The organism is Prevotella sp. tf2-5 (genome assembly GCF_900115435.1).
Classification (GTDB): Bacteria; Bacteroidota; Bacteroidia; order Bacteroidales; family Bacteroidaceae; genus Prevotella.
Genome location: NZ_FOWK01000001.1, coordinates 288,358 through 346,028, shown reverse-complemented (window position 1 = coordinate 346,028; position 57,671 = coordinate 288,358). Strand labels below are relative to the sequence as shown.

Here is a 57,671-nt window from a genome sequence, read left to right as displayed (position 1 = left end):
GAGGATAGTACCCTTGGTGCGGGTCTCCCATGCGGTATGGTTGGGGTAGTCTCCCCAGTCGGTACCGATGTGATACTGAGCGGTAGAGTTGGTGATGTGGTAACCGGCATCGGTACAGTAAACGGCATTAGGATCGTCACCGGCAATAAGTCCGGCATAGAGTGGATGGTTGTTCTGTCCACCATAGATCTTGAAGTCCCATGGACCTCCGCAAAGCTCAGCCTTGTCCTCGTCCTGTCCCCAACAGTTGTTAGGTGTCGTCCATTCGTCGTCACCAGTGGTTCCGATGAATGATGGGAGATTGGTAGCATAGCGGGTCAGGAAGAGTGCTCCGCCATTCTCATAGAACGCACGAATCTCATTCTTTGCCTCAAGTGCCTCTGGGGCATTGGCGACGAACTGGTCGTGTCCGTCGACACCACCGTCCTTATGATAGTGCCACCACATAATCTTACACTCGGAGAGGTCGACACTACCAGCATGGATGTCGGCGAATGACGCATAGAGTGTTCCCTCTACGTTGCTCATCATCCAAGTGCATGCCTCCTTAGCCTCCAGATCAAGGTCGTCCATCGTAGCTGCTGCACCGATGAAGAGTGCCTTTGGCTTATCGATGGCAATCACTGTTACGGTATAGGTGCTCTCAGCCGAATTATTGGTCACTTTATAGGTGACAGGCTGTGAGAAGTCCTGAGCCACACCAGATGCTGGTGTGATAGTGGCATTGGCACTGAACTCAATGGTCGGAACGAGACTGGTGATATCGACAGAAGCGGGTACGTAAATCGTGATGGTCTTAGCGTCCTGATCGATATTGCCACGATAGATGTCATTGACAACAAACTGATAGATGCGAGCCTCATCGCGAAGAACACTGATGGTCCAGTCGATGAAGACATCACCGTTGGAGACGTGCATCACTTTGGTTGCCTCCATGTTCAGGGTCTGTCCCAGGCTGATGTCGCTTAGGGCACCATTGGAGATAGCGAGCGAGGTAACCTTCATGGCAGAGATATCGTAGACTTCTGGAAGACGTACCACGATGCTGCGTGTGGTGAAATCTATGGTCCCCTCGTAGCCGTCGAGTGCGAATGTCTCTACCTTACAGTCACCGCTGAGTCGCAGGTCACTGGTATGGTCGTCGGAGCATGCTACAAAGGCAAGCATGACCATCATCGCACCTATGATATTTAATAATTTCGTTTTCATAATTCTATAATCTTTAAACTTTAAACTATCTTACCAGTTTCCAATGTTCTGGGTGTAATGTCCGTTAGAGGCAGAGAGCTGACTGAATGGGATAGGCAGATACTCGTCCTTATTGGCGGTGAAATGGGCGTTGCTGTAGATGGCGCAACTGCTGATCTCCTCCGCAAAGTATTTGTTGAGTACTGTGGCAGCATCGCCCCAGCGGACGAGGTCGAAGAAACGCTCAGACTCCATAGCCATCTCCAAACGGCGTTCCATCTTCACAATCTCGACAGCCTCATCCTTGTTGTAGGATCCTTTATAGTTGGCGATATACATCTTCACACCATAGGTGGAAGGATAGCTGGAAATCATCTGGGTGCTGCCGGCAGCACGAGTGCGGATCTGGTTAACCAGTGCAATAGCCTGATCGGTGTTACCCAGCTGTGCATAAGCCTCAGCTCGCATCAGTAATACGTCGGCATAGCGGAACACGATACGGTTCATAGAGCTTGCCCAGTAGGAACCCTTGATAAGATACTCACCGATGAGGGCAGGATCAACATTCTGCTTCAGTGAGACATGATAGCCATAGAGACCGTTTGAACGGCTCCAGATACTGGTTTCTTCCATCATGAAGTTCTTGTTGAACATATAGGGAAGTCCTGGCATACCAACGGTAAGGAACAGACGTGGGTCAGCATTGTCGACAGCCATGTCGTATTTTTTCTGATTGAAGGTGTTAAACAATGGGAGTCCGTTATCTCCTGTATGGAAGGCGTTCACAAGGTTCTGGGAGGGCTTGTAGAAGTCGCAGCCGCCATCGGTAGCACCAGGGATGTTGGGAGGAATCAGACCATAGCTCCAGTTGAGGTTACCATAGGTGGAACCGTCGTTGCGAGAATACTGGATAGCCCAGATGCTCTCAATGCCGTTCTCGTACTGCTCCTCAGGACGGAAGTTATTATGGATGTCATTCTCCAGACCGTAGTTGGCATAAAGCGTGGGATTGGTAAACTCAATGACTTTCTCTAAGTCACCTTTGTTGATAGAGGTTACCTGATTGCTCTTCTCATCATCCTGACGGTAAGCCTTGTAGAGATATACTTTAGCCAGGAAAGCAGCAGCGGCAGCCTTGGTGGGGCGACCTTTATCCTGCTGAGTGGCAGGCAGGGTGTTGTAGGCTTCCATGAGGTCGTCGATGATGACCTGCCAGCCCTCGTCATTGTTGTACTCGGTGTTCGACAAGGTGTTATACTCCTCATAGGTAAGATTCTCATTCACAACGAAAGGAATATTCTTGTAGAGACGCTTCAGCAGGAAGTGTGCGTAGGCACGGAGGAACTTCATCTCGGCAAGACGCTGGCTCTTCATCTTAAAGTCGTCGCCAGTGGTGTTGAGCAGTGCGATGGCACTGTTAACACGTGAGATGCAGTTGTACAGACGTACCCACATGTCGTTGATGTTCCAGTTGGTGGTCAGTACACCCTGCTGTATCTCCAGCTGGTGGAACACGTCACCGTCACTGGTACCGTTACCACCTTTGTAGGCATCGTCAGAGCGTACATCGAAATTCCACATAGAGAAGGAGGAGTTGATATCCTCGGCGGAGGTGAAGATAGCATAGGCAGAAACTACCATAGCCTCGGCATTCTCGGGAGTCTTCACCTGTTCGTCGCTAAGGACTCCCTGCGGTGTGTGCTCATCGAGGAAGCTGTTGCAAGCCGTGAAGCCGCAGATGACGCTGATAGCACAGATGATATATAATATCTTTTTCATGATTGCTTATATTTAGAATGATACATTGAGACCAAACGTGATGTTGAGGGGGATAGGATAGCCGAAGTTGGCATTCTCAGGATCTACACCCGTGAAGTTCTTGCTCTTGATGGTGAGCAGGTTCTGAGCAGAGAGATACATACGCAGACGTGACAGGTGAATCTTCTCGCAGATGCTCTTGGGGAAGTTGTAGCCTAGTTGAATCGTGCGGAGCTTGGCATAAGAGCCGTTCTCAACGAAATAGGTGGAGACGCGCTTCTCGTTATTGTTATCCATCGTACTGACAGCAGGGATATTAGAACCTGGGTTGGCAGGACTCCATGCTTCCAGCAGACGACGGCCTTTGTTCAGGTTGGTAATATTCAGACCGCTCCAGAGGTCGGTCTCTTTCTTCAGGTCGCTGATGACATCAACACCCTGAACACCTTGCCAGAACATGGTGAAGTCGAAATCCTTATACTGCAGGTAGATGTTCAGACCCCATGTGAAGTCGGGTACTGGAGAGTAGATCCAGTCTTGGTCAGACTCGTTGATGACACCGTCGTTATTCAGGTCCTTCCAACGGATACGTCCCAGACCGGCACCATTCTGTGTGGCATGGTTGTCAATCTCAGCCTGGCTCTTGAAAATACCATCGTAGACATAGCCTACCTGGGCACCCATAGGATGACCTATCACACTCTTCACACCATTACCACCGAATGTACCATTGGCGGCAATAGTCTCAGGAATCTTGGTTATTTCGTTGCGATAAGTACCGAAGTTTCCTGTTACATCATATGACAGTTTGCCGATCTCACCACGGTAACCGAGATTGAACTCGACACCAGTGTTCTTCATCTCACCGGCATTGATCCACTGGCTGGAGCCTTCACCCATTACACCAATACCAGGCATGTAAACCAGAATATCCTTGGTCTTCTTGTAGTACCATTCGAACGAGCCGTAGAGAGCATTGCGGAACAGACCGAAATCGAGACCGAGGTTGGTCTGTGTGGTGGTCTCCCATTTCAAGTCGTCATTGCCTAACTGGTTGCGCTTGAAACCGCTGGGCAGCTGTTGACCACCGTTGGTGCCTGCAATGTCGTAGCTAGTACCATAGCTCTGACCACCGAAGCCTGCCTCACCATAGTTACTTACATAAAGGGTATAACGTGCGATATTGTCGATTTCTTGGTTACCTGTCTGTCCCCAAGAAGCGCGTAGCTTCAGGTTGTCAATCCAAGAAACATCCTTCAGGAACTTCTCCTGGTTGATGCGCCAACCGGCAGAAATAGAGGGGAAAGTACCATAGCGATGGTTCTTACCGAAACGACTGGAACCGTCGTGACGGATAGTGAACGAAGCCATATATTTGTCATCGTAGGTGTAATTCACCTTACCGAAGAATGATACCAGTGTGTAACCACCACCATTACCAAAAGCTTCTGCCTCACCGACACCGGCATCAGGCCACATATAGTCGGGATTCAGCACAGCATAGTCGTATTTCTTTCCGCTGAACCATTTGTCGTCCTCGCGGTTAATCTCCATACCAACCATGGCATCCCCACGATGCTTGCCCTTTTCCAGATTATAAGTGGCAATGGCATTCCACATCCATTTGGTCCAGTGCTCCTGCTTGGCTTCTACGCCATTGATGGGGTTAGCTACAGTACCCTCAGTGATAGGATACTGGAAGATACGCTGCTCCTTCTGGCTATAGTCAAGACCGAAGCTGGAACGGATATGGAAATCCTTGAGGGGATTGATATCGATATAGGCATCACCGAACAGACGCCAGTATGTGTAGCGGTTGTCGGCATTACGATCCAAACGGGCGAGTGGGTTCTCACGGTCGGGATAACCGCCTACAGGACCTGCATAGTCACCGTTGATGGTACGTACGGGCAGTGACGGGTTGAACTGAAGTACATTCTCCAGGAAACCACCAGGGGCATTCACTTCACTGGTACGGTTCAGGGTGAAATGCTCACCTACTGTAATCACGTCGAGATCCTTTACTTTCAATAACTTATATTCGGTATTAATACGGGCAGAGATACGGCTGAAGTCAGATTGCTTGATGATACCTTTGTTACCGTAGTAACCAACAGAGAAGAAAGAGGAACTCTTCTCAGAACCACTGCTCAGAGATACGTTATACTGCTGTATCAGACCAGTGCGAGTGGTTTCTTTGAACCAGTCGGTATCGGCAGCAGGAGTAGTGCCTGCAGGATCCAGATACTTATTCATGGTAATACCGTTGAGTACTGGCATACCCTGTGGATTGTAACTCCAGTCATAGTGATAACCCAGTCCGTTCATGTTGGGGTCGAGACCGTCGTTGACATAACCCTGCCACATCACCTGACCGAACTCTTTGGCATTTAACACTTCCATCTTGTGTGCGTAGGTCTGAACAGAGATGCTGGCATCAAAGTCAATTTTGATCTTACCTTCCTTACCCTTTTTGGTAGTGATGATAATAACACCGTTGGCAGCACGGCTACCATAGATGCTTGCTGAGGCTGCATCTTTCAATACTTGGATAGACTCAATGTCGTTACCATTCAACTCATGCATGCCTGCCTTTGTGGGAACACCATCGATGATGTAGAGCGGGTCGTTGTTGTTCAACGTACCGATACCACGGATGCGGACAGTAGCAGCACCAGAGGGAGCACCATCTGCAGAGATGTTCATGCCAGGAACACGTCCTTGCATTGCCTTGATGGGGTTGTTCTCATTCTGCTTGGCAAGCTCGCTGACACTGACAACCGATACGGCACCTGTCAGGTCTGCCTTACGCTGGGTAGTGTAACCCGTTACGACAACCTCGTTCAGTGAGAAAGCGTCGTCTTGCATCGTCACCTTCATACCATTGGCAGCGGGTAACTCAACAGTCTGGTAACCGATGTAGGAGAAGACGAGGGTCTTGCCTGCAGCTACCTTTAACGAGAAATTACCGTCAAAATCGGTTACTGTACCGTTTGACGTTCCTTTTTCCATCACGGTAGCACCGATGACAGGCTCTCCTGTCTGGTCGACGACATTACCCGTGATTGCCTCTTGCGCGTACATTATTGTACAGAGCGCCAAGGCGAGGAAGCTTAAAATGAATCTTTTCGCTTGTTTCATTTGCTTGTTAATTTGGTTAGTACTTTTGTTAACTGTCGCAAAAGTACTTCTATTTATTGGCAGGGGATGTAACAGATGTTACAAACAACTAAAAAAATCGTTCAATGTAACATTTGTGTTAAATATTGAACGATTTTTATTATCAGTTGTATAAAAAGATTCTGTTAGTGGCGGACATCACCAGGTAGTACACCATACTCTTCCTTGAAACATTTGGTGAAATAGGAGGGGGCTGTAAACCCTACTTGATAGGCTACTTCACTGACGCTTTTATCAGTGGTCATCAACAAATGGTAACCTCGTTTCAAACGTGCCGTACGTAACAGTTCCACAGGGGTAGAGCCTGTAAAGGACTTCACCTTACGATAAAGTTGTACACGGCTGAGGTTCATGTCGGCAGCCAAGTCCTCTATACTTAACTCACTTTCATCCAGACGTGCTTCTACCGCTTCCTTGAAGCGGGTAATGAAGACGGAAACTACTGCCGGTTCGTTGTCATCAGCTTTCTCCTCATTCGCCAATGTCTCAGGTGCCATCTGAGGAACTTCCTCTGGTTTCAGGTTCCATAAGGTATTGACGACACGTTCTCTGCGTAGTTTCATCTGACCTATGTGGTAAAGGTAGAAGAGTACCATGGTAATCAGCAGCAAAATGATGATGCCAATGGCAAGGAATGTGATCGTACGCTGGGTGTCAAGTTCTTGCAGGTATGTGTCAGCCTTCTCATGCAGTTGGTCTAGATAGGTTGTTTGACGCATGATTTCCTCACTTTCCAATAGCAGTACATTGGCATTGTCACGGGTGACAAGTGCCGATTTTAAGAGGTTCTCCTTCTTATAGGGTTTGCCTTCAAGGATATTAACGGCAAGTTGGATGAGTTGGTCACCATGGGTGGGATAGATATAGCTGGCATTCAACAAGGAGTCGCGTACCAATTCGATACCTCCGTCTTTCCCAGGAAGACCGTCAATACCGCAGTATTTGGCGGAGGGAGAGGCATGAAGGGAAGAAAGTGCTTTGCGTGCTCCCATTGCCATACGGTCATTCTGTCCAAAGACGAAGTCTATCTTGCTGAGGTCGCCCTGATAGTCTTTGACAGCCTTGTAACCACTGTCCTCGGTCCAGTCTCCCTGCAAGGTCTCAACCAATTGTATCTCAGGGTATTGGCTGAGTGCTTTGGCAAAACCATTATGACGCTCAATGGCAGGAGAGGAGTCTTTAAGTCCTTTGATCTCTAGAATACGTCCTTTCCCTTTCAGTTGACGGGCGATATATTCTCCCATAGTACGTCCCATCTCATAATTGTCAGCACCTATAAAGGCGGTGTATTTCTTGGAATTGGTCTTACGTTCAAAGACAATAACAGGAATTCCCTGGTCATAGGCACGGTCAATAGCCGGTGAGATGGTCGCTACTTGGTTTGGTGCGACAATCAACAAATCGATGCCTGTGGCGACGAGACTGTCAATTTGCTGTATCTGTCGTTCGTCACTGTCATAGGCAGCAGCGAAACGCATTTCCACATCGTCTTGGATATAGGCACCCATTCGCAACTCTGCATTTTGCTTTTCTCGCCAGATATCGGCTGAGCATTGGGAGACTCCGATGACATAACGTGGCTGCTGCTGGTTGCAACTGGTAAGGATGAACAGCAGGGATGTGATGATGATTACTAAATAGTTCTTCATTGGTTGTTAATTAAGTTTTCTTATGGTTGGCTCTCGCCTTCTACGTATTCCTCTAAGAACATATGCTCACCGTCGAAGACGGCATAAGTAAATTGGCTAATCCAGTCACCAAGAATCATCAAACGGGTATGGCGGGCGATTTTGATATCCAGTTCAATATGGCGGTGTCCAAAGATAAAGTAGTCGATATCCGGATGGTCTTCGATATAGTCTTTGGCGAAGAGCACTAGGTGTTCTTTTTCCTCTCCCATATATTGGATGTCGTTAGTCTCCTTGTGCTTGATATAGCTGTGTTTCGCCCAATTGAGACCGAGTGCCATACTCCATCGAGGATGGAGGTTGGAGAGAAGCCATTGGCAAACCTTGCTATGGAAGAGATAGCGCAGGACTTTGAAAGATTTGTCAGGGTCACCCAATCCGTCACCATGGGCGAGGAAGAATTCCTTGCCATAGATTTCTGTCGTCTCCTCTTTCTTATGGAGGATGACACCGCACTCCTTTTCCAGATAACCATATGACCAGATGTCATGGTTGCCAGTGAAATAATGTATCTCAACACCCATGTCCGACAGCTCAGAGAGCTTCCCCAAGAAACGGGTAAATCCTTTTGGTACTACGTATTTGTACTCATACCAGTAATCGAACATATCGCCCAGCAGGTAGATGGCGGCAGCTTTTTCCTTGATGCTGTCGAGAAAACGCACTAATCGCCGCTCTTGCATCCGCTGATGGGGAATCGCAAGTGACCCTAGGTGGGCATCGGAAAGGAAATAGACGTTCTTCATTTACAATTGGACAATTTACGATTTACAATTTAATCAAGTCCTAACTCGACACGTGCCTCTTCGCTCATCATACTCTGGTCCCAGGCAGGCTCAAAGACGAGGTTGACATTCGCGGAGGTGATACCCTCCACACTCTCGACCTTCGTGCGTACATCTTCTAATATAAAGTCGGCGGCAGGGCAGTTAGGTGCCGTAAACGTCATATCCAGTTCTACGGAAGCATCCTCTTGTACGTCAATCTTGTAGATCATGCCGAGGTCGTAGATATTCACAGGGATCTCTGGGTCATAGACGGTTTTCAGCACGTCTACAATCCGTTCTTCCAAATGGGTTTTCTCTTCTTGTGTCATAACATCTGCAAAGATAGTGCAAAATTTCGAGTAAGCGAACAAAAAGAGAATGTATTTTCATTTTTGAGTGCAAGAAATTTACACAAATTGAGAGAAAAACCAAATTATTTTGAGTATTTTAACGCCCTCATGGCGTTAAGAACGGCAAGGACGGTGACACCGACGTCTGCGAAGACAGCGAGCCACATAGTGGCAAGACCAAAGGCGGCAAGGAGGAGCACTGCTACTTTCACCCCAATGGCGAATGCTATGTTCTGACGGGCAATGCGGAGGGTGCGTCGGGCAATGCGGATGGCAAGTGCTATCTTTGAGGGATGGTCGTCCATTAGTACGACATCGGCAGCCTCAATAGCAGCATCACTACCTAGTCCTCCCATCGCGATGCCGATATCTGCGCGAGCCAAAACGGGAGCGTCGTTGATGCCATCGCCGACGAAGGCTGTTTTCGAATTAGTCATTGACTGTTCATTGACCATTTTCTCAAAATAACAGATTTTATCAGCAGGTAGAAGCTCGGCATGGTATTCATCCATCTTAAGGACTTGAGCGACATGCGCCGCCACCTCCTGCCGGTCGCCTGTGAGCATGACAGTCCTGCTGATCCCCAATTGCCGAAGTTGTTGTATCGCCTTCGCACTATCGTCCTTGATTTTGTCATTGATGACAATGTGTCCGGCATAGATACCGTCAATGGCGATATGGATGATTGTTCCCGTAATAGGATGATGTTCATGTTCACAAAGTGGGCAGTCGTGCCATTTCGCACCGACAGCGTCCATCAGCTTGGTGTTGCCGACTGCAACAATTTTTCCCTCTACACTAGCACATATACCCTGTCCTGCCATCTCTTTAACGTCAGAGATATGACAGCCGTCAGTCGCCTCATCTGGAAAGGCGTCGCGAAGGGTGGCGCCGATGGGATGGGTAGAGTAGTGCTCTACATGGGCGGCGAGATGGAGTAGCTGCTGCTCGTCACAGGAGTCGGGGTGTACAGCCTCTACGACAAACTGTCCGTGGGTCAGTGTGCCCGTCTTATCGAAGACCACAGTATTGACATGGGCAAGAACGTCCATATAGTTAGCGCCTTTGATCAATATTCCTTTGCGGGAGGCACCACCGATTCCACCAAAGAAGGTGAGGGGGACACTGATGACTAAAGCACAGGGGCATGAGACGACAAGGAACATCAGGGCGCGATAGAGCCATGTGGAGAGGTTTGAGGTGAAAGCTGAGAGCTGAGAACTGGCTAATGCGACATAGAGGGGCGGGAGGATGGCGATAGCAAGGGCGGCAAAGACCACGATAGGGGTATAGACGTGTGCGAACTTAGTGATAAACGTCTCACTCTTTGACTTATGTTTGGTAGCATGTTCTACCAACTCAATGATTTTTGATACGGTACTCTCCCCGTAACTCTTTGTTGTCCGTACCCTGATGACCCCCGACAGGTTGACACATCCCGAGATGACTTCATCGCCAATAGTAATCTCACGGGGCATACTCTCTCCCGTTAGTGCGATCGTGTTGAGGGCAGATGCCCCTTCTATGACAATACCGTCAAGGGGTATTTTCTCACCAGGACGAATCACGATGATAGAATCTATGACGACTTCTTCAGGTTTTACTTCTTCTATCTTACCTCTTACCTCCATCCGTGCCATATCTGGACGGATGTTCATCAAATGAGCAATACTCTCACGACTCTTTCCCTCAGCATAACCCTCGAAGAGCTCTCCGATTTGAAAGAACAGCATGACGAAGACGGCTTCGGGAAATTCTGTCTCGGCACCAGGAAGGAAACCGATACAGAGGGCGCCAATGGTCGCTACAGACATTAGAAAATGCTCGTTGAAGGCATCACCATGGGCAAGCCCCTCTGCTGCCTCTTTCAAGGTGTCGTGTCCGATCAGCAGATAGGGTATGAGGTAAATAAGTAACAATTGCCATGTCGAAAACTGAATGTTATTCTCGATGATAACAGCTACTCCCAGCAATATGACGGTCAGGACGATAAGAATTAGTTGCTTTCTCAATCCATGCTCATGATGGTGATTGTGCTCACAGCACTCTTGGTGATGATGTTCGTGTGACATACCTTTATATTTTTTAATTCTGCTGCAAAGGTATGGAAAGAGTTCTGCAACCTGGTTGCAAATGAAGAAAAAGTGGTCATTTCTGCAACTGGGTTGCAACGCTCACAGTCGTCCTTCTTCGTGGTAACTGTAATAATGACCGTCAGTCACGATGACGTGATCAAGGAAAAGGATGCGCATCACCCTGCATGCTTTCAGCAGATTCTCTGTCAAGTGGTCATCTTCCTTACTGGGTCGGAGATTACCTGAAGGGTGGTTGTGGCAGACTGCAAGGATGGTGGCATTGGCAAGGACAGCTTCCTTGAGAATGATACGGATGTCTACTGCTACCTCGGTGATGCCACCATGTGAGACACGCATCTTCTTGATAAGTTTGTAATTCTGGTTCATAAGTAGAATCCAAAACTCTTCAGTGTCCAGGTCTTGCATCACAGGATGCATGTGGTTATAGATACGGGTGGCGGTCCCACAGTCAGAACGCTCCTCAAGTGTCTCTATCTGACGCCGCTTCCCTAACTCACAGGCAGCGAGTATGGAAATGGCTTTCGCCTCTCCGATACCGTTATACTGGCAGAGCTCGCCAATGTTTTTCTTGCCCAAGGTGTTTAAGTTGTTGTGACAGTCGTTCAGTACATGTTTCATCAGGTCTACGGCACTCTCTTTGGTGGAGCCAGACCCGATGAGGATGGCAAGCAACTCGGCGTTACTCAGTGACTCTGCGCCCTGTCGCATCATTTTTTCACGAGGACGGTCTTCTTCCGCCCATTGATTAATAGTTAGTTTTTCCATTTTTAGTTGATAATAAGAAAGATTTGCTATTGATAGAAGTTTTTCTCAAATGCAGTAAACTCGTCTTGTTTTAAGACACATCGTTTCCACCAACTCTCGATGAATCCCAGTCCGTAGCCCATCAGTTGGACAAAGGCAGCGGGAATACTGAGTATCCCTACTTTCAGACTTTTGTTTTGTATGGTGGAGTCGATGAGGATGACGAGGCTATAGAGGATGATAGGCAGCCATGGAGCGGCGCAGAGCCAGAACCAGCGATGTACGTCATCATAATGCATCAGGACACGTCCAACAGCGGAGACAAGAACCATTGCAATTACTCCGATAGTAAATACCGATGGTAACAAATGTACCAGTTTGAGGGTGTTAGGATGCCGCTTCTCTAAATTGATGCGGGCAATACCGCTGTTATAGACCTGTCGGAAGAATTTGCGAAAATCCGTACGGCGCTTATGCCATACCCATGCCTCTGGGAAAAGCTGGGGCTGATAGCCAGCCTCCACAATGCGGTAGCTGAAATCGATGTCCTCTCCGAAGCGCATCTTGGAGAAACCACCCAGTTGCAGGTAGACATCCCGACGGATACCCATATTAAAGGAGCGGGGATAGAACTTGTCGAGTTTTTTCTTGCCACCACGGATACCACCAGTGGTGAAGAAAGAGGTCATCGAATAGGAGATGGCTTTTTGCACAGGGGTGAAGGAAGGGTGGGAGGCATCGGGGCCGCCCCAGCATGCCAGTTGAGTATTGGGCGTTGATCGTTGAGTTTTTTGTTCTACACTCTCCATATATCCTGGGGGGAGTACCACGTCGGAGTCAAGGATAATGAGCCAGTCACCTTTGGCACGTTCTGCTCCATAGTTACGACTCTGACCAGGACCGCTGTTGTCCTTCTGGTAATAATGTAAATCAAGGATGCTTGCGTACTTGTCGCAAACATCCTTGCATGGTATCTCTGATCCGTCCTCAACAATTACCACTTCGAAGTCTTTCAGTGTTTGGGAGCAAAGGCTCTCAAGCAATTCGTCCACTTCGTCAGGGCGATTGAATACTGGAACGATAATCGAATACTTCAATTGTCAATGATCAATTTCAATTGAAACTACTCCTTCACACGGTTCAGGTAACTGCCGTCGCGGGTATCAACCTGAATGAGATCTCCCTCATTGATGAACAAAGGAACACGAACCTCTACACCAGTCTCCAGTGTTGCGGGTTTGGTGGCGTTAGTGGCAGTGTCTCCCTTGATACCGGGCTCTGAGTGAGTCACACGAAGATTCGTCTTAACGGGCATCTCAGCATAGAGAATGGTACCGTCTGTGGTGTCGCTGACAACAGATACCACGTCACCCTCTTTCATGTACTCATGACCAATCACCAGGTCGTTGGCAATAGGAATCTGCTCAAAGCTCTCCTGGTTCATGAAGATACGTCCCTCCTGATCCTCGTAGAGATACTGATAGTCACGGTGCTCGATGACCACATCCTCCAGTTTCTCACCGATGTTGTAGCGACGCTCCAATACACGACCGTCAGTGACATTCTTCATCTTGATGTTCATGATGGTGTTACCCTTACCTGGCTTACGATGCTGGAAATCGATGCAAACCCAAATAGAGCCATCCATGCGGATAGCAGTTCCTTTCTTAATGTCTTGTGAATTAATCATATAAAATAGCTATTTTAATAATGTATATATCTCCTTTTGCGGGTGCAAAGGTAATACTTTTATATGAAAAATGAAAGATTAAACATTAAAAATTACAAGAAAACTTGCATAATTCGAAATTAATGCGTACTTTTGCAGTCCGAAATTGAGTAATAACAATAAAATAAAGATAAAAAACAATGAAAAGAACATTTCAGCCACACAATCGCCGCCGCGTGAACAAGCATGGTTTCCGCGAGCGTATGGCAACAAAGAATGGTCGTCGTGTATTGGCTTCCCGCCGTGCGAAAGGTCGCAAGAAGTTGACTGTTTCTGACGAGCATCACGGAAAGTAATCTCCGTTTTTAAAGGAGTAAATGGAAGAAATGTCGGGAGTAACCATAAGGTTAGCTCTCGATTTTTTTTGTCGATTATTTGGCATTGTCGATTATTCTTTGTATTTTTGCCGTTTAGAACGTGAAGTTTATAATAATATAATGAACGTGAAGGAAATTTGGAAAAAGATAGCCAGCCAATATGTGCTTCTCAACCTGTTTGCCATGGCAGTCGTTGTCGTGCTGTTCTGTGTCGGTGTGAAGTATGGACTGGATATATATACCCATCATGGTGAAGGGATTGATGTCCCGGAGTTGAAAGGGATGACTTATCATAAGGCACGGCTGCTATTGGAGGAAGAAGGGCTGAATATCGTGGTCAGCGATTCTGGCTTCCAAAAGACATTACCTGCAGACTGTATTCTTGCTCAGACGCCAGGGTTTGGTACGAAGGTCAAGTCTGGTCATACTATTTACGTGACAGTCAACTCCCCGTCGTCGCCCACCTTTGCGATACCTGATATCGTTGATAACTCTAGCTATCGTGAGGCAGAGGCAAAACTGATGGCGATGGGATTCCGTTTGACAGAGCCTCAGAGGGTGGTAGGTGAGAAAGACTGGGTCTATGGTGTTGTCTGTCGGGGCAGAAGAGTGTCAAACGGTGACCGTGTCCCCATAGACTTTCCTTTGACGTTGCTGATAGGAACAGGCTCGTATGATGAGGATGATGCGGCATTAGATGAATATGTGGATCCCACCTATGAGGCAGATCCGACGGAGGGCATTCATGAGGTCCATGAGGGTAATCCTGCCGGCGAGGTGGATGATTTTGTAGAAGTTACAGCACCATGATAGAGGAGTTGGATGAAATCACTTTGATGGAGGATGACGAGGGACAGGATAACCTGTATGAGCACCTTCGGATGGAGGTGGATCGTGGTCAGCAAGCCGTTCGCATTGACAAATATATGTCGGAGCATGTGCAGCATTCTTCCCGCAATCGCATTCAAAAAGCGGCAGACGCAGGATTCATCCAGGTTAATGGTAAGCCCGTCAAGAGTAATTATAAGGTTCGACCAGGGGATGTGATAACTTTAATGCTCGATCGTCCCCATTATGATACGACGATAGAGCCGGAGGATATTCCGTTAGAGATTGTCTATGAAGACGATCAGTTGATGGTCATCAACAAACCTGCAGGGATGGTGGTGCATCCTGGTTGTGGCAACTTCCACGGAACATTAGTCAATGCCGTAGCATGGCATCTGCGAGATCTGCCAACTTATGATCCCAATGACCCGTCCGTGGGACTGGTACATCGTATTGATAAGGATACCAGTGGACTATTGGTAATAGCCAAGACACCAGAGGCGAAGACAGAATTAGGAGCACAATTCTTCAATCATGATACGCATCGCAGCTATCATGCCTTGGTCTGGGGGAACTTCTCGGAAGACACCGGGCGTATTGAAGGGAATATCGGACGTGATCCTAAAGACCGCCTTCGGATGGCAGTATTCCCCCCAGGGACAGAGGTCGGCAAGAGTGCCATTACCCATTATAAGGTGTTGGAGCGTTATGGTTATGTGACTTTGGTGGAATGTCGTCTAGAGACAGGACGGACTCATCAGATTCGAGCCCATATGAAACATATTGGGCATCCGCTCTTCGGTGATGAACGCTATGGGGGGACAGAGATCCTGCGAGGCGAACGTACTGCCTCCTATAAGGCGTATATCCAAAACTGTCTCAAACTCTGTAACCGTCAGGCACTGCATGCCAAGACGTTAGGCTTTGTCCATCCTGTTACTGGTGAACAGATGGATTTTACCTCTGAACTTGCCGAGGACATGGCGGCACTTATTGAGAAATGGCGGCACTATAGTCGTAATACTGAAATATCGTAATCTCGACATATCGAGATGTCGAAATATCGTAATATCGAAATATTGAAAAAAGAAAATAATATGAAGAATTTAAAACGTGTGATAGCCATCGTCTGTGGTGGTGACTCTTCTGAGCATGATGTGTCATTGCGCTCTGCCCAGGGTCTGTATTCGTTCTTTGACAAAGAGCGGTATGATGTGTATATTGTGGATGTGAAGGGACAAGACTGGCTTGTGGAACTGCATGACGGTACAACGGCTAGAATCGACCGTAACGATTTCTCTTTTATTGAGGATGGAATAGCAAAACGCTTTGACTATGCCTATATCACCATTCATGGTACTCCTGGTGAGAATGGTATCATGCAAGGCTATTTCGATTTGGTAGGTGTTCCATATAGCACCAGTGGCGTCTTAGTGGAGGCAATCACGTTTGATAAGTTTGTCCTTAATCAGTATCTGCGTGCTTATGGTATCCTTGTGGCAGACTCGTTGCTGATTCGCAAGGGCTATGAGGAACTCGTGAGCGATGATGAGATAGAACAGCGTATCGGTATGCCTTGTTTTGTCAAACCTGCCACTGATGGCTCATCTTTCGGTGTGTCAAAAGTGAAGAATGCCGATCAACTTGCCCCTGCCATCCGTAAGGCGATGATGGAAAGCTCTGAGGTGATGGTGGAGCAGTATCTGAAAGGTACAGAAATAACCATGGGTATCTATAAGACAAAAGAAAAGGCTGTTCCTTTCCCCATTACGGAGGTTGTCACTTCGAATGAGTTCTTCGACTATGATGCGAAGTACAATGGACAGGTGAAGGAAATTACACCGGCACGCATTAGTGAAAGTTTGACACGCCGGGTTGGTGAGATAACTAGTCATATCTATGACATCCTGCATTGTAATGGCATTATCCGTATTGATTATATCATATCTCCGGAAGGTAAGATATACATGCTGGAGGTGAACACTACTCCGGGCATGACTCCTACCAGTTTCATACCTCAGCAAGTAAAAGCCGCAGGGCTCTCCATGACGGAAGTACTGACGGATATTGTGGAGAACCAGTTTTCTTAGATTAGAGTGTATAGTAGATAGTTTGCTGCCGCCATGGATAGGAAGGAGTTTGATGAGATTCGCCCATACGAAAGAGGGGAGATGAAGCAAGCATTTGAGGAACTGATAAACGATCGTCAGTTCTCTTTGTTGCTGAAGGGGTTTGTGCCTTGGTTGCCGAAGGCTGTTCGCAACGGACTATTGCGCCTTGCCTTCATCGGGGTGAAGACACCCTTGGATTTCCAACTTCGATTCATGAAACCTGTCGTTTGGCATTTCGTCCGTAAATATACGGATGGACTCAGTTTCGAAGACTCTAATATCAACTCTCATCTAAACGAACGTTATACGTTTGTCTCCAACCATCGTGATATTGTTCTTGACTCTGCTTTTCTGGATGTGTCGCTCAATAAGAAGGGCTATCCGACTACGGTGGAGATTGGTATTGGAGATAATTTGTTGATTTATCCTTGGATTAAGCGACTGGTTCGCATGAACAAGGCTTTTACTGTCCGTCGTGGACTGACTGCCCATGAGATGATGCGCAGCAGTCAGTTGATGAGTAGCTATATCCATTATGCCGTAACACAGAAAAAGGAAAATATATGGATTGCCCAGCGAGAAGGAAGGGCAAAGGACTCTGATGACCGTACCCAGGAGTCGGTATTGAAAATGCTTGCCATGGGAGGCGACTTAAAAGAACTCAACATCGTGCCTTTGACCATCAGTTATGAGTTTGATCCATGTGACTATCTGAAGGCACAGGAGTTCCAGCAGAAAAGAGACAATCCTAACTTCAAGAAGAGTAAACAGGATGACCTCGATAATATGAAGACGGGTATTTTCGGTTATAAGGGCAGGGTACATTATCAGTGTGGTACTCCAATCAATGAATGGATTGATGAATTACGGGACCTTCCCAAGAATGAGTTCTTCAAGGCTGTTGCCCAGCGTATGGATCTGGAGATCCATCGCCACTACAGCCTCTATCCCTGTAACTATATCGCATTGGATCTTCTTGAGAATGCGGGTGTCTCTAGTACTGGTTCTCCTGAAAATACTAGTCTTGCTAGTCATTACACTCCTTCTGATGTCACTCGCTTTGAGGAATACCTATCCGCACAACTGGCGAAGATCAAAATCCCCAATAAGGATGAGTCGTTTCTGCGTGAGCGGATGCTGACCATGTATGCCAACCCTTTACGGAACTTTTTAAAAGCAAAAGAGTAAAAAGAAAAAACGATGAGTATTAGGAAACATATCATAAAATGGATGGCAATGACTGCCTTACCTTTTTACTTTTTTATTTTTTTACTCCTTTCCTGTACGACGGACAGTTATGACAAAGGACAAGGCAAGTATTCATTGATGCAGGCAGAACTGGTTGATCTCTCCATCAATAGCGAAAAAGAAGCGACAGCTTTCACGTTAGATGACGGCAACCGTTTCACACTGACTCCCTATGCTACAGCAAAATGGATAGAGACGGCAGACACTACCTATCGTGCTGTCCTTTATTATAATCAGGTCAGCGAGACAACGGCGGAGCCTGTCTCCCTTGGTGCTGTTCCTACATTGCGTGCCGTTAAGCATTGGCAGTTGGGACAACAACCCGAAGATCCGATAGGAATAGAGAGTGCCTGGCTAAGTAAGAATAGGAAATACCTGAACCTCGGACTTTTGCTCAAGACAGGACAAGCAGACGATAATGACGGCACACAGAAGGTTGCACTTGCCCAAGACACCATCCGTCATAATGATGACCAGACATGTACGGCTGTTTTTCGGTTACTTCACGACCAGTGTGGTGTTCCCCAATATTATACCAGTCGTCGTTTTATCAGTATACTTCTTCCTGATACTGTTAAACTCGATACGATTCGTTTGACCATCCCTACCTATGATGGTCAATTGGAACGTATCTTCCTTCCATAATTAAAATAATATTATTAAGGTACGCGCGAAAGATACTTTCGTGCTATTTACGCAAATTGTCAAATTTACACTTATTGGCTAAAAAGTGTTGAAATCGTTAACAAAACTATCGAAAAACAGCAAAAAAGCAAAATAGTATCAAAATTTGTCAAATAAAGATAGCTTCATTTCGTAAAAAAGTTTTATTTTTGCACCGTGAAAAAAACATTCACGTAAGACCGTATAATTACTATTAATATATAATTAAAATTGAAACCATAACTAGTATAACAAAGTAATTAGCATTCTGCCATTGCGGGTCCTAGGGGCTTGGCGTGGAAGGGGATATGTTCTCCACTCAAATAACCTAAAAATGTATTTATTCAAATCAATCTAAGAAAAATACCTAAGTATGAATCAAAAAATCAGAAAGACTGCGCTGCTGATGGGTGCATGCTCTCTTATGAGTATGTACTCACCTGTAATGGCCGCTAATCCCGATGCTTCGGTGGAGGCTGTTCAGCAGACAACGAAGAAGGTCACGGGTACCATTAGTGACTCTCAGGGTCCCGTGATTGGTGCAAGTGTTGTTGAAAAGGGAACCACCAATGGAACGGTGACCGATTTCGACGGTAACTTTACACTTAACGTGAAGCCAGGTGCTACTTTGGTAGTCTCCTACATCGGCTACACTACTCAGGAAATTGCCGTAGGCAATCAAGCAAACTTTAACATCACCTTGAAAGAGGACAATGCCCTTTTGGACGAGGTGGTAGTCGTAGGTTACGGTGTCCAGAAGAAAAAGCTGGTCACTGGTGCTACCGTTCAGGTAAAAGGTGAGGACATCGCCAAGTTGAATACCACTAACGCACTGACCGCTATGCAGGCAAGCTCTCCTGGTGTGAACATCACCCAGAGCTCTTCTCAGCCTGGTAAGGGTTTCAAGGTAAACATCCGTGGTGTCGGTACAATTGGTGAGTCTTCTCCATTGTTGATTATCGATGGTATCAATGCTGGTACCGCAGACGATGGTCTGAATGGTCTGAATCCTAACGATATTGAGAGCATCGACGTGCTGAAGGATGCTGCTTCCGCAGCCATCTATGGTGCTCGTGCTGCCAACGGTGTTATCCTGGTAACCACCAAGCAAGGTAAGGAAGGTAAGTTGTCTATTCAATACGATGGCTTCGTAGGCTGGTCAAATGCCTATAAGGTTCCTGGACTTCTTTCAGCACAGGACTATATGAGAGTTGTCAATGAGACAAACTTCAATACCTATGGAACAGCAACAAACTGGGGTGCAATTGTTCCTGCAAATATTCTCTCACAGGTTGAGAACGGATGGACAGGTACCGACTGGTTCAAGGAGTATGAGAATAAGAATGCTCTCCAGTTCAGCCATGCAGTAACACTGAGTGGTGGTTCTGAGCGTTCAAAGTTCTCTATGAGCTTGAACTATAGCTCTAACGAGGGTATCATGGGTGGTGACAATGCCTCCAGCTATAAACGTTATGGTGGTCGTATCAATTCAGAGCATATTGTCCTGAAAGGTAAGGACCTGATCGGTGAGGAACATGCACTGCTGACTGTCGGTGAGAACGTTTCTTATTGGTATCATAAGAGTCACGACCTGCCCGAAGGTAACGGCTATTGGAACATCATGCAGGCAGCGTATACAGCATCTCCATTGGTAAAGCCATATAATGAAGATGGTTCTTTGGCAAGTTATGCTGCAAACCACGCTGGCTATAGTGATATGATTTATAGTAACCCATTAAATCACTTTATGAATGGTGGCTTCAACTCTCTCAATAAGAGCCGTGATTTTGGATTTGGTGCTACCATCTACTGGATTGTTGAGCCTATCAAGAACTTGAGATATCGTGGACAGTTCAATACCGGTTTCAGTGGAAGTAACTATCGTGGTGTTTCATTACCATATAGCCAGAGTTCAACAAGTGCAAGCGGTAACTATGAGATGTCTATGAATCAGAGTGAGAGCTCTAGTTTCACTATAGAGAATACTTTGTCTTATATTCTTCCTAAATTAGGTAAGCACACCATCGACGTACTGATTGGTCAGAGTTTCGAGCGTTCCAACTGGAACACATATATGAATATGGGATTCAAAGTTTCTGAGGAAGATTTGAACTCTATGGTATTGAACGGTTGGGATTATAATATTCCTTCCAACTATGATCGTACAACCATGTCAAGTCATTCTGGTTATGATAATCCAAGACTAGGAAGCATCGCTTCTTTCTTCGGTCGTATCAACTGGAACTATGATGAGAAATATATGTTGACGGCTATTCTCCGTACCGATGGTAGCTCTAACTTCGCCAAAGGTCATCGCTGGGGTACCTTCCCCTCTGTATCCGCAGGTTGGGTGATTACCAATGAGCCTTTCATGGCAAAGACAAGTAAATGGTTGGACTTCTTGAAGATTCGTGCTTCATGGGGACAGAACGGTAACTGTAAAATAAATAACTTCTACTATCTGTCAAATATCGGTTTCTCTCCTACAGATTATCCTGACTATGGTTACAAGTTCTCTAGCGATATGAACACCACAGTAAACAATACTGGTAGCTATGTAACTGGTGCATACGCTAAGAACGTACCTAATGAGGATGTTACTTGGGAGACCTCTGAGCAGTGGGACCTCGGTCTTGATGCCCGTTTCCTCAATGGTCGCCTGGGTTTGAACTTCGACTGGTATGTGAAGAAAACCAAGGACTGGTTGGTACAGGCTCCTATGAACGAGGTGCTTGGTTATGAGGAACCCGCTATGATCAATGGTGGTGATGTGAAGAACACTGGTGTTGAGATTGCTCTCTCTTGGCGTGACAAGATTGGTAAGGACTTCAATTACCATGCAAATGTAAACATTGCTACTAATAAGAATAAGGTAACACGCCTTGCAGCAGCAGGCGGTAAGATTGGTACAGATGTCTCAAGTGCATTGTTCCAGAACTCTTCATACGTTTCATTGGTAGAAGAGGGACATCCTATCGGTTTCTTCTATGGAATGTCTTATAGTGGTATCTGGCAGAACCAAGCTCAGATTGATGCAGCACGTGCTGCTGGTCAGGCTGTGCTTGACGGTGCTGTTCCTGGTGATCCTATCTGGGATGATAATGATAAGGATGGTACCATCAATTATGACAAGGATCGTCATGAGATTGGTCAGCCTCATCCTACAATGACCCTCGGTGTTACCCTTGGCTTTGACTGGAGAGGCTTTGACTTTGGTGTTACTGGTTCTGGTGCATTTGGTCATAAGATCATGCAGGCTTATCGTACAGCCCTGCTTGCAAACCAATACCAGCAGTACACAACAGATGTCTTTGACCGTTGGCATGGTGAAGGCACTAGCAATACACAGCCTCGCCTGACGGTTGGTTCTGTTGCGGATCAGTGGGTTTCTACCCGTTATATGCATAAAGGTGACTACTTCAAGATTCAGAATATTACATTGGGTTATGACTTCTGCAAGCTTTGGAAGTCTTCTCCATTCCAGCAGTTGCGTCTCTATGTGCAGGCTCAGAACCTTGCAACCATTACTGGTTACAGTGGCGTAGATCCTGAATGTGGTGCTAACGGTGGTGGCAATAATGCAAACTGGGTACGTGGTATCGATGTAGGTTTGTATCCAACAGCACGTACATGGATTGTCGGTGCAAGCATTAAGTTCTAATTCAAAACATAAATAAGAATAGAAGAATATGAAAAAGATATTTTTAATGGCAATCGCAGCCGCATTCACACTTGCTTCTTGTGATGGTCAGCTCGATTCCTCCAATTATACAGAGGCAAACACTGGTAACTTCCCAGCATCAGCTGCTGACCTGAACGCAGAGTTGGCTGCCTTGTATGGTGTGATGAACCAGTTCAGTATTGATCCTCTACAGACACCTTGGTTTGTCAGTCATATTATGTCTGACGATGCCAATGGCGCAGGTGGTACTGGTGACGTAGAGTCACACGCTATCGGTCACTTGATGGCTAATAAGGAGTCTCTTCTTGACAATGCCTGGCACTGCACATTTGTTGGTATTGCTCGTGCCAATGCTATTATCTATGCTGTTGACGCTTTTGACTGGACAGGTCAGGAGACTACCCGTAACCAGTTGTTGGGTGAGGCATACTTCATGCGTGGTCTGTTCTATCTCTGGGGAACTCAGTTCTGGGGAAATATTCCAGCCTACTGGGCATCAGCAGCTCCAAATCCATGCCCACAGCAGGATGCTGAGACAGTGATATTCCCACATATCCTTGCAGACTTTGTCTCTGCGGCTAATCTGATGACTCATGGATACACCACTCGTGGTGACGGTCACGCTACTAAGGGTGCCGCAGAGGGTTATCTGGCTCGTGCCTATATGTTCTATGAGGGTTTCTACAAGAAAAAGGGTGAGCTTGCTACAGCAACTCTTGAGGATGTGGAACTTCCAGATCAGGAAGGTGTAACGGGCGCTTTGACAAAGGCACAGGTTGTAAGCTACCTGGAGGATGCTATCAATAATGGTGGTTATAGCCTTGTAGATGACTTCCGTCGTTTGTGGCAGTACACCAACGAGCTGTCTGCTCCAGACTATCCTTTTGTTGCTGACCTTGCTGCTGCTAAAAAGTATTGGGCTGGTAACGATAACCCTGAGGAGATGTTCCAAGTGCAGTATGTGAATCTTGGTAACTGGGTAACAGGTGCAGCTATCGGTATGGGATTCTGTAACCAGGTGGCATTGTACAGCGGTCTGCGTTGTGACGACAATGGTGCTGGTGTTTCTAATGGTACTGCTGCCTCTATTCCTTTTGGACAAGGTTGGGGACAGGGTACTATCAATGCCAATTTGTGGGATGACTGGCCAGACAGTGACCCACGTAAGAAAGCAACCATCCTTGACGCACCGGCAGAGTTGGGCGAGGGTACAGGTTTTGTATTCACAACTACTTGCTCTGAGGATGCCGGATATTACAATAAGAAATGGATTACCGTTACATGTGCTCGGTCAACATTTGACACGAATACTGATGCTTATACTTGGTGGGGCGTTTATCGTAAGGAGAAAGTAGGTGTTGCCAACAATAATGGTAACTCTTTCCAGGGTGACCACTTTAATGACATCATCCTGCTCCGTCTTGCGGATGTGATGCTGATGCACTCTGAGTTGACAGGTACTGCTACTCAGATGAACAAAGTACAGGCTCGTGCTGGTGTTGCACAAACCGGTTATTCATGGGCAAACATCAAGAATGAGCGTCGATGGGAGCTTGCCGGTGAGGGTATTCGTTTCAATGACTTACGTCGTTGGTCTGGTAAAGATGGTGGTGAGAGTTGTGAGGCTGCTAAAGCTCTGCAGCGTCAGGAAGGCTCTCGCGTAAACTATACCGGTAGATGGACCACTATGCACCATGCTGCTTCTTCTTGGGCAAAACGCTATGCTGCTACCAATGGATTCCTGCAGATACCTCCTGCACAGATCTCAATTACCAACGATGAGGAAGTGTTGAAGCAGAATGCTGGATGGGGTGCTGATGTCGCAGATGCTAATATGAGCGGTACACCTGTTTATTAATTGATAAAAATAAAAGAGAATAACAATATGAAAAAATCAATATTATTGTTCGCAGTAGCACTTGGGTTGCTTACCGCTTGTAATCCTCAGAAGGAAGAGGGCAGTATGGGAGTAACCAATATCAGTGCTGACCAGCTGCTGGCTAACTCAACTTTTGAGCAGTATTCTGATGCTGATTGTACTACACCTGCCGCAGATGGTAACTATATTAAGTTTAACTGTCCGAATGTACAGGCTCTGACCATCTTCTACCTGAAAGCTGATGGTAGTGAGCAGGTCTTGTCAAGTGGTAAGTCTGGTGGTGTATTCAATTTCACTCCAAAACGTGGTTCAGACCCATTGCAGACTGTTTATTTCCGCTATGTTAATCAAAATGGTGAAGAGGTTGTCGCCTCCAAGGAATTCACTCTTCTGGTAGCTGCAGACCTTGCCCCGGAGATTAAGTATCTGGCAAGTAATCAAGGCATCAAGAAATGGAAGTGGGATCTTTCTGTTAATGGTCAGGCATGGGGTAATTTTGCTTATGCTATGGGCAATGGTCAGGATTTTGCCGAAACTGGTGCTAACCAGTGGTGGGGTTGTACCCCAGACATGCTTTGGTCGAAAGAGGAAGGCGGTCAGTATGGACATACTGATGGTGATGATTCAAAAGCTGGCGAAGGCGACTTTAACGCTTACATGACCTTTAACGAGGACGGAGACATTGCCACCTATGATGCAACAGGAAAAGTTCTTCGTTCTGGTACGTATAAGGTTCTTAACTATGACGGCAGTCGTCATGAGGTTGGTGGTAACCCATGGGATCTTGGTACGCTGTCAACATCAGATCCTGTCATCATGTATCCTTACATGATCAACGGTCATGGTACAACGGTTACAGACTTTGAGATCTTAGGTCTTAATGACGACAAGTTAGTATTGGTCTATCCTGGAAATGCATCAGCTGGTTCATGGTCAGAGGCTACCTTCTGGCGTTTTATCGCTGTGGAGAACGAGGATCTGATCTCTAAGGATTGGACGTGGGATCTTTCAATGAACGAACAGTGCTGGGGTAATTTTGCTTATGCTATGGGCAATGGTGAAAACTTCGCTGAAAAAGGTGCTGACCAGTGGTGGGGTTGTACCCCAGACCTTCTTTGGTCGAAAGAGGAAGGCGGTCAGTATGGTCATACAGATGGTGACGACTCCAAGGCAGGAGAAGGTGATATTAAAGCTTACATGACTCTTGACGATTCAGGTAAGATCACTACTTATGATGCCAATGGAACAGCATTGCGTTCTGCAAATTACACATTAGAATTATTTGGTACTCGTGCGGATGTTGGAGGCAATCCATGGAATATTGGTACTTTAACTACAACAGCTCCTGCAGTGATGTACCCATATATGATTAATGGTCATGGTACAACAGTTACTGAGTTTGAGGTCTTGAATCTTACTGGTACAAGTCTGGTTCTGGTATATCCAGGTAATGCAACTCCTGGTTCATGGTCTGAGGCAACCTTCTGGCGCTTCACCAAGAAAAAGTAATTTAAAATCCCTCTATAACATTCCGCCCTGCATCGCAACCCGATGCGGGGCGGTTTAGTTTACCTTTCCCAAGTTTTTCAGGGAAAGTTTGGAGGATTCAGGAAATATACTTATCTTTGCAACATGAAAAAGGAATTCGGGAAGTGGTTAATGGATATTGCAAAGTATATGGTTACTGCTTTGTTATTATCAACCATCTTTGCCGACATGGCAGAACCTATCATTATTTATATGGTAGTTATACTCTCTGTAATCGTCTTAGGATTTGGACTATATTGGGTAAATGAAGGTGAGAATGAAATTAATAAAAGGAGTAAGAAAAAATGAATACATTAATTGTTGCGGGATCAGTAGTGTTGATTGCTATTATTGGAACCATTATTTTGAAGTATAGAGATCACAAATTGGCAGAATGATATAGCATAAATCACCAATCCCTCTATAACATTCCGCCCTGCATCGCAACCCGATGCGGGGCGGTTTCTTCTTACATATATTTTTTAAAACCCTTGCAATCGTTGTTACCTTGCAAAACTATTTGGTTTTCAAGAAATTACAGGTGACAAGGGCGAAAAATCGTTGCCGCTAGTTGCCGCTAAAGCCAGAAGCAGGTGGCACCTTCGAGCTTGTTCCACCCTATGGAACATTTAGTTCCACCCTATGGAACGTTTTGTTCCATGCCATGGAACACTTTGTTCCCCCCTATGGAACGATGCGTCTCATTCGTTGGGAGGATGCGTTCTATCCGTTGGGACGATGCGTCTCAAACTATGGCACAACTTTTGAGACGGTTTTGTTTTTGTTCAAATAATTTGGTGGGGTCGAAAAGTGTTAGTACCTTTGCAAAGAATATGGCTATACTACTAACGAGATACTGGAAATGGGGGCTCACGATACTGATGGGTATCGGAGTGTTCCTGTTTTGGAGCTTAGGCTATCCTCATGCGTTATCGTATCAGGAGCAGTACCAGTTGTTCTTATGGACGACAGACTATTTCTGGGAGCGTTTGAGTATAGCAGGCGGCTTCGCCGACTGGTTAGGAGAGTTCATCGTACAGTTTTATTACTATCCCTGGATCGGTGCAGTGTTGCTTGCCATTCTTTTTGTCGTGATGCAGCGTTTGGCGGCGTGTTTATTACCCTCACGCTGGTATTTGCTGAGTTTCATGCCACCTATACTCCTGTGGTGGCTGATGGGTGATGTCAATGTTCTGTTGTCCCTTCCCGTGGCAGTGACCCTTGCGTTGGCACTCGCCTGTGTTCCGTTAAGGGGCAGGCTCCAATGGGTCGATGTCGTGTTGATTCCTGTAGCATGGTGGCTGACAGGACCCGTCCTGTGGCTGTATGTCATAGCACGACTGTTGCAGCGAGGATGGCGGAATCTTTGGACGGCAGGCTGGTTGGTGGCTGTTCAGGTGCTGGGTTATGCGTGGCTGTTGCCGCAGTGGCCGTTCCAGATGGTGATGACCGGACTGACCTACTATCGTGTCCCCATGCAGTATCCCCATCTTCATGGTTATGAAAGAGAAGTCTATGAGTTGATCTGGCAAGACTGTCAGATTCGTCACGAGCAATGGGACAAGATTATTAAACGAGCCGGACAGTATGAGGTCAAGACGACGTTCTGGTCGAACAGTGTGAATCTTGCCCTCTCGCAGAAGCGGTTGCTTGCCGATCGTATGTTTGATTTCTACCAGAGCGGTGATGATGCCCTTATTATGCCGATGAAGCGTGACATGACCAGTAACCTTCCCTCCGCAGAAACCTATTATCGCCTGGGGCTTATCAACTCGGCACAACGTTATATGTTTGATATCCAGGAGTCTATTTTAAATGGCAAGAAAAGCGGACGTTGTACCAAACGTATCATTGAGTGTATGTTGGTGAACGGACACTATAAGTCTGCCTTGAAATATATCGACTTGCTGGAGAAGAGCCTGTTCTATCGTGGTTGGGCAAAGGAGGTCCGACAGATAGTTACTGCTGACGCGAAGACCCGTGAGCAGCGGATCAATGCCCATCCGCAGCTAGGCAGACTTCGTCAGATCCGTTTCAAGGAGGATTTCTTGTATAGTCATTCTGAGAAGGACAAGATTTTCGGATTGTTGTTTATGAACAACCACGAGAACAAGATGGCACTCGATTATTTTATCGGAGAGATGTTGTTGCGAGGCAACGTACAAGGAGTCATGCAGTATATGCCATGGGCACAGCAGTATGGCGGCTATCGCATGATGCCGCTTGGTTATCAAGATGCCGTACAGTGTATCCAGAAGCGAGGTGACTTGCCTGGGTCGATGTATGGGGCATATGTAAAACGGATGATGCGGCGATGAGGAAGGTTTTATTGATAGGATTGATAGGTTTGTTAGGACTGGCAGGATGCCGACAGGAACCTGTAGATGCTGTTTTGGTGAAGCAGCAGCCAGCAATCTATCCTGACTATATAGGTGTGACAGTACCTGTGGATATCGCACCATTGAACTTCAATGTCATCGGGGAGGGTATCGACAGGGTCGATGCACAGGTGACTGGCAGCAAGGGTGGTTCTTTGCATGCTAACGGAGAATATGCCGATTTTGACATTGACGAGTGGCATGCGCTGACGGAGCAGAACAAGGGTGGCGAGTTGAAGGTCACCGTCTGTGTCCGTAAGGACAGCAAGTGGTTACAATACCAGGACTTCAAGATATATGTCAGTCCCTATGCCTTAGACGACTGGGGAGTGACCTACCGTCGTATCGCCCCGGGCTATGAGGTAGGAGGAAATATCGGCATGTACCAACGTGATATCCATACCTTCGAGGAGTATGCGATGCTGCAGGAGTCAGCGGTACCCAGCAGATGCATGAACTGTCATACGGCAAATCGAACGGACCCCTCCCGTCTGACCCTACAGATACGAGGAGAGGGTGGTGGTACGCTGGTGCAGATAGACGGCAAACAACGCTGGTATGATACCAAGACAGACTCGACAAAGGCAGCGGGCTCGTATGCCTATTGGCATCCGTCCGGCAAGTACTGTGCCTATGCCACCAATGCCGTCCATCAGGCTTTCTTTGTGGGAAAGGGACAACGTATCGAAGGATATCATAACTTCAGTAATGTCGTGCTGCTTGATGTCCGTAGTGATGAGCTGATCCTTGCCCCGGAGCTGATGACAGAGACAGACCTGGAGATCTTCCCAGCCTTCTCGCACGATGGTAAATACCTCTATTACAGTACCTCCAAGAGTTGTCAGGTTCCTGCAGAATTTATGAAGGTGAAGTGTAGTATCTGTCGTATCGACTTTGACGAGACTCAGGGACGATTCGGACATCAGGTAGATACCCTGTTGAACGGACCCAAAGACAATCGTAGCTATACCTTGGCACGTCCCTCCTACGACGGACGGTGGATGATGTATAATGTGACGAGCCGCAGTAACTTCCCCGTCTTCCAACCCGATGCCGACTTGTGGCTGATGGACTTGAAGACTGGTGAGTCACGTCCTCTGACGGAGGTGAACAGTAAGGATGTGGAGAGCTATCACAACTGGTCGAGTGACAGTCATTGGTTTGTGTTCGCCTCGAAACGGGAGAATGGGATGTTCGCCCAGCTCTTCTTCGCCTCGATAGATGACAAAGGACGGGTGACGAAGCCTTTCCTGTTGCCGCAACGTAACCCAAAGAAGTTCTATCAGGAGCTATTCGACTCGTATAATGTTCCTGATTTTACGAAGACGAAGGTTGATTTTGATGCCCGGGAGAGTCAGCGGCAGGTGTTCCGTAACGAGCGTATAAAAGTGAAGATAAAAGAATAATAGATATGAGAAAGTTTTTATTTTTGTGTATGGCTCTCGGAGCCATGATGTTTGTAGGATGCCAGAAAAGTAAGGTCTGCCAGATACATGGTACGGTAGTTGGTGAACAATATGAGGGCAAGCGTATCTTCTTGGTTCCCTTCAGTGGTCCTGCCACAGCCGAGACCGTTGACAGCATTGAGATCAAGGATGGTAAGTTCGAGTTTACTCCTGACTCCATGCAGATGTATAAGATCCTGCTGGACTATCATTACCGCTTCGGGACTCAGCCTCTGATAGTTGTCGCCGAGCCGGGAGAGATTAAGGTGACGATAGACACGATTAGCAGTGCGGTAGGTACGCCTCAGAATGATTCCTTGCAAGTTTGGAAGGAGCTGACAGAGAAGCACCAGCGCGAATATGGTGCCTTGATGCGGTTGGTGAATGCCAAGGTCAAGCAGAATGATACCATCGAGGCTGCCAAAGTCAAGGAGCAGGCGCAGAGGATACATGTCGCTTATAAGAACAGAACACGTGCTATGGCAGCCAATATGGAAGGAACGATTCTGGGAAGTTTCCTGAAAGGGATGTTCCCACGTACCTACCAGCGGAAGATGCCAGATGGTACAACCATAGAGATAGATGCTGATACCAATGAGCCTGTTAAGTAAATATTGGAAGATAGGGACGACACTGTTGTTCGGGGTAGTCGTCTTCTTATACTGGTGGCTTGTCTGTCCGGTGATGCTGTCGTATCAGGAACAGTATCAGATGTTTCTGATGGATGGTGACTATGTGTGGCAGTTGCTGTCTGTCCCTGATGGCTTTGCCCATTGTGTGGGGGAGTTTCTAACCCAGTTCTATGTCAACCATGCACTGGGTGCCCTGGTGCTTGCTGTCGTTTTTGTGATGATCCAGCGACTGGTATGGAGGTTGATGGCGGCAGTCAGTGAAACGGCAGGTGGACATTACGCCCTTAGTTTCATACCTGTCCTGTCCTTGTGGTTGATGCTGGGTGACGAGAGTGTGCTGTTGACATTCGCTATTGCCCTGATACTCGCCTTGGCGACGATGTGGGTATATGAAATGACAGGGAAACGGCTTCGTACATACCTCATTATAATATTAATACCAGTCCTTTACTGGCTTGCGGGACCTGTCGTACTGCTATTTGCCGCATGGGTCGTGATACGCCAGTTCCAGACCTCAAAATGGACAGGGTTGTTGACAGGTGCGCTTGCAGTCATTTATGCGTTAGCATGTATCTTGGCAAGTTCATGGCTCGTCCCTTATCCTCTGTTCCGTTTGTTCTATGGAATAGACTACTACCGCTTTGTGGAAGTCTATTACCTGATGTTGCTTATCACTATGGTATTGTGTGTGCTGATACCAGTCTCCCTTTATTGGGTACCCTCCTTTAAGAAAATACGATGGGTGGGCTTCGGTGAGGCAATCATTGTCATTGCCGCATTCCTTCTGCTACGCCCCTCCTTCTATGATACCCGAAAGTATGATGCGATGGAATATGACTATCTGGTCCGTTGTCAGGACTGGGATGCTATCATCGCCAAGGCAGACAAGAAGACTCCTGATCTGCCGATGACAGTATGCGCCACTAATCTCGCCCTGGGCATGAAGGGACAGTTAGGGGAACGTCTCTTTGACTATTACCAAAACGGGAGTCAGGGACTGGCTCCGTCATTTGAGCGTAATTTCTCTTCTACCATGCTGACAGGTGAGGTTTATTGGCATTTGGGATTGGTGAATACTGCTCAGCGGCTTGCCTTTGAGATGATGGAGGCGATACCGGATTATTCCAAGAGTTGTCGTGCCGTCAAGCGACTTGCTGAAACGAGTCTGGTGAATGGACAATACGCTGCGGCACGTAAGTATCTCCAGCTATTGGAGAAGACCCTTGCTTATAGACAATGGGCGCGTCGTACCCTTCCTTTGTTAGACAATGAGAAGGCGATTAACAAGCATCCTGTCTATGGGCGGATGCGACAGCTTCGTCTCAAGGATGATTTCCTGTTCGATGATCATGAATTGAGTAAGATCTTCGGTCAACTGGTGATGCATAACAAACAGAACGGTCTTGCCTTGCAATACCTGCTCGCCGCCCCGCTTCTTGACCGTGACATTAATACGTTTATGAATTATATGGTGTACGTCGACAATCTCCATTTGGGCTATTGCCCACGTAGCTGTCAGGAGGCTGTAGTCTTTGCTTTCGCACAACGCAACCAGCGTCCACCTCAAGGATATGTTAGTGAGATGGTGATGCGTCAATTTAACGATTTTGCCACTATCTATCAAAATGGGGGCAAGGACGCTCCACAGTTAGGACAATATAGAAATACAGCATGGTATTATTTTATGGGAACGAGATGAGGAAAGTTTTATTGATAGGATTGGTAGGCTTGTTAGGGCTGGCAGGGTGCCGGCAGGAACCTGCAGATGCTGTTTTGGTGAAGCAGCAGCCAGCAATCTATCCTGACTATATAGGGGTGACAGTACCTGTGGATATCGCACCATTGAACTTTAATGTCATCGGGGAGGGTATCGACAGGGTCGATGCACAGGTGACTGGTAGTAAGGGTGGTGAGCTGCATGCCAACGGAGAGTATGCCGATTTTGACATTGACGAGTGGCATGCGCTGACGGAGCAGAACAAGGGTGGCGAGTTGAAGGTCACCGTCTGTGTCCGTAAGGACGGCAAGTGGTTACAATATCAGGACTTCAAGATTTTTGTGAGTCCCTATGCTTTAGAGGAGTGGGGAGTGACCTACCGTCGTATCGCCCCGGGTTATGAGGTATATAGTCACATGGGACTCTACCAGCGTGACTTGTCCAATTTTGACGAGACGACGATTTTCGATAACCGTCGGGTGCCGGCTCAGTGTCTGAACTGCCATATGTCTAACCGAACCGATCCCGGCAGATTCGTGTTTCATGTCCGTGGAAAGCATGGTGCCACGATGATACAGACAGACGGAAAGCGTGAGTGGTTGAAGGCAAGCAACGACTTGTTAGGTGGCTCGATGGTGTATCCTTATTGGCACCCCAGCGGTCAGTATTGTGCGTTCTCTACCAACCAGACTCGTCAAGGATTCCATGTCGTGCAGAATGAGCGTATTGAGGTGAAAGACCTCTCCTCAGATGTGTTTGTCTATGTTCCTACTACCCATGAGATCCTGACGGACACGTTGTTGCAGACTAAGGATTGGATGGAGAACTCTCCAGTGTTCTCTCCTGACAGAAAGACGTTGTATTATATAACTAGTAAGCAACATAGTGACCAAACTCAATACAAAGACGAGAAATACAATCTCTGTAAGATTGCCTTTGACCCCGGGAAAGGAACATTTGGTGACCATGTGGATACCTTGTTTAACGCTGTGGCAATGGGGAAAAGTGTGACATGGCCGCGTCCTTCCTATGATGGCAAGTATATCCTTTTCACCTTAATAGACTATGGTTATTTCTCTATCTGGCATGAGGAGAGTGAACAGTGGTTGTTGGATTTGAAGACCGGGGATGCACGTCCTTTGAAAGAGATCAATAGTCCGAGGGCTGACAGCTACCATAACTGGAATGTCAATTCTCGTTGGATCGTATTTACCAGTCGGCGGGACGATGGGTTGTATTCACGTCTTTATTTTGCTTCTGTCGATGACAAAGGAAAGTTTACCAAGCCGTTCATGTTACCCCAGCGTCATCCGAAGAAATATTACGACGAGAGTGTCTACTCCTTTAACACGCCTGATTTCACTAAACGGAAGGTGGACTTTGATGACCGGGCTGCTGCCTCGGAGGTGATGAGTGACCGACGGGTAGAGACGAAAGTAAGACAACAATAAGATAAGAGGCAGGACTTAATGGAAGGGTTCTGCCTCTTGTCTTAGCAGGCGTTCCACATCAACGGCATCGAAGGGAATGTCGCCCTTGGAGAATTCTGGCGCATTGAATGATTTCAAGGTCTCGTCATAATATGCCGGGGACTCCTGTGGCAACACAAAGGGCTTGTGGGGTTTCCCGTTGTGGTCGATATAACAGAAATAGGGTTTTCCATAAAGACCATTGTCACGCTTGGAAGCGAATACCAGCCAGCGGGAGTTGCTGGACCAGGAATGGTAGGTGTCGCTGCGAGAACTATTGACCTTTTTCATCGTGTCTATTTGTCCTGTTTGTAAGTCCATCATCCGCAAATCAGACTCCTGATGCCAGATAGGGAATGTGCCGTAGTCGGCAACGGTATAGACCAGATACCTGCCGTCGGGAGAGATGCGAGGATGACATACAGACTTTTGGTTGAATAAAGTGTCTACTTGGCTGCCTATCGTCCCTGTCTTCTCATCGAATGGGATACGTACTAAGGCATATTGCAATTGTCTTAATTCCTGTGGCAGTGTCACATGCTTCGCAGTACAATAATAGATATATTTACCGTCGGGCGAGAAGGTCGGGAATGTCTCAAAGGTGAGACTGTCGCTCAGCAGTGGAGAGCGGATGATGCGGTTCTCTTGTAAGTCGGCGACATAAACATCTGATTTGGCATCATACACCTCCAAGCGTTTGCTTGCGTTACTATGAAAAGCGGGGATGATAATGTTGGTGGAAAAGGTGATGTATCGTCCTGTCGGAGAAAATCCATAATAAACAGAGCCGCTGATCATATCACTGGTCTTGATGGCAAGCTTGCGCAGCTTACCGTTTTGGTTGAGAATGGCTCCTCCATGTGGTCCACGGACATACATCATAGAGAGGTTAGGGTCTTGACCGCCTGTCACATGGCAGTTCATACACTGGTTGTTGGCGAGGTGATAGTCACAGAGTGCTTTCTCATTAAAGTTCTCTACGCAACGCTGCTTGATCTGCAGGTTGTTCCATATCTCATAGTCGGGCTCGATGAGACGGTAAGTGAGGTAGGGGTCCACTTTGTCCTTGACGACCAGCCAGTGGAAAGAGCGGTATTCCGTCCATTTACCGTTTTTCAAAGTGGTTATCGTAACTTTGATATCCTCATTCGTCTTTAATAACTCATGCCATTCGTCCTCGTCGAACACCACTTCATTTCCTTTGGCATTGATAGTGATAGTGCCAGCAGTCACTTGTATCGCCTCAATATCATCCCTGACGAGGAAGTTCAAAGGGGCGATATTGACAGGAATCGTCACATCCGTATAGTCAGGATAGATAGCAGGCAATGCCTCGCTCTTGGTGACATCCGATGGGGTCGGTGTGCAAGAGAGCAAAGTCTGTAAGATAATGATAGTGAGTAGGGCGTGTAGGTATCTCATATCTTGGGTGCCTTTCCTTTGTCGTAATAATACCAGTAAGTATCCTTGAACTGAATATTACCACGTTGTTGGTTATATTGTGTAAACCGTCTCATGACCGTCGGGTCTTTGATATACTGCTGCCATTGTTCTTGTGGAGCCTGTTCCGCGGCAAGCCAGATGCACAATGCCTCCTGGTAGAGTTTCCTTATACGGGGATGCTCTGTGCAATAACGGTCATAGTCACGCTTGAAACTTTTTACATCTTTCAGCAATAGTGTACTGCAAAGAATATAGTCAAGAGCCACCTCGTTCCTGGGATTGGAGTCAAGCAGTTGCATCATGATGACATGAGCATTGTCGGATATGCTGATGGTGTCCTGCTGATTCATACAGGCAGCCTTCTGTTGGTAGACTTTCAAAGTGGGAGCCTGTTTTGCCCAATTGCTCCATACGAAGGTGTGCTCAAGGATTCCTAAATACTTTTGGGTAGCAGCAAAATCTCCTTTGATGAGGCTGCACTCCGCCAGTCGTTTAATCATACGATTGTTACGGTTATCCGGAGAGAAGACACAAGCCATCATAGCAGCACGCTCACAGAAGGTCATATCACCGAGCGCATAGTATAACTCGTTCATGTTCTTGATGGTCAGAATCGGTGTGTCAGGACCTATTCGGTAGAATGTTCCTAACACGTTAGGCTGATAATGGAGAAGAACTGCTGGTAATTGTCCCTGTTGTGCCTTGACAAGATTATAGAAGAAAAGCATCTCTGGGGAGGGGCTGTCCTCCTCTTCCACTAATTTGACAACCTTGTTCCAGTTGCCAAAGTAATATTCATCATCCACCTGGAATAGTTTCTCCAAATACCAGTCTGGTGTTGTCAGCTTGCCAATGCCAGGATATGTGTAGAGCTTTTCCGTAGATAACAGGTAGGTGCTATTCAGGAAAAAGACGCTGACAAGTATGACGATACTGACGGGAACGGTCCATTTCCAATTCTTGATAGCGGAGAGTATGAGGTATAGCCATACGCCATAGCCAAACATCCAGTAGGTGAGGGGAGCGAGAAATACTACCCAGAAATTCTTTTTAGGGGTGCAGCAGAAAAGAAGGGCAGCACCTATTAGCGCATAGGTGGAACCTAACTTGAAATCATAGCGCAGATGACATATTGTTTCTAATGTCGTCAGGATAACAGCTATCCCCAATGCCCATCCTTTGCTTAAGCCACTCTGTCGTATAGCGGCATATAGTATTCCCATCAAGAAAAGAAGGGAGACCGTCAGAATCGTGCTTCCAGCATATAAGTAATAATAGAATTGGGTCAGGAAATCACCCACAATGCATGCTAGCCATGCGGGCTTCTCAAAGTAGGTACACAGATATTCATTCGTCCAAAGGAACAACTGGTTCTGTTCCTTGTAAAAGAAATGATAAGGGTAGTAATTTTGGAAGAATACGAAACACACGACAGCCCATAATAGAGCTGTCATTAACTGATAGTGTATAACGGACAGTTTACTGCGCATCATTCAAGATATTCTCCAAGGTATCCAGATCTTCTTTGGTTGTTGTCCAACTGGTTACGAAACGGCAGATGGTATGATGACCGGGTGCTTGTCCCCAATGTGTGAATACCATCACCTTTGATAACTTTTCCACCAAAGCATCAGGAAGGATGACAAACTGTTGGTTGGTAGGTGAGTCGATATAGAACTCTACCTCTTTCTTCTGGAAGATTCTCTTCATCTTCATCGCCATTTCAATAGCATGGCGGGCAAGGTCGAAATAGAGGTTGTCCGTAAAGAGAGCCTCAAACTGTAATCCGATGAGTGCGCCCTTGGCTATAACAGCACCATGCTGTTTCTGGATAGAGAAGAAATGTTTATGAGCTTGACGGTTTGTAAAGACCACAGCTTCTCCGCAGAGAGCTCCGATTTTTGTTCCTCCAATATAGAACACATCACAATGGCGGGCAAGGTAGGGCAGGGTGATGTCGTTTCCCTCTGCCATCAGTCCGTATCCCAGGCGGGCACCATCAATATAGAGAGGTATCTCATAATGTTGACATACCTGATAGATGTCATCCAATTCCTTGGCACTGTAGATGGTTCCCAACTCTGTGGGGAAGGTGATATAGACGAGTCCGGGGAAAACGGCATGCGCATTATTGCCATCATGCATGAAGTCGTCCAGGTATTTGTCAAGTACCTTCGGATTCATCTTCCCATGATCTCCAGGCAAGGTGATAATCTTGTGTTCCGTAAACTCCACGGCACCTGCCTCATGGACATTGATATGTCCGGTCTCCACACAGATGACACCCTCATATTGATAAAGCATAGAGTCGATGGTTGTGGCGTTGGTCTGGGTTCCTCCTGTCAGAAAGAAAATCTGTGCATCAGGCATCCCACATGCCTCACGGATACGGTCTTTTGCCCGATCACTGAATTCATCAAAACCATAGGGTGTCGGTCTTGCCTCATTATATTTAATCAGGTTGTCCAACACTTTTGGGTGTGCCCCGTTGTTATAGTCGCATTCAAAGGATATCATGACGATTCGTTGGTTTGCGTTTGCTGGTTATAAGGTTTCCAGCATTCTCTTGATCACTACTGAGCAACTGATCTCACGGTTTGCCGCCTCGGGAATCACGATACTGTTCGGACTCTCGATGACATCATCGGTTACGATAAGACCACGACGGACAGGGAGGCAGTGCATAAACTTACCGTTGTTGGTCCATGACATATGCTCAGTATCCACCGTCCATGACATGTCCTTGGAAGTGATTTTACCATAGTCAGCGGGATTTGTCACACCTGGATTACTCCAGTTCTTCGCATAAATAAAGTCGGCTCCCTCAAAAGCTTTCTTCTGGTCGTATTCCACACGCGCCTTCCCCACAAATCTGGGATCCAGTTCGTAGCCCTCTGGGTGGGTGATGACGAAATCGACATCTGCGGCATTCATCCACTGGGCGAAAGAGTTGGGGACTGCCTGTGGCAAGGCACGGCAATGGGGTGCCCAGCTCAGTACGACCTTGGGGCGCTTGACAGTTTTATATTCTTCAATTGTTATCAAGTCGGCAAAAGCCTGAAGGGGATGGACGGTCGCCGTCTCCATGGCAAAGACAGGCTTACCACTGTATTTAATAAACTGGTTCAGGACGGTCTCAGCATAGTCGTACTCACGGTCTGTCAGTCCTGCAAAGGAGCGTACCCCGATCATATCACAATAACAGCCCATTACGGGGATGGCCTCCAACAGATGCTCGCTCTTGTCACCATCCATAATGACACCTCGCTCTGTCTCCAGTTTCCATGCACCGGCATTCACGTCAAGCACGATGACGTTCATACCGAGATTCATGGCAGCCTTCTGTGTGGACAAACGGGTACGCAGGGAGTTATTGAAGAATATCATCATCAAGGTCTTGTTCTTACCTAAATGCTGATATTTAAAACGATCGTTCTTAATCTCTTGTGCCTCTGCGAGTGCTTTCTCCAGAGGACCAATGTCTTCTACGTTAATAAAGGTTTTCATATATTGTAGATATTTCGTTATTCCGATATTTCGAATCAGGGGCGTGTTTGTCCTTCGCCTTCGATTAACCATTTATAAGTGGTGATTTCCTCAAGTGCCATAGGACCACGAGGACCAAGTTTTTGAGTGGAGATACCAATCTCTGCACCCAGTCCGAACTGAGCACCATCTGTGAAGGATGTCGGAGCATTCCAATAGACACAGGCAGCATCTACCTGCTGCTGGAAAATCCTTGCGCTCTCTTCATTCTGCGTGATGATGGCTTCACTATGTCCCGAACCATATTGGTCGATATGCGCCAATGCTTCATCAAGAGAGGTAACGGTCTTAATAGCCATCTTATAGTCCATGAACTCCGTACCAAAAGAATCCTCGGTGGCAGGACGAAGCAAGATACTCGGATAGTGTCCTGTTAGTATCTGATAAGAAGGAGCATCAGCATAGAGCGTGACCTTATGGTCATGCAATGGTTTCATCAACTTCACCAGATCACCCAGTCGCTTCTCATGGATAATGAGACAGTCAAGGGCGTTACAGACACTGACACGACGGGTTTTCGCATTGCATACGATCGCTTTACCCATCTCTAAGTCGGCATCCTTGTCGAAATAGGTATTGACAACGCCTGCTCCTGTCTCGATGACGGGAATACGGGCAGTGTCACGGACAAAGTCAATCAGACGGCGACCGCCTCTCGGGATACAAAGGTCAATATATCCGACGGCATTCAACATCTCGCCAGTAGCCTCGTGGGTGGCGGGCAATAAGGTAACGACATCGGGGTTCACATCAAAACGTTCCAAGACCTCATGAATCAGTTCCACAGATGCCTGATTCGACAGGTCTGCATCGCTGCCCCCTTTCAATACACAGGCATTACCGCTTTTAAAACAAAGCGAGAACACGTCGTAGGTTACATTAGGGCGTGCCTCATAAATCATGCCGATCACTCCAAAGGGAACGGATACCCGACAAAGTCGCAAACCGTTTGGCAGTGTCTTTTTTTTCGTAACATGTCCTAAGGGACTAGGTAGTGAGGCGACATTGCGCATGTCGTCAGCAATATCATCGAGCCGTTTCTCTGTTAGTTGCAGACGGTCATAAAGGGGATTCTTGGGATCCATCTTCGCCAAGTCTTTCTCATTGGCAGCAAGGATACGTTCTTTGTAGTCCACGATTGCATCTGCAACAGCGAGAAGAATCTCGTTTCGTTGTGTGTCAGTGAGTCGTGCAAGTCCTTTACTTGCAGCTTTGACATTTTTAAAGGCTTCTGTCAGATTCATAGTTGTTTGGCTAAAAATTCAGTGTGTGGTATTTCTTGCGGATGTTGTACCAAGTCAATCAGGATATTGTCACGCTCGCCATTGGCAATAATGACACGGATACCATCTTGGGAAATCTTACATGCCGTCATATATTTGGAATGCATCCCCCCGCGTCCAAAAGCACTCTTCTCTGCTTGAATATACTGACTGAGATCTGTACCTGGCTCTACATTACGAATCAGTTGCGATGCTGGGTCATCGGGATGTCCGGTGTAAATACCATCAATATTGGAGAGCAGGACCAGTGTATCAGCATTCATCATACGTGCGATAAGTCCTGACAACTCGTCATTATCGGTAAACATCAACTCAGTGACACTGACAGTGTCATTCTCGTTGACAATAGGTAATACGTCATTCTCCAACATGACGGTCATACAGGCACGTTGGTTTTCGTACTGCTCACCAGGTTCGAAATTCTCCTTCATGGTGAGCACTTGTCCTACATGCATGTGATATTCCCTGAACAAGTCGTAATAAAGTCCAATGAGTTTCGCCTGTCCAAGCGCGGAGAAGAGTTGTCGCTGCTCTACAGAATCCATGTCATGGTCGACTTTCAGTTCTCCTCGCCCAGATGCCATTGCACCAGAGGAGACCAGTATCACCTCATAGTCTTGCTGACGCAGCCAGGCAATCTGGTCGACCAATGCCGACATACGGGTGACATCGAGTTTGCCATCAGGACGTGTCAGTACGTTGGAACCTACCTTCACTACGATACGCTGTCTCATTGCTTCTTGTCTTTATTACGAATCTCTACTCGGCGGATCTTACCACTAATCGTCTTTGGCAGCTCATCAACGAACTCGACGATACGAGGATATTTATAAGGAGCAGTCTCTTTCTTGACATGTTGCTGTAACTCTTTCACCAAGTCGTCACCAGCCTTGTCTTTCCATTCCTTGCCTAAGACGACGGTGGCTTTTACCACCATGCCACGGATGTCATCGGGGACACCTGTAATCGCACATTCTACCACAGCAGGATGTGTCATGAGAGCACTCTCTACCTCAAACGGGCCAATGCGGTAGCCACTTGATTTGATGACATCGTCAATACGTCCCTCAAACCAGTAGTAGCCGTCTTCGTCACGCCATGCCATATCACCTGTATGGTAGATGCCATCATGCCATGCTTCCTTTGTCAATTCCCGGTCACGGTAGTATTCCTTGAAGAGTCCGATAGGCTTTTGGTCACCTACCCGTACGACAATCTCTCCTTTTTCACCGTCCTCGCAAGGAGTACCATCGGCACGTAGAAGGTCAATATCATATTGTGCATTAGGAATACCCATACTTCCAGGTTTAGGCTTCATCCATGGGAAGGTTCCAAGTGTCATGGTTGTCTCTGTCTGTCCAAAACCTTCCATCATCTGAATACCTGTCTTCTCCTTGAATTTATCAAAGACAGCGGGATTCAGTGCCTCACCGGCAGTGGTACAATACTCCAATGAGGAGAGATCGTATTTCGACAAATCCTCACGAATCATGAAACGGTAGATAGTAGGAGGAGCACAGAAAGAGGTGACATGATATTTTTCAATCTGGCGGAGTAACGTGTCCGCGTTAAACTTCTCATGGTCAAAGACAAAGACGGTAGCACCAGCGAACCATTGCCCGTAAAACTTACCCCATACAGCCTTCCCCCATCCAGTGTCGGCAACGGTCAAATGTAGGGAACCTTCATGCAGATTATGCCAAAATACGCCCGTTGTCAGGTGCCCCATGGCATAGAGGTAGTCGTGGGCAACCATCTTAGGCTCACCACTGGTACCACTGGTGAAATACATCAGCATGGTGTCGTCATTGTCATTGACAAAGGTGGGCTTGACAAATTTCGGAGCCTGTTCGACCTCTTTCAGATAATCGTGCCAGGTGACAGTTCCTACAGTACCTATAGTGTCTATAGCTTCTCCTACTACTAGGACATTCTTTACTGTCGGACTCTCGGGGATAGCAAGCTTGATCTGTTCTGTGACGTATGTGTCATCTACACAGATAATCGCCTTGACAGAGGCACGGGTATTGCGATAGACAATATCATGCTTGGTCAACATGTGGGTGGCAGGGATGACGATAGCTCCTATCTTATGTAGGGCGAGCATAACGATCCACCATTCATAACGACGTTTCAGGATAAGCATTACGGGGTCGTTTTTGCCGATACCTAATGACTGCAGATAAGAGGCAGCCTGATCAGTCTGCTCCTTTAACTGAGCAAAGGTTGTACGAATCTCCTCACCTTGGTCATTGGTCCAAAGCAAGGCAAGTCCGTCGGGCTTTTCTTTTGCCCATTCGTCCATCACGTCATAGGCGAAGTTGAAGTTCTCTGGGATGATGAACTCCAAATGTTTGTTGTAATCCTCCACTGAGGAGAAGCTGGTCTGCTTCAAAAATCTTTCTATCATAGTCTTTGTGTTATTCTACTGTAAATGCGAGGAACTTCACCGCCTTGTTGCCAATGGCTAGCATGCCGTGGGGCTTGGTGGAGTCGAAATAGATGCTGTCGCCTTCCTCAAGGACAATGGTCTTTCCCCCGATATAGAGCTCCATCGCTCCTTCCAGGACCATGTTGAACTCTTGTCCGGAATGGGTGTTCTTATAAATGGTACGAGCACCGGGCTTGGGCTCTACAGTGACGATGAAGACATCAGCTTTGTGGCCAACAAAGCCACCTACGAGGCTCTGGTACTTGTACGCTTTGGTACGCTCAATGGACATCCCTTGTCCTTTGCGTGTCACGTAGTACGATGTCATGTGCGGTGACTCCGCAAAGATCAGCTCTTCCGTAGACACACCGTATTTACGTGCAATTTTCATCAAGTTGGAAATAGTGATATCCATCTCACCAGCCTCTATCTTCTCATACTTCTCTGTGGAGATACCAATGGTTTCTGCCATCTCACTGACGGGGATGTCAAGTACGTCACGTAGTCCACGTAGCCGTTCCCCAATTTGTCTTAGTTGCTCATCCATATCTCTAAACTCTAAACATTCAACAATTAATTCATTTCGCTCCTGCTTTTAATCCTCGAATCACAGCGGATGTGAATCCTGCATGTTCCATCTCGTTGAGTCCCTTGATCGTGACACCGCCAGGGGTTGTTACAAGGTCGATGGCTGCCTCGGGATGTAGACCGCTAGACTGCAATAACTCTACAGCACCCTTCATGGTCTGCATCACAATCTGTTTCGCATCGTCAGCCTTAAAACCTAACTCTACACCTCCTTCTGAGGCAGCACGGATATAACGCATGGCATAGGCGATACCACAAGATGCTAATGTTGTGCCTGCGGCAAGGTGCTGCTCGTCGGTGATGATGGTCTGCCCCATCTCATCAAAGATATTCTTTACTAGTTCTGTTTGCTGTTGTGTCACAGCGTCACAGGGAACGATAAAGGTCATAGAGGCAAGTTGGGCGATGGCGATATTGGGAATCATCAGGAATAAAGGAGGACAGTCAGGTAACCATTCCTTGATTTTCGCAGAAGAAACACCAGCGGCAATGACGATGAGTATCTGCTTTTGAGGATTCAATACCTCTTTGATACCTGTCAGCACTTGCTCTACCAGCCATGGTTTTACACAGACACAGACAATGTCGGCATCTTGTGCCGCCATCTGATTGTCGGTAGTTACTGACACACTCTGTCTGGCAAATTTCTCCAACACTTGTTGTGATGGGTCTGCTACTGTAATATCTTCGTTTTTGAAGCGTTCACCCTTAATGAGCCCTTCTACCGTTGCACCACCCATGGCACCGGCACCTATCATTGCTATTTTCATAATGATGCTAATACTTTCTTTAGTTTTTCGATAAACAGGTCTGCCTCTGCCTTACTCAGACACAATGGGGGAAGCAGACGTAGGATATTCGTACCCGCACAACCAGTAAAACAGTGCTCTTGATAGATGAGTGGCTGGCGGATATCCTTTTGGGGAATATCCAAGTCAATACCAATCATCAATCCACGACCACGGATATCTTGAATATGCGGACTATCAATAGCCTTCAGTTGCTCTATCAAATAATCTCCGACAATGCGGGCATTCTCCACCAGACCTTCCTGTTCAAAGACATCCAGTACGGAAAGGGCTGCCGCACAGGCAAGGTGGTTACCGCCAAAGGTTGTTCCTAACTGTCCATAGACGGGCTTGAAATCGGGGCTGATAAGTACACCTGCCATTGGAAAACCATTGGCAATACCTTTTGCCACAGTGATGATGTCGGGTTTGATGTCTAGCCATTGGTGGGCGAAGAACTTACCACTTCGTCCGTAGCCACACTGTATCTCATCGCAGATTAGGACAGTGTTATGCTCCTTGCAGAGTTTCTGTAGTCCTTGTGCAAACTCCTTCGTAGCGAGTTTGATGCCGCCCACCCCTTGGATACACTCTAAGATGACGGCGCAGACATCTCCCTTCTGTAGCTCCTTCTCCCAGGCTGGCAGGTCGTTTATGGGCAGATAGGTGACATGACCGTTGTTGTTGATGGGGGCGATAATCTTCGGATTGTTCGTCACCTCCACGGCAAGACTGGTCCTTCCATGGAATGCTTTTTCTGCAGAGAGTACGCGGGTACGTCCATTGGTGAATGAAGCAAGTTTCAAGGCATTCTCATTCGCCTCAGCTCCACTGTTGATGAGAAACAACTGGTAGTCGTTGTAGCCGCTGATCCTCCCCAGACGCTCGGCAAGCTCCACCTGTAGCTTATTGATGACGGAATTGGAATAGAATCCTATCTTGTTCAACTGTTCCGTTACTTTCTGGATATAATGAGGGTGGGAATGCCCGATACTGATGACGGCATGACCGCCATACAGGTCAAGGTACTCCACTCCTTTGTCGTCCCAAACCTTACAACCCTGTCCCTTCACGATATTTACGTCAAACAGGGGATATACGTCAAATAGTTTCATGTCTAATACCTTATTTATAAATAACGATGCAAAGGTACGGTAAAATTCTCAGATATCCTCATGTTTTTGTCATCTTTTTATATAAAAATGGCGGCAGAAGCCTCTTGCTCCTGCCGCCCGTTATTTTCCTCGGGGTATTTTTATTTAACAACAATCTTCCGACCGTTGTTGATATAGATGCCGGGACGGGTGGGCATTCCGTTGAGTTTACGACCGGACAGGTCGTACCAGTTGTCATTCCGCAGGTTAGTCGGCATACGGGTATTGTTGATGCCAGTGGTAACAACCGTGAAGGTCTCTATCACTTTCTCGCTCCACGCACCTTTCGAGTCACCGACCAGCCATGTCAGTGTATGGTCTCCATCCTCCAGTGCCAGCGGCTCCAGGTCGATGACGAGCTGTCCGCTGTCGTCCGTGATGTCACCTGTGACGGCATGTTCTTTGTCATTGTCAATCCAGTACATGTATCTGGCGAGCGTGGCGGTAGGCGCAGGCAGCGGTGCCACATAGAAGGAACGAGCCATCTGGTTGCTCCAGATGCCCTTGTCGTCCTGTACACGCATGGTCATCATGTGTAGACCGGCATCCAACGCACTGATGTCGATGACAGCAGGCGTGTCGTCAATGGTCTGTCGGTGAACGATATCACCGTCCAGCCAGAACTCCCGTTTCGTGATGGTTGTCGCATCGGTCTGAGCACCTGGAGCTACAAAGAACGTACGGCTCATCTGGTTGCTCCAGATACCGAGATCGTCCTTCACCCTCACGAGTACCTTATGCAGACCCGGTGCTAGGTCGCTGATGTCGATGACCTGTGAGTTGAGCGTGGTGTACTCCGACTTCTTCACACCGTCCAGCCAGTATTCACAGACTGTCACGCTGGTGGCGTCGGTACGTCCCGGAGGTGACACGAAGAAGATACGGCTCATCTGGTTGCTCCAGATACCGAGGTCGTCCTTCACGCGTACCATAATAGTATGGAGTCCCGGTGTAAGGCTGCTGATATCGATGGTCTGTATATTGAGCGTGGTGTATGCCGGCTTCTTCACACCGTCCAGCCAGTATTCGCAGGCTGTCACGCTGGTGGCATCGGTGCGTCCCGGAGGTGATACGAAGAAGATGCGCGCCACCTGGTTGCTCCACAGCCCGTTGCTGTCTTTCACACGCACGGTGAGTGTGTGCAGACCGGGCTGGAGGGCACTGATGTCAATAGAAGCACCCGACGATAACGCCTGACATGCATCTATCGTACCGTCTATCCAGTACTCGCCTCCTGCGATGGTTGTTTGTGCTGCAGCAGCAGTGCTGATAATCATCACCACGGCTAACAGCATTCCTTTGATTGCTTTTATCATCTGTTAGCGTATTTATGGAGTGATGTCTTACTTATCGCGTCTCTGCATTGTAGGTCACCTTCAGGTTCGTTCCGTCAATCGCCAGTTTCAAGTCTGTAACCAGTGGAGTATGAGGCGCCTTGTTCCAAGGGTAGTTACCTCCGTTGATGCCAATCTGTGTGCCATCGCCACCCATGTAGGTATCCACCAGTTCGTCTTTGATCTTGAAGGTGCGGGCATCGGTGTAACTGATATTGGTAGCATCTTCGAAAATCTGATTATAATCCACACTGAAAATATTGTCTTCACTGCCGACATTGGAAATACTTCCTATGTTAAACATGCAATTACGGGCCGTACTGCTGGGGCCAATTCCGTAATTACCCCAAATCATACTATTGGTGAAAAGTGCTTTGCAAGATGAGCCATAACCGTAATGACCACCTACTATACAATGATTAATCACAACATGGCTTTCGTTAACGTTAAGACAAGTAATATTGCAACCATTTATTATATCGCAATTTTGAATAAGTGCGTCACCTAAACCATATACTGCATCAAGGTAACACTGGGTAAAAACAACGTTCTTGTTTTCTGCTGTAAATTGAAAGCCTGTATTGTAGTCTACTATATAGCATTTCATGATTTCCAGTCCGTCTATAGGTTTATCACAAAGATGAGATCCTATACTGTAGGCAGTTCTGAGTCCTTCAATATGGATGTTGTGAGGAGCCGTCAGCTCTTCTGGAATGCTGATGGTAAGTTTAGAACTGAGAATCGTCGGCAGGATACTGTTGTCAGAAGGATTGTCGTTGTTTCTGGCAACTTTCTGCTCTACCCAGCCGGCACCATAGATATTCACGCATTTGGTAATGGTACCGCCTGCGAAGGTTCCTGATGAGAGGGTGATGGTGGCACCACGGTCTGGTGCTGCCTCCAATGCTTCTACCAGTGCGTTGGTTCCATAAAAGATCTGGGCGTTGTCACCAACCTGCAGGATGGCACTCTGTTCGTCAGTCACTTGTGCGTTGCCCACGATGGTGCAACACAGCATTGCTAAGGTAAAAATAGTTTTCTTCATAATATATATAGGTTTTAGTTTAACTTGTTACACGCCTTAATTTTTGCAAATATAGTCATTCTTAGCTATTTTGGCACTAACAATTTTTGAAAATCGACTAACATGCAAAAATTATTAGTCATTTGTAGGATTTTCATCACTTTTTTTGACCCCAAGCACTTTTTGTTGTCTTCTATTTCGGCTATAGGCGTTCAGTTGTTTGGCTGGAGCCGTTCAGTCGTTCGGCTGGAGCCGAACGGTTGTTAGGATGCCCCTTTCTCCCTGTTAGTATGCCCCTTCCTCCCTGTTAGGTAGGCACTCCACCCCTTTTAGGCTATCAGTGCTTGTCATCCATTCCTTGGGAGTCTGTCCTGTTATTGCCTTGAAAGTGCGGAAGAAGGAAGTCTCGTTGGCAAAGCCAGACTTGAGATAGACCTCAGTCAATTTGATGTCCGGACGGGTGCGCAGTAATTGCTTGGCATAGTCGATGCGGTAGTTATTGACAAACTGCGCGAAGGAACAGTCACGCATCGACTTCACACACCCTGAGATATTACGCTGATTGGTATTCAATGCGGCAGCCACATCGGAAACTTTCAACTCGCTGTTCAAGAAGAGTCTTTGATTTTCCATCAACAAGCAGATGCGTTGGATGAGTATCTCGTTGGGATTGATTGGAGGAGGCATGACCTTCTGTTGACGACGCTTCCTCATGACAACGAATAGCACGACAGCCATAATAGCCAATACAGCCAACAGCACCCATAGCCACCATGACTGTTGATGGTCGGCAGCAACAGATGTTGTGCCGACATGAAACAGATAGGCGGAACCGCTGGGCGAATAATTGTTATTGGTCTGGAAATTGACTCCTCCTACCATCACCAGATCACCATCGGGCGTTAACACAGGAAGCGAGCATACGTCAGGCAAGGGGTCAGTATAATATAAGGTGAGAGGGACACCCTTGTCAATGCGTTTGTTATAATCGATGGCGAGGATATACTGGCGACAGTCCTTGTCGATGCCCATCATGTATCCCCGCTTTGCCTGACGGTCGACTACCACAGGGGTGTAATAGCGAATATCGCCCCACTGACTCTTTGTGGGAATAGGACAGACAGTAGGCAACAGGGAGAAACTGGTGCCCTCGACATGGGCGATGGCTACCTGTCCGTCGCCGTTCTGCACAGGTATTAGATAGGCAAAAATACCTTTCTCTGCATTACCGATGAAACTATTGTCGCAATGATGTCCGAAGTCGAATCGCAAAGGACGCCATGTCTCTAACAAAGGAACGTGGAGGGTATCGCCATGCAGACGATCGACAATACCGCTATGCAAAGGCTCACCATGAATGCCTGAACCTCCGAGAATGAGAATGTCATTCGGGGCGATGCGCAGCAGATGAGGGAGGGTACGCTCTTCTGTAACATTCTTGAAAAACGAGAACGTCTCCACTCCGTCGAAACGCTCAATAGCATCATCGTGATACCAGTTACCTGCTATATACACCTGACTACTGTCCAGCTCAATACCTGATGCCGACACACGCTTCTTATCCAGACAGCCGAAACCCGTAAAACTGTGGTCGGCGGGGTCATATTTCTCCACGACAAAGGTCTGACCGATGCCCAAGTGCTTCTCAAAACCTCCTGCAATGAGTACTTTCCCCGATTTCAACGGGACAGTTAAGCCGCCGTCGTGCGCATAGACCATCTGCATCAGATGCCATTCACCGTCTTTGTAATATTCTGCGGTGGGAGTAGGGATGAAACCGGAGGTATGTCCTCCTATCACCGTCAGTTCCCCATTTATATAAAAGGTGGAGTGCCCACTGCGGGGAACATGAAGACTGGCAAGCCGTTCTGCCACGATCTTTACCTGTCGGAACATGGCACCCTCGCTGTCAGAGCTGGCATATAATGTTGAGGGTAGTGTCACCAGGCAGAGGTACACTAAAAGGCGATGGGTGATATGGCGTATCTTTGTCTTCATCGTTGCAAAGATACTAAAATCAAATGGACAAAGACTTACAAAATCGGAAAAAAGACTAACAATACAGAAATTGTTAGTCTTTCCTCCTTCGTTAGATTTAGAATGCGGAAGCTTTCAGATTCAGTCCTGCAGTCTCGTTGATACCGAACATGAGGTTCATATTCTGTACTGCCTGTCCGACGGCTCCTTTCAACAGGTTGTCGATAGCAGAGGTGACGAGCAGCTTGTTGCCGTATTTCTCCACATGTACCAATGCCTTGTTGGTATTCACCACTTGTTTCAGGTCTATCGGCTTGTCACTATAGTGGGTGAAGGCGGCATCGGCATAGAAATCCTTATATGCCTCGATGACATCCTCAACGGGTGCCAGTGTCTTGATGACTGCTGTGCAGAAAATACCTCGTGCGAAATCACCGCGATAGGGGATGAAGTCGATGTCAGCATCCAGATATCCTTGCACCTGTTTCAACGACTGACGGATTTCTGCGATATGCTGATGCTGGAAAGGTTTGTAGATGCTGAGGTTGTTATTGCGCCATGAGAAATGGGTGGTGGCACCTGGCTTCTGACCGGCACCTGTGGAACCGGTGATGGCATTCACCGCCACATCCTCTTTCAGCAGGTTCAGATTGGCAGCAGGCAGGAGCGCCACTTGAATACAAGTGGCAAAACACCCGGGATTAGCAACGTGCTGCGCCTTCTGAATATCTTCCTTATTAATCTCGGGCAAGCCATAGACATAGTCGTGGTCGCCCTTGATGCGGAAGTCCTGTGCCATGTCAATGATCTTGACGTTTTCGGGAATGACGTGCTCCTTGAGGAACGCCTCGCTCTTGCCGTGTCCGAAACAGAAGAAGACAACATCCACTTTGTCAAACGGCATCTCGTCAGTGAACTTCAGATCGGTATCGCCAATCAGACCCTCGTGCACATCCGATACCAGATTGCCGGCATTGCTCTCGGAGTTGGCAAAGACAATCTCCGCCTCGGGATGGTTGAGCAGCAGGCGGATGAGTTCTCCGCCAGTATAGCCTGCCGCACCTAATATACCTACTTTAATCATCTCTTTTCGTCTTTATGGATTCCGTAGTAGACGCGGAGTGGGGTAGAGCTGACCTTGATAAAGCCTTTTGCTTCATCAGCTGTCCAGCCAGTCTGCGTCTCACCATACTCGCCGAGTTTTGATTTCGTTAGGTCGTTGACAGAGTCAATACCGACCGTCTCAAAACCATAGGGGCGTAACTTCAGGATAGCAGTACCTGTCACGTTGCGCTGACTGCTGGTCAGCATTGCCTCAATATCAGGCATTACAGGCTCCAAATACTGGCTCTCATGTAAGAACATACCGTACCAATTGGCAACTTGGTCTTTCCAGTATTGCTGCCACTTACTCAAGGTGGATTTCTCCAACAGACGGTGTGCCTCAATGATGAGCTTAGGGGCGGCAGCCTCAAATCCTACACGTCCCTTGATACCGATGATGGTGTCACCAACATTAGCGTCACGACCGATGGCATAGGAGGCTCCTATCTCCTCAATCTTTTGGATTGCCTTGATGTGGTCGTCGAACTTCTCTCCGTTCACAGCCACAATCTCACCCTTCTCGAACTGAATCTTCAACAACGACTCCTTTTCTGGGTTCGTCACATGCTTCAAATAGGCTTCCTCGGGCAGCCCCTGGGTGGGGTCGAGCAATTCACCACCACAGATGGAGGTTCCCCAGATACCAACATTATAAGAATACTTTAACTTCGTGAAGTCTGCGAAATAGCCGTTGGCATTCAGGTAGTCTACTTCTTCTTTACGGGTCAGGTTCCTGTCACGGGTCAGGGTGATAATCTCCACACCGGGTGCCATCACGAGGAAGGTCATGTCGAAACGAATCTGGTCGTTGCCGGCACCCGTTGAACCGTGTGCGATGGCATCGGCACCGATCTCCTTGGCATAACGGGCAATGGCGATGGCCTGGAAGATACGTTCGGAAGAGACGGAAATGGGATAACAATTGTTACGGAGCACATTACCGAAAATCATAAACTTCAGAGATTTCTCGTAATACTCCTGCGTTACGTCAAGCGTGACGTATTTCACAGCGCCCAATTTATAGGCGTTTTCTTCGTTTCTCTTCAACTGCTCGGCAGAGAATCCACCTGTGTTGGCGCAGGCAGCATATACTTCATAACCTAATTCCTTGGTCAGATACATCACGTTGTAGCTAGTGTCAAGTCCACCACTGAATGCTACTACTACTTTTTTCTTGTTTGCCATATTTATTACATTTTTTAATTTTTACATTGCATCGAGTTTCTTTATTCGCTCAATCACATCTTCTGGAATTTTTGCGGGAAGGTGTTCCTCGGGGTCGTAGAGCATCGCGGTACAGATGCAGTATTTACGACCAGTACGGTGTAATACATCCACATTCACACAGCCCTCACATCCTCGCCAGAACGCTTCGTCATCTGTTAGGTCTGCAAAAGTTACAGGCTGGTACCCCAGTTCAGTATTCATCTTCATTACGGCGGCACCACTCGTCAACGAGAATATTTTGGCGTGGGGCCAGCGAGTGCGGGCGAGAGAAAAAGTCATGTCTTTAATCTTCTTTGCCACACCCAGTCCTCGGAAATCGGGGTGCACAATGAGTCCACTGGTAGTTACATATTGTTTGTTGCCCCATGTCTCAATATAGCTGAAACCAGCGAAACGGTCGCCTTTGAGGGCAATTACAGCTTTCGCCTCTTTCATCTTGGTGGCGAGATACTCATGGGTACGCTTGGCGATACCCGTACCACGCACCTTGGCGGCATCTGCAATAGTTTGTAGGATTGTGTCTACATATGTCTCATGCTCTGGTCCTGCCACCAGAACCTGTATATCTTCTTGTTCCATTTTTTACTTCTTACCTTTTTATTTCATATTTGGTACCACTTCACTTAAAGCCCTGATGACTTCTTCTTTGCTGATACCTTGTTTGATAACAATAAAGATGGTGTCGTCACCAGCGATGGTTCCGATAATCTCATCGATATGATTGTTGTCAATATTATAGGCGATACTGCTTGCATAACCTGGTCGTGTCTTGATAACAGCCATATTGCCGGAGAAATTAATACTCAGGAACCCTGGTACTTGCATCATTTCACGGACGCTATGGGGAGTGCTGACACGCTTATACATCGTGTCATTGGGTAATACATATACGTAATTTCCACGCATTGAGGCTGCTTTAGCGACTTTCAACTGTTTCAAATCACGACTCAGTGTTGCCTGGGTCAGTTGAAAACCTTCTTCCTTCAGGGCTGATAATAGCTCTTCCTGACTGCCTAATTCCTGACTGGAGATAATCATCCGTAAGGCTTCCAATCGGTCATTCTTTACTTTCATGTTTGGTATATTTATTCAAATGGCGCTGCAAAATTATACAAAAATCTGCATATCACCAAACATTCTCCGCTCTTTTTTCTGCGGAAATCTTGTCAAAGAATGAATGCAACAATGGCTCTTTTTTAGAAATCGAAAGACAATTGACCATCTCCCAGCAAATTGAAGGTTTTACGATGGTAGGGAGTGATGCCATACTGGCTGATTGCTTCGCGGTGCTTTTTTGTGGGATAGCCCTTATTAGAGAGCCAGTCATACTGTGGATATTCCTCTGCCAAACAATCCATATAGTCATCACGGTAAGTCTTGGCAAGGATTGAGGCTGCGGCGATGGAGAGAAATTTACCGTCACCCTTCACGATTGTAGTATGTGGTAGAGGTTTTCTCTCATCTCTTACCTCTAATCCCTCACCGCTATCATAATAGGGTTTGAAACGGTTGCCGTCGATAATAATCGCCTCAGGGCGTACCTTCAACTGGTCCAAAGCGCGATGCATGGCGAGGATGGAGGCGTTGAGGATATTGATCTTGTCAATTTCCTCAGGTGTGACAATGCCTACTGCCCAAGCGATGGCATCACGTTCGATGATCTCACGAAGTTGTTTACGTCGTTTGTCCGTCAATTGTTTAGAATCGTTCAGTTCCGCATTTTGATAGTCTGCGGGAAAGATGACGGCAGCAGCATAGACACTACCAGCCAGACAGCCACGCCCGGCTTCGTCACAGCCTGCTTCTATCATTCCTTCGTAATAGTGACTTTTTAACATAAAAGACGATTCGTTCAATTTGTTTCACTCCCCAAAATTAGAACATCTGCGAGATGCGACGGATTCCAGCAACAAGGGCATCCACCTCTTCCTTGGTGTTGTAAAGGGCAAAGGAGGCACGGACGGTACCAGAGATGCCTAACCGATCCATCAAAGGTTGTGCACAGTGATGACCAGTGCGTACAGCGATACCAAGGCGGTCAAGTAAGGTACCCATATCCAAATGATGGATATTGCCAACGTTGAAAGAGACGACAGCATCCTTTGCAATAGACTGCTGTGGACCATAGATATGGATATCAGGAATTGTTTGCAGCTGTTCCATGCAGTAACGCGTGAGTTCTTGTTCATGTTGCTGGATAGCTTCAAAGCCAAAGGATTCAATATAATCGATTGCTTTCGCAAGACCATGAGTAGCGACATAATCTGGGGTGCCAGCTTCAAATTTAAAAGGAAGTCGCTCAAAAGTCGTTTTCTCCCATGTCACTTTGTCTATCATTTCACCGCCACCTTGATAGGGTGGGAGCTTTTCGAGCCATTCCTCTTTCCCATATAGTACACCGATTCCCGTTGGTCCATACATCTTATGACCGCTGAAAGCGAAGAAATCGCAATCCAAAGCCTGTACGTCTATTGTCATATGAGGAGCACTTTGTGCACCATCCACTAAGACAGGGATACCTCGTTCATGGGCAGTCTTGATGATGTCCTCTACAGGATTGATGGTTCCTAGTACATTACTGACATGTGCTATACAGATAAGTTTTGTTTTGGTTGACAGTTGCGAGTTGAGAGTTGAAAGTTCCAGATAACCATCGTCGGTGATAGGTATATGCTTGACCACAATGCCCCGTTTCTGTGCTTGTAACTGCCAAGGTACGATATTCGAATGGTGTTCCATCTCTGTCACCAAGACTTCATCACCTTCTTGCATCTGTGATTCACAGAAGGATGATGCCACCAAATTGATAGCCTCTGTAGTACCACGAGTGAAAATAATTTCTTCTATCTTCTCTGCATGGACAAACTGACGAACACGTTCACGAGCTGCTTCATGAAGGTCGGTTGCCTGTTGGGAGAGGTAATGCACACCACGGTGAACATTGGCGTTTACATTGAGGTATTCCTCCCTCATGGCATCCAGTACACTAAGTGGTTTCTGAGTCGTTGCTGCGTTATCCAGATAAACCAAGGGTCTGCCATACACCTCTCTTTCAAGAATAGGGAAGTCCTTGCGTATTTGATTGATATCTAATGAGCTCATTCGTCTGTCTTGTCGAATTTCAGTTCCATCATTGTCAGGTCGTCATTAGGTGAAGCTCCGTTACGATGCTTCTCCACAGCCTCTCTCATATATTCAATGAGTTGTCGGGCATTGTCGAAATGCATCGTGTCGAGAATTTGCAATAGATGGTCATCACCAAACTGAACTTGTTCCTTATTTTCTGCTTCATTCAGTCCGTCGCTATAGAGAAATAGCGACTTACCCTTGATATTATCCACATGCTCACCGACGAACTCCAGGCCAGGCCAGAGACCAATAGGTGCATTGGTTTCTATTTCCATGAACTTGTCACCTAGAACTGGAGGGTTATGCCCCGCATTGCAAAAGTCCATCGATCCTGTCTCAAGATTGATTAGAGCCAAGAACATAGTAACGAACATGCCGTTCTCGTTACCTTCGCACAATTCATCGTTCAGACGGGTAGCAATATCAGCAGGCATCATATGCTGTTTAGCCATTGCACGGAACAGACGGGCAGCCTGTGCCATAAAAAGGGACGCTGGTACACCTTTTCCCGACACATCACCCAGACAGACATAAATATGATTGTCATCTAACAGATAGTCATAGAGGTCACCACCCACTTCTTTGGCAGGCATCATATAGGCATAGATATCCAATCCTTTGTATTTGGGGAACACATTGGGTACGATGGATTGCTGAATATTACGTGCGATACGTAGTTCACTCTCAATACGTTCCTTGGCAGCTGTCGTCTCTTCCAACTGGTCGTATGCAACCTTCAGTTTCTGGTGTGCTTCCTCCAGTTTGTTATGGGCAACAGCCAGACGATGGGTGGCGGCGCGTCGATGGAGCGTATAGACAATGAAAAACACGATAATCAATACCATAGCCACTCCTGTACTGATCAATCGTTGTTTATTAAGGTTGGCCTGTTGCTGGGCAATCTCTGCCTCCTTGCCTTGTGTGTCATAAATAGTGGCAAGCTCCGCAGTGGCACTGTTTTTCTGATTAATGATAGCTGTATCGAGTAACTCGAAAATGCGCATAGCTATCACACGGGCAGAGTCACGCCTCCCAGCCATTTCGTTAGCCCTGAACTTGGGTAACATATATAACTGTATATTGTCGAGAGAGGGCTCCATGCTCCATTTACTCAAAGTCTGATCTAGATAGCGGTAGTTGTCGGCAGCCTCTTCATAACGTTTAGCAGCTACCAGGTAATCGTTAGCATTAATACGTCCTGGTCCAGTCTTTGAGTAGTTCGTTCTTTGGAATGCCTGATATGCTTTCTGCGCTTCTTTGGGCTTGTCCAGTCCTTGCATGGCAACGGCACGCATAATCTCAATACGTCCCTGATACTCGTCGAAATACTCTGACCGGGCATCAGGACACTGGCGGTATTTGTTGAGCAACATCTCCGTTCGATCAATCCAATAGACCGCCTCAGCATAGCGTCGCATGTTGATGTATGCCATGCTGGTATAAACAGTTCCGATGACAGCCTCCTGGAATCCTCGACTGGTTGAATCTGTCTTCCACCGGTTCTCATAATGACCACGAGCCGTGAGGAAACTCTTATTTGCCTCTTCGTCACGTCCAAGATTCAACTGACAACAGCCAATGTTATTCAATAAGATAGCATAGTCGATATCGGAGCCGACTTGCTTATCGTCCATCTTAGCTATAGCGGGGATAGCGATGCGCAGTGCCCCTTCGAAGTCGCCCTTCACGAGTAATAACTCGGACAGGCGACGAGCCACTTTGATATAGCTTACCAGGTCCTGTTGTGAATGAATATCATCAGCAATAGCTCTACGGTAATATATCTCAGCCAACCGATACTGTCCTTGCCGATAGTATGACACACCACGCCAACGGTTAGCGTCAAGCGATGAAATGTCTTTTGTCAACTCGAAACTATCAGACAAAGCCCTCATGCGCTCATAGTCCTTCATCACGCCCACATTGAAAATGACGCTATCGGCATGAGCCATATTTGGTTGGGCGACCTTTCTCACCCTATTACATGCACTCAATATTGCCGACATCAGTAGTAAGATGACCACCAAATGGAAAAAACTACGCTGTTGCATAAGACATTACATTTTTTTCAGTTGCAAAGATAAAAAAAAGATATTATCCATACAAATTATTCATGGAAAAAGTCTTGGTACTTTCCTTTCACCATCTTTACTTGCATAACTTACAGCCCTCACATTTGTTTAGCTCGCCACGGAAGCGTTTCTCCACCAGATGGTGCAGACGGTTGCGTAAAGGCTCTAGATTCATTTGGTCGATGACCTCGTTGATGAAGGCATTCTGTAAAAGCATTTTCGCCTCTTTCAGAGAGATGCCACGCTGGCGCATATAGAACAAAGCGGCATCATTGAGCTGACCTACCGTTGATCCATGGGCACATTTCACATCATCGGCATAAATCTCCAACATAGGTTGGGTGTACATTCGAGCCTCTTTTGTCGCTGTCAAGTTCTGGTTCGTCATCTGAGAGACGGTCTTCTGGGCACCATGCTCAACCAATACACGTCCGGCAAAGGCTCCTGTCGCCTTATCGTCAAGGACATACTTGTAGCGTTCGTTAGAGGTACAATGAGAAGCTTGGTGAATGATAAGTGTATTATTGTCAACGTGTTGTTGCTTGTCTGCTATCACACAACCATTACACTGACATTCCGCACCTTCACCAGAAAGTGTCAAGTCGAGTTTGTTGCGAGTAACACCGTTATGTAGGGTAATGACATGATGATTCACATGACTGTTTGCCTGCTGGTCAATATACACATTGCTGATTCGTACGTTCTTGGCGTGTGTCTCCTCCAGGCAATACAGGTCTAGAGAAGCATTTACTCCCACATAAGCCTCAATGACCTGTGTAGCAAGGAAATGACGGTCGTCGGCAGCATGATCACAGAAGAGCATTTTGATTTCGGCACCTTCCTCGAGAATGATGAGAACACGACGGCTCACCATCAGATCGACATCACTACGCAAGATATTAATCACTTGAATGGCACGTTCTACCTTTACATTCTTGGGCACATAGACATATAGTCCGTCTTGTGCCAGCATGGTATTGAGGTCGGTAGTGGCATCGTTCGCTTGACCAGCTAAATGGTTATAATAGTCACTAGTGGCAAAGTCCTTCAGTGAGCCAATGATGACACCCTCAGGAAGATGTCCTTTGGGTTTCTCGTCGTGATAGAGCATGTCGTTCACTACAAAATAAAGACTCGTAGAGAGGTTGGGAACATCGCAACGGAATGCGTCGTAA

General features: G+C 47.0%; 45 protein-coding genes and 1 pseudogene (2 of these 46 only partly in view). 15 read left to right on the top strand and 31 right to left on the bottom strand.

From position 1 onward, the window contains the following. The 10 genes from BM257_RS01405 to efp all read right to left on the bottom strand — a co-directional run. A protein-coding gene (locus BM257_RS01405) for a DUF4960 domain-containing protein (protein WP_092067479.1) crosses the window boundary here: on the bottom strand, positions 1-1,209 show its 5' portion. 189 nt of this gene lie to the left of the window's left edge; only the first 1,209 of its 1,398 coding nucleotides appear in the window; it begins with the start codon at positions 1,207-1,209; the stop codon falls past the left edge of the window. 30 nt (positions 1,210-1,239) lie between these two features. Further along, positions 1,240-2,967: a RagB/SusD family nutrient uptake outer membrane protein gene (locus tag BM257_RS01400; RefSeq protein WP_092067477.1), complete on the bottom strand. Its 1,728-nt coding sequence runs from the start codon at positions 2,965-2,967 to the stop codon at positions 1,240-1,242. Between the two features lie 12 nt (positions 2,968-2,979). Continuing rightward, positions 2,980-6,087, bottom strand: a complete 3,108-nt coding sequence (locus BM257_RS01395; protein ID WP_092067475.1) for a SusC/RagA family TonB-linked outer membrane protein — start codon at positions 6,085-6,087, stop codon at positions 2,980-2,982. Between the two features lie 164 nt (positions 6,088-6,251). Beyond that, on the bottom strand, positions 6,252-7,775 hold the full coding sequence (locus BM257_RS01390; protein WP_092067473.1) for an AraC family transcriptional regulator: 1,524 nt from the start codon (positions 7,773-7,775) through the stop codon (positions 6,252-6,254). Positions 7,776-7,795: 20 nt separating this feature from the next. Beyond that, entirely contained in the window at positions 7,796-8,560 is a 765-nt protein-coding gene (locus BM257_RS01385) for a UDP-2,3-diacylglucosamine diphosphatase (protein WP_092067471.1), read from the bottom strand. A 29-nt stretch (positions 8,561-8,589) separates the two neighbouring features. Next, positions 8,590-8,910: a metal-sulfur cluster assembly factor gene (locus tag BM257_RS01380; RefSeq protein ID WP_092067469.1), complete on the bottom strand. Its 321-nt coding sequence runs from the start codon at positions 8,908-8,910 to the stop codon at positions 8,590-8,592. A 104-nt stretch (positions 8,911-9,014) separates the two neighbouring features. After that, the gene (locus BM257_RS01375; RefSeq protein WP_092067742.1) at positions 9,015-10,943 is read right to left on the bottom strand and encodes a heavy metal translocating P-type ATPase; all 1,929 of its coding nucleotides are present in this window, start codon (positions 10,941-10,943) and stop codon (positions 9,015-9,017) included. Positions 10,944-11,105: 162 nt separating this feature from the next. Next, positions 11,106-11,792 (bottom strand): RadC family protein, encoded by a 687-nt coding sequence (radC, locus tag BM257_RS01370; protein ID WP_092067467.1) that lies wholly within the window; start codon positions 11,790-11,792, stop codon positions 11,106-11,108. A 26-nt stretch (positions 11,793-11,818) separates the two neighbouring features. Continuing rightward, positions 11,819-12,868: a glycosyltransferase family 2 protein gene (locus BM257_RS01365; RefSeq protein WP_092067465.1), complete on the bottom strand. Its 1,050-nt coding sequence runs from the start codon at positions 12,866-12,868 to the stop codon at positions 11,819-11,821. A 26-nt stretch (positions 12,869-12,894) separates the two neighbouring features. Continuing rightward, positions 12,895-13,461: an elongation factor P gene (gene efp / locus BM257_RS01360; protein ID WP_092067463.1), complete on the bottom strand. Its 567-nt coding sequence runs from the start codon at positions 13,459-13,461 to the stop codon at positions 12,895-12,897. 179 nt (positions 13,462-13,640) lie between these two features. Between efp and rpmH the strand changes: the two genes are divergently transcribed. The 15 genes from rpmH to BM257_RS01285 all read left to right on the top strand — a co-directional run bounded on the left by rpmH (position 13,641) and on the right by BM257_RS01285 (position 33,378). Further along, positions 13,641-13,796 carry a 50S ribosomal protein L34 gene (gene rpmH / locus BM257_RS01355; RefSeq protein WP_004336902.1) on the top strand — a complete coding sequence of 52 codons (156 nt, stop codon included), beginning with the start codon at positions 13,641-13,643 and terminating at the stop codon, positions 13,794-13,796. 141 nt (positions 13,797-13,937) lie between these two features. Further along, on the top strand, positions 13,938-14,627 hold the full coding sequence (locus BM257_RS01350; protein ID WP_092067461.1) for a PASTA domain-containing protein: 690 nt from the start codon (positions 13,938-13,940) through the stop codon (positions 14,625-14,627). Further along, entirely contained in the window at positions 14,624-15,682 is a 1,059-nt protein-coding gene (locus BM257_RS01345) for an RluA family pseudouridine synthase (RefSeq protein ID WP_092067459.1), read from the top strand. The genes BM257_RS01350 and BM257_RS01345 overlap by 4 nt, the downstream gene beginning before the upstream one ends. A gap of 60 nt (positions 15,683-15,742) precedes the next feature. Further along, entirely contained in the window at positions 15,743-16,735 is a 993-nt protein-coding gene (locus BM257_RS01340; protein WP_092067457.1) for a D-alanine--D-alanine ligase, read from the top strand. Positions 16,736-16,768: 33 nt separating this feature from the next. Beyond that, a complete protein-coding gene (locus tag BM257_RS01335; protein WP_092067455.1) occupies positions 16,769-17,944 on the top strand; it encodes a 1-acyl-sn-glycerol-3-phosphate acyltransferase in 1,176 nt (391 codons plus the stop codon). Between the two features lie 12 nt (positions 17,945-17,956). Then, complete coding sequence (locus BM257_RS01330) at positions 17,957-18,649, top strand: NigD1/NigD2 family lipoprotein (protein WP_092067453.1); 693 nt, start codon at positions 17,957-17,959, stop codon at positions 18,647-18,649. Between the two features lie 391 nt (positions 18,650-19,040). Then, positions 19,041-22,328: a SusC/RagA family TonB-linked outer membrane protein gene (locus BM257_RS01325; RefSeq protein ID WP_092067451.1), complete on the top strand. Its 3,288-nt coding sequence runs from the start codon at positions 19,041-19,043 to the stop codon at positions 22,326-22,328. Between the two features lie 28 nt (positions 22,329-22,356). Continuing rightward, positions 22,357-24,207 carry a RagB/SusD family nutrient uptake outer membrane protein gene (locus BM257_RS01320; RefSeq protein ID WP_092067450.1) on the top strand — a complete coding sequence of 617 codons (1,851 nt, stop codon included), beginning with the start codon at positions 22,357-22,359 and terminating at the stop codon, positions 24,205-24,207. Positions 24,208-24,234: 27 nt separating this feature from the next. After that, positions 24,235-25,737 carry a hypothetical protein gene (locus BM257_RS01315; protein ID WP_143096699.1) on the top strand — a complete coding sequence of 501 codons (1,503 nt, stop codon included), beginning with the start codon at positions 24,235-24,237 and terminating at the stop codon, positions 25,735-25,737. A gap of 123 nt (positions 25,738-25,860) precedes the next feature. Beyond that, positions 25,861-26,064 (top strand): DUF6722 family protein, encoded by a 204-nt coding sequence (locus BM257_RS01310; RefSeq protein WP_092067446.1) that lies wholly within the window; start codon positions 25,861-25,863, stop codon positions 26,062-26,064. Positions 26,065-26,588: 524 nt separating this feature from the next. Next, positions 26,589-28,073, top strand: coding sequence for a DUF6057 family protein (locus BM257_RS01305; protein WP_092067444.1), 1,485 nt, complete (start codon positions 26,589-26,591; stop codon positions 28,071-28,073). Further along, positions 28,070-29,539, top strand: coding sequence for a TolB family protein (locus tag BM257_RS01300; RefSeq protein ID WP_092067442.1), 1,470 nt, complete (start codon positions 28,070-28,072; stop codon positions 29,537-29,539). Before BM257_RS01305 ends, BM257_RS01300 begins: the two co-directional genes overlap by 4 nt. A 5-nt stretch (positions 29,540-29,544) precedes the next feature. Continuing rightward, positions 29,545-30,189 (top strand): DUF4369 domain-containing protein, encoded by a 645-nt coding sequence (locus tag BM257_RS01295; protein ID WP_092067440.1) that lies wholly within the window; start codon positions 29,545-29,547, stop codon positions 30,187-30,189. Next, a complete protein-coding gene (locus BM257_RS01290; RefSeq protein WP_092067438.1) occupies positions 30,173-31,909 on the top strand; it encodes a DUF6057 family protein in 1,737 nt (578 codons plus the stop codon). Before BM257_RS01295 ends, BM257_RS01290 begins: the two co-directional genes overlap by 17 nt. After that, the gene (locus BM257_RS01285) at positions 31,906-33,378 is read left to right on the top strand and encodes a TolB family protein (protein ID WP_143096698.1); all 1,473 of its coding nucleotides are present in this window, start codon (positions 31,906-31,908) and stop codon (positions 33,376-33,378) included. The genes BM257_RS01290 and BM257_RS01285 overlap by 4 nt, the downstream gene beginning before the upstream one ends. 15 nt (positions 33,379-33,393) lie before the next feature. Here BM257_RS01285 and BM257_RS01280 read toward each other — a convergent pair whose 3' ends face one another. The 21 genes and pseudogenes from BM257_RS01280 to sufD all read right to left on the bottom strand — a co-directional run. Then, entirely contained in the window at positions 33,394-34,818 is a 1,425-nt protein-coding gene (locus tag BM257_RS01280; protein WP_092067436.1) for a TolB family protein, read from the bottom strand. Continuing rightward, entirely contained in the window at positions 34,815-36,293 is a 1,479-nt protein-coding gene (locus BM257_RS01275) for a DUF6057 family protein (protein ID WP_143096697.1), read from the bottom strand. The genes BM257_RS01280 and BM257_RS01275 overlap by 4 nt, the downstream gene beginning before the upstream one ends. Before the next feature lie 25 nt (positions 36,294-36,318). Further along, positions 36,319-37,356, bottom strand: a complete 1,038-nt coding sequence (locus BM257_RS01270) for a threonine aldolase family protein (RefSeq protein WP_092067433.1) — start codon at positions 37,354-37,356, stop codon at positions 36,319-36,321. A 27-nt stretch (positions 37,357-37,383) separates the two neighbouring features. Next, entirely contained in the window at positions 37,384-38,346 is a 963-nt protein-coding gene (locus BM257_RS01265; protein WP_092067431.1) for a Rossmann-fold NAD(P)-binding domain-containing protein, read from the bottom strand. Between the two features lie 35 nt (positions 38,347-38,381). Then, entirely contained in the window at positions 38,382-39,629 is a 1,248-nt protein-coding gene (locus BM257_RS01260) for a glutamate-5-semialdehyde dehydrogenase (RefSeq protein ID WP_092067429.1), read from the bottom strand. A 14-nt stretch (positions 39,630-39,643) separates the two neighbouring features. Further along, positions 39,644-40,402: pseudogene (gene proB / locus BM257_RS01255) on the bottom strand (glutamate 5-kinase); the annotation flags it as partial. Continuing rightward, entirely contained in the window at positions 40,399-42,078 is a 1,680-nt protein-coding gene (locus tag BM257_RS01250; protein WP_092067425.1) for an AMP-binding protein, read from the bottom strand. The pseudogene proB and the gene BM257_RS01250, both read right to left, overlap by 4 nt. 10 nt (positions 42,079-42,088) lie before the next feature. Further along, positions 42,089-42,646 carry a helix-turn-helix domain-containing protein gene (locus BM257_RS01245; RefSeq protein WP_092067423.1) on the bottom strand — a complete coding sequence of 186 codons (558 nt, stop codon included), beginning with the start codon at positions 42,644-42,646 and terminating at the stop codon, positions 42,089-42,091. A gap of 31 nt (positions 42,647-42,677) precedes the next feature. Then, positions 42,678-43,457, bottom strand: coding sequence for a pyrroline-5-carboxylate reductase (proC, locus tag BM257_RS01240; RefSeq protein ID WP_092067421.1), 780 nt, complete (start codon positions 43,455-43,457; stop codon positions 42,678-42,680). Beyond that, the gene (locus BM257_RS01235) at positions 43,454-44,590 is read right to left on the bottom strand and encodes an aspartate aminotransferase family protein (protein WP_092067419.1); all 1,137 of its coding nucleotides are present in this window, start codon (positions 44,588-44,590) and stop codon (positions 43,454-43,456) included. The genes proC and BM257_RS01235 overlap by 4 nt, the downstream gene beginning before the upstream one ends. Positions 44,591-44,730: 140 nt before the next feature. Beyond that, positions 44,731-45,945: a hypothetical protein gene (locus tag BM257_RS01230; RefSeq protein ID WP_092067417.1), complete on the bottom strand. Its 1,215-nt coding sequence runs from the start codon at positions 45,943-45,945 to the stop codon at positions 44,731-44,733. A gap of 31 nt (positions 45,946-45,976) precedes the next feature. Further along, entirely contained in the window at positions 45,977-47,008 is a 1,032-nt protein-coding gene (locus BM257_RS01225) for a hypothetical protein (RefSeq protein WP_143096696.1), read from the bottom strand. A 264-nt stretch (positions 47,009-47,272) separates the two neighbouring features. Next, positions 47,273-48,985, bottom strand: a complete 1,713-nt coding sequence (locus tag BM257_RS01220; protein WP_092067413.1) for a helix-turn-helix domain-containing protein — start codon at positions 48,983-48,985, stop codon at positions 47,273-47,275. A gap of 97 nt (positions 48,986-49,082) precedes the next feature. After that, positions 49,083-50,048 carry an N-acetyl-gamma-glutamyl-phosphate reductase gene (argC, locus tag BM257_RS01215; RefSeq protein WP_092067411.1) on the bottom strand — a complete coding sequence of 322 codons (966 nt, stop codon included), beginning with the start codon at positions 50,046-50,048 and terminating at the stop codon, positions 49,083-49,085. Beyond that, the gene (locus BM257_RS01210) at positions 50,045-51,253 is read right to left on the bottom strand and encodes an argininosuccinate synthase (protein ID WP_092067409.1); all 1,209 of its coding nucleotides are present in this window, start codon (positions 51,251-51,253) and stop codon (positions 50,045-50,047) included. The genes argC and BM257_RS01210 overlap by 4 nt, the downstream gene beginning before the upstream one ends. Positions 51,254-51,274: 21 nt before the next feature. Continuing rightward, a complete protein-coding gene (locus BM257_RS01205; protein WP_092067407.1) occupies positions 51,275-51,874 on the bottom strand; it encodes a GNAT family N-acetyltransferase in 600 nt (199 codons plus the stop codon). 18 nt (positions 51,875-51,892) lie between these two features. Further along, complete coding sequence (gene argR, locus BM257_RS01200; protein WP_092067405.1) at positions 51,893-52,369, bottom strand: arginine repressor; 477 nt, start codon at positions 52,367-52,369, stop codon at positions 51,893-51,895. A gap of 122 nt (positions 52,370-52,491) precedes the next feature. Beyond that, positions 52,492-53,133, bottom strand: a complete 642-nt coding sequence (locus BM257_RS01195; protein WP_092067403.1) for a ribonuclease HII — start codon at positions 53,131-53,133, stop codon at positions 52,492-52,494. A gap of 37 nt (positions 53,134-53,170) precedes the next feature. Then, positions 53,171-54,397 (bottom strand): aminotransferase class V-fold PLP-dependent enzyme, encoded by a 1,227-nt coding sequence (locus tag BM257_RS01190; RefSeq protein ID WP_092067401.1) that lies wholly within the window; start codon positions 54,395-54,397, stop codon positions 53,171-53,173. Continuing rightward, on the bottom strand, positions 54,394-56,475 hold the full coding sequence (locus BM257_RS01185; RefSeq protein WP_255405422.1) for a SpoIIE family protein phosphatase: 2,082 nt from the start codon (positions 56,473-56,475) through the stop codon (positions 54,394-54,396). The genes BM257_RS01190 and BM257_RS01185 overlap by 4 nt, the downstream gene beginning before the upstream one ends. Positions 56,476-56,572: 97 nt before the next feature. Next, positions 56,573-57,671, bottom strand: partial view of a Fe-S cluster assembly protein SufD gene (gene sufD / locus BM257_RS01180; RefSeq protein WP_092067399.1) — the 3' portion only. 227 nt of this gene lie beyond the right edge of the window; 1,099 of the gene's 1,326 nt are visible here — the last part of the coding sequence; its start codon lies beyond the right edge, outside the window; its stop codon occupies positions 56,573-56,575.

Excerpts from the sequence above, each read along its gene's own strand:
- BM257_RS01400 (WP_092067477.1), bottom strand. The coding sequence starts at position 2,967 with ATGAAAAAGATATTATATATCATCTGTGCTATCAGCGTCATCTGCGGC.
- BM257_RS01395 (WP_092067475.1), bottom strand. The coding sequence starts at position 6,087 with ATGAAACAAGCGAAAAGATTCATTTTAAGCTTCCTCGCCTTGGCGCTC.
- BM257_RS01390 (WP_092067473.1), bottom strand. The coding sequence starts at position 7,775 with ATGAAGAACTATTTAGTAATCATCATCACATCCCTGCTGTTCATCCTT.
- BM257_RS01385 (WP_092067471.1), bottom strand. The coding sequence starts at position 8,560 with ATGAAGAACGTCTATTTCCTTTCCGATGCCCACCTAGGGTCACTTGCG.
- BM257_RS01380 (WP_092067469.1), bottom strand. The coding sequence starts at position 8,910 with ATGACACAAGAAGAGAAAACCCATTTGGAAGAACGGATTGTAGACGTG.
- radC (WP_092067467.1), bottom strand. The coding sequence starts at position 11,792 with ATGGAAAAACTAACTATTAATCAATGGGCGGAAGAAGACCGTCCTCGT.
- efp (WP_092067463.1), bottom strand. The coding sequence starts at position 13,461 with ATGATTAATTCACAAGACATTAAGAAAGGAACTGCTATCCGCATGGAT.
- rpmH (WP_004336902.1), top strand. The coding sequence starts at position 13,641 with ATGAAAAGAACATTTCAGCCACACAATCGCCGCCGCGTGAACAAGCAT.
- BM257_RS01350 (WP_092067461.1), top strand. The coding sequence starts at position 13,938 with ATGAACGTGAAGGAAATTTGGAAAAAGATAGCCAGCCAATATGTGCTT.
- BM257_RS01345 (WP_092067459.1), top strand. The coding sequence starts at position 14,624 with ATGATAGAGGAGTTGGATGAAATCACTTTGATGGAGGATGACGAGGGA.
- BM257_RS01340 (WP_092067457.1), top strand. The coding sequence starts at position 15,743 with ATGAAGAATTTAAAACGTGTGATAGCCATCGTCTGTGGTGGTGACTCT.
- BM257_RS01335 (WP_092067455.1), top strand. The coding sequence starts at position 16,769 with ATGGATAGGAAGGAGTTTGATGAGATTCGCCCATACGAAAGAGGGGAG.
- BM257_RS01330 (WP_092067453.1), top strand. The coding sequence starts at position 17,957 with ATGAGTATTAGGAAACATATCATAAAATGGATGGCAATGACTGCCTTA.
- BM257_RS01325 (WP_092067451.1), top strand. The coding sequence starts at position 19,041 with ATGAATCAAAAAATCAGAAAGACTGCGCTGCTGATGGGTGCATGCTCT.
- BM257_RS01320 (WP_092067450.1), top strand. The coding sequence starts at position 22,357 with ATGAAAAAGATATTTTTAATGGCAATCGCAGCCGCATTCACACTTGCT.
- BM257_RS01315 (WP_143096699.1), top strand. The coding sequence starts at position 24,235 with ATGAAAAAATCAATATTATTGTTCGCAGTAGCACTTGGGTTGCTTACC.
- BM257_RS01310 (WP_092067446.1), top strand. The coding sequence starts at position 25,861 with ATGAAAAAGGAATTCGGGAAGTGGTTAATGGATATTGCAAAGTATATG.
- BM257_RS01305 (WP_092067444.1), top strand. The coding sequence starts at position 26,589 with ATGGCTATACTACTAACGAGATACTGGAAATGGGGGCTCACGATACTG.
- BM257_RS01300 (WP_092067442.1), top strand. The coding sequence starts at position 28,070 with ATGAGGAAGGTTTTATTGATAGGATTGATAGGTTTGTTAGGACTGGCA.
- BM257_RS01295 (WP_092067440.1), top strand. The coding sequence starts at position 29,545 with ATGAGAAAGTTTTTATTTTTGTGTATGGCTCTCGGAGCCATGATGTTT.
- BM257_RS01290 (WP_092067438.1), top strand. The coding sequence starts at position 30,173 with ATGAGCCTGTTAAGTAAATATTGGAAGATAGGGACGACACTGTTGTTC.
- BM257_RS01285 (WP_143096698.1), top strand. The coding sequence starts at position 31,906 with ATGAGGAAAGTTTTATTGATAGGATTGGTAGGCTTGTTAGGGCTGGCA.
- BM257_RS01280 (WP_092067436.1), bottom strand. The coding sequence starts at position 34,818 with ATGAGATACCTACACGCCCTACTCACTATCATTATCTTACAGACTTTG.
- BM257_RS01275 (WP_143096697.1), bottom strand. The coding sequence starts at position 36,293 with ATGACAGCTCTATTATGGGCTGTCGTGTGTTTCGTATTCTTCCAAAAT.
- BM257_RS01270 (WP_092067433.1), bottom strand. The coding sequence starts at position 37,356 with ATGATATCCTTTGAATGCGACTATAACAACGGGGCACACCCAAAAGTG.
- BM257_RS01265 (WP_092067431.1), bottom strand. The coding sequence starts at position 38,346 with ATGAAAACCTTTATTAACGTAGAAGACATTGGTCCTCTGGAGAAAGCA.
- BM257_RS01260 (WP_092067429.1), bottom strand. The coding sequence starts at position 39,629 with ATGAATCTGACAGAAGCCTTTAAAAATGTCAAAGCTGCAAGTAAAGGA.
- BM257_RS01250 (WP_092067425.1), bottom strand. The coding sequence starts at position 42,078 with ATGATAGAAAGATTTTTGAAGCAGACCAGCTTCTCCTCAGTGGAGGAT.
- BM257_RS01245 (WP_092067423.1), bottom strand. The coding sequence starts at position 42,646 with ATGGATGAGCAACTAAGACAAATTGGGGAACGGCTACGTGGACTACGT.
- proC (WP_092067421.1), bottom strand. The coding sequence starts at position 43,457 with ATGAAAATAGCAATGATAGGTGCCGGTGCCATGGGTGGTGCAACGGTA.
- BM257_RS01235 (WP_092067419.1), bottom strand. The coding sequence starts at position 44,590 with ATGAAACTATTTGACGTATATCCCCTGTTTGACGTAAATATCGTGAAG.
- BM257_RS01230 (WP_092067417.1), bottom strand. The coding sequence starts at position 45,945 with ATGATAAAAGCAATCAAAGGAATGCTGTTAGCCGTGGTGATGATTATC.
- BM257_RS01225 (WP_143096696.1), bottom strand. The coding sequence starts at position 47,008 with ATGAAGAAAACTATTTTTACCTTAGCAATGCTGTGTTGCACCATCGTG.
- BM257_RS01220 (WP_092067413.1), bottom strand. The coding sequence starts at position 48,985 with ATGAAGACAAAGATACGCCATATCACCCATCGCCTTTTAGTGTACCTC.
- argC (WP_092067411.1), bottom strand. The coding sequence starts at position 50,048 with ATGATTAAAGTAGGTATATTAGGTGCGGCAGGCTATACTGGCGGAGAA.
- BM257_RS01210 (WP_092067409.1), bottom strand. The coding sequence starts at position 51,253 with ATGGCAAACAAGAAAAAAGTAGTAGTAGCATTCAGTGGTGGACTTGAC.
- BM257_RS01205 (WP_092067407.1), bottom strand. The coding sequence starts at position 51,874 with ATGGAACAAGAAGATATACAGGTTCTGGTGGCAGGACCAGAGCATGAG.
- argR (WP_092067405.1), bottom strand. The coding sequence starts at position 52,369 with ATGAAAGTAAAGAATGACCGATTGGAAGCCTTACGGATGATTATCTCC.
- BM257_RS01195 (WP_092067403.1), bottom strand. The coding sequence starts at position 53,133 with ATGTTAAAAAGTCACTATTACGAAGGAATGATAGAAGCAGGCTGTGAC.
- BM257_RS01190 (WP_092067401.1), bottom strand. The coding sequence starts at position 54,397 with ATGAGCTCATTAGATATCAATCAAATACGCAAGGACTTCCCTATTCTT.
- BM257_RS01185 (WP_255405422.1), bottom strand. The coding sequence starts at position 56,475 with ATGCAACAGCGTAGTTTTTTCCATTTGGTGGTCATCTTACTACTGATG.